Here is a 57,671-nt window from a genome sequence, read left to right on the forward strand (position 1 = left end):
TTCATAGATGTTAGGATGAACTTCCCGGTATGGTGTAAATTTACCTTCCGGGAAGTTTCTTCCTGTTTGTAAGGCTCACATTATCCGAATGTACAAATACCCGCTCTTCATATCAATCGTGTTGGCTTTGGCCATGGTTTCCTGTTCGAATAAGAAATCTGTTTCAGGTGGGGGGACCATATCTGAACCGCCGGTTCGTCTCACCGACACGGAGTTAATGGATACTGTTCAGCAAGCAACTTTCCGGTATTTCTGGAATTTTGCTCATCCGGTTTCCGGCCTTACCCGGGAACGGAGCAACGGGAACAATGATATCGTCACTACGGGCGGTTCTGGTTTTGGTGTGATGGCCATTATTGTTGGCGTGAAACGAGGCTATATTACCCGTCAGGAAGCGGTGACAAGATTATTGAAAATGGTCACTTTCCTGCGCGATAAAACCACTCGTTACCATGGGGCCTGGTCACACTGGCTCAACGGTTCGACCGGGGAAACGATACCTTTCTCGCAAAAAGACGATGGTGGCGACCTGGTGGAAACAGCGTATATGATTCAGGGACTGCTGACGGCAAGACAATTTTTTGATGGTTCGTCGGCTGATGAGACGCAGTTGCGGGATATTATTACCGGGCTGTGGCACGACGTTGACTGGAAGTGGTACACCAACGGGCAGAACTATCTGTACTGGCATTGGTCGCCAGACTACGGCTGGGCGATGAACATGCCCATACGGGGCTTCAATGAGACGATGATTACCTATTTGCTGGCCGTTGCGTCACCCACGCATCCAATTGCTCCGTCACTTTATGATACCGGCTGGGCCGGAAATAATTATGACGCGACACTCATTGTCGATAAATACGGATACTACGGCGGTCCGCTATTTTTTACACACTATTCTTATTTGGGAATGGATCCGCATTTTTCGGATAAATACATTCGGGCATCCAAGTTCGCTTCCTATTTCGATCGGAATAAGGAACAGACGCTGCTGAACCGACAATGGTGCATCGACCGTGCATCGGTTTATTCATACTACAACAAGAATTGCTGGGGACTGACAGCCTCGGATGATCCGGTAAACGGTTACATGGCACACGAGCCAACCACAGCCAACGATAACGGAACGATTACTCCTACAGCCGCTATCTCTTCAATTGTTTACACGCCTTCCGAATCATTGGCAGCCATGCATTATCTCTACGATAATTACGGTTCAAAGGGACTCTGGGGAAAGTATGGTTTCAAAGATGCCTTTAACATTCACGAAAACTGGTATGCTCCTTCTTATCTGGCGATAGATCAGGGGCCTATTATTGCGATGATTGAAAACCATCGCAGCGGAATTTTGTGGAATAATTTCATGCAGGATCCGGACATTCAGACGATGTTTAGTAAGCTGGGATTTGAGAAAACAAACAATTAGAACAACCAACAAAAGTGTTAGCCGGAGTCCGGCTTCTTTATCATGGAAATGATCGCCTTTTGGGCAGAAAAAGTGTTCATCTAATGAAAAAATTCTTCAGTATCATTCTCATTCTCCTGCTGGTGAAAAGCGTTTCGGCACAGGATCATCTTAACCAATATCTCACCAAACCTGACCATTTTATAGCCAAAGGATATGACAGTCACGTCGAGTTACGCTGGCCCGATTTGAAAAATGCTGTATCCTATCGTTTGTATGCTGCAACCGACAGCGTTTACCAGTTGCGAACTGAAACGAAGAATAACTACTACCTCGATTTTGTAACGGATTTGGGGCGCAACATCTCGCTAAAATATAAACTGGTTCCGGTTAACCGGAAAGGAAAAGAACTGACTTCCGAAACGGTTGAGGCGAATGCATCAATTCATGATTTTACTGATGAGGAACTCATGAACATGGTGCAAAAATATACCTTCCGCTATTTCTGGAACTTTGGCCGGGCCGATTTGGGAATGGCCCGTGAACGCGATAACCATCCGGATGGCGATATCGTTACCATCGGTGGCTCCGGGTTTGGTGTAATGGCCTTGATGGTTGGCGTGAAACGTGGGTGGATTACCCGCGAACAGGCAGTTGACCGGTTATTGAATCTGACCAAATTTCTCAAAACCACTGACCGTTTTCACGGAATGTGGGCGCACTGGTACAATGCCGATACAAAAAAAGCTTATCACTTTAGTAAATACGATGACGGTGGCGACATTGTCGAATCTTCCTTCATGATGGAAGGCTTGCTGGCAGCCCGTCAGTTTTTCAATCATTCGACTCCCAAAGAGAAATTTCTGCAACAACAAATTACCGATCTGTGGAGAACGATGGATTGGAACTTTTATACCCGTGGACAGGATGTTCTGTACTGGCACTGGTCTCCCGATTATGGCTGGAAAATGAATCATCCCATTCATGGTTACAACGAATGCCTGATTACCTATATCCTGGCGGCTTCCTCACCCGACCATGCCATTGCGCCGGAAGTTTATCATAAAGGCTGGGCCGGGAACAATTGGGATACTTTTGCCAATAATTCCACTTATTACGGCATGATGCTTCCATTGGGAAACCGGAAATGGATGGGCGGCCCGCTATTCTTTGCTCACTATTCGTACATGGGATTGAATCCGAAAGGCTTGCGTGACCGGTATGCCAATTACTGGCAGCAAAACCGGCGACAGACATTGATTAATCGCGCCTATTGCATCGATAACCCATATGGATGGAAAGGCTATGGTGCCGATTTCTGGGGGCTAACTGCTGGCGACAAAGTTCCCGATGGATATACGGCGCATGCTCCCGGTTTCCAACGCGATTTGGGAACGATTACACCCACCGCAGCCCTATCTTCAATGCCATATACCCCGGAAGAATCGATGAAAGTACTGAAGAATCTCTACCGTAATTACGGAAAGTATCTGTTCGGCCCGTTCGGTTTCTACGATGGTATTAATCTGTCGGTAGGAAACAAACCTGAAAATCACGTACGCAAAACCTACCTGGCCATCGATCAGGGACCGATTGTGGTGATGATCGAAAATTACCGTTCAGGCCTGGTGTGGAATTCATTCATGAAAAATGAAGATGTGCTGAGGGGATTGAAACGGTTGGATTTTACCATTGATAATAAACCTATTCAGGTAAATGAAACGAAATAAGGAGGGGAAGAAAAGAATGACCGGTATGCGCCTGATTACTGTTTTTGCGGTAATCATGACGGCGATAGCCGGTTGCCAGCCTTCCGGGAAGCAGGAACCGAAGACTGCGCATCAGGGAAGCAGGTACTTCACCGATCCGACGATTGCGCACAAAGTGGATTCCGTGTTGTCATTGATGACGCCGGAAGAAAAGGCTGGTCAGCTTTGTATTATGGGAGCCGATTATCCTAACCTGAAGCAATTGGTTAAAGAAGGCAAGTTGGGGGGGACCAATGGAGTTCTTCCCGGTAGGAATGTGGGCCGCTACACGCGCCAAATGCAAAAGCTGGCCAAGCAGTCGCGATTGAAAATTCCGTTGTTGTTCATGGGTGATGTCATCCACGGTTTTCAGACCGGTTTCCCGGTTCCGTTAGCGCTGGCGGCTTCGTGGAACCCGGATTTAACCAGGAAGACTGACAGCATTTCAGCCGTTGAGGCAACAGCATCCGGTGTAAGCTGGACGTTCAACCCGATGATCGATATTGCCCGCGATCCCCGCTGGGGACGAATTGTGGAAGGTGCCGGCGAAGATCCTTACTTGGGTTCCTTGATGGCTGCGGCTGCTGTGAAAGGATACCAGGGCGAAAGCCTTGCATCACCTCATACCATGATGGCTACTGCGAAGCATTTCGTGGGCTACGGTGCCGTACAAGCAGGCCGCGACTACAATACGGTGAATATGCCGGAACGGGAGCTCCGTGAAGTTTACCTGCCTCCGTTCGAGGCGGCCGTAAAGGCTGGAATCGGAGCTGTGATGCCGGCCTTTGTGGCCTTCAATGGTGTTCCGGTAACGGCCAATCACTTTTTGCTGCAGGATATTCTCCGTAAAGAACTAGGCTTTAATGGAATTGTGGTTTCGGATTACGATGCGGTGACAGAACTTCAGGAGCATGGTGTAGCGTCTTCTGCGGCAGAAGCAGATGAACTGGCGATGAAAGCGGGTGTAGATATGGATTTACACAGCGGTTCGTACTTGCAGAATTTGCCAAAGCTGGTAAAAGAAGGGAAAATACCGGAATCGTTGGTGGACGATGCTGTGCGGAAAGTGCTAACCATGAAGTTCGAACTGGGATTGTTTGATAATCCGTTCCGCTACAGCGACTCCACGTTGGTCGTCAATCATGTACTGCCGGCAAGGCACCGGGAAGCAGCCCGAAAAGTAGCCCGAGAAACATTCGTATTGCTGAAAAACGAGAAAAATATTTTACCGCTGAGCAAAAAACTTCACTCCATCGCGGTGATTGGTCCGGCTGCTGACAACCCGTTGAATTTGCTGGGACCGGTTCATGCACTTGCCCGGCCGGAAGATGTGGTGACCGTGCTGCAGGGAATTAAAAAGGCCGTTTCACCATGGACGAAAGTGACTTATGCGAAAGGAACTGATTACAATACGAGCTCCGAAAGCGGTTTCCCGGCAGCTGTTCGAGTAGCCCGAAACGCTGATGTTGTCGTGATGGTGCTCGGAGAAAACAACGGCATGTGTGGAGAAGCCGATAGCCGCGCTTCGTTGCAGCTTCCCGAAAATCAGCTCGACCTGGTGAAAGCGGTTGTAAAAACCGGTAAACCGGTGGTAGCCGTTTTAGTCAATGGCAGACCCTTGGCCGTAAACTGGCTGAACAAGCATGTACCGGGGATTCTGGAAACCTGGTTTCCGGGTACGGAAGGAGGAAATGCGATTGCGGATGTACTGTTTGGCGACTACAATCCGTCAGGTAAATTGCCGGTTACTTTCCCGAGGAGTGTCGGGCAGGTGCCTATCTTTTACAGCCATCTGAATACCGGACGGCCGTTTAACCCAAATGATAAGTACACGACCCGGTACGTGGATATGCCCAATACACCGCTTTATCCGTTTGGTTACGGGTTGAGTTATACAACTTTTTCTATTTCGCCGGTGAAACTGAATACACAGAACCTAAATTGGAACGATACGCTCAAAGTATCGGTTTCTGTTATTAATACCGGGGAACGGACCGGAACGGAAGTGGTACAACTATATACACATCAGCAGGTGGCCGATGTAAGTCTTCCGGTAAAGCAATTGCGGGCGTTTAGACGTGTCCGGCTGGTTCCCGGGGAGGTGACGGAAATTACTTTTCGGCTAACGCGAAAGGATTTGGCAATTCTGGATAAAGATATGAAGTGGAAAACCGAGCCTGGTACTTTCGATGTGATGGTGGGAAGTAGTTCTGAAGTCACTAAATCGGCTGGATTTATTTTGGAGAAACCTTGATTTTCCTGAGACAACAATATATTGTGAATTTCAAATTTGACTAGAAGTGAAGAAGATGACACAAAAACTGATGATGTTGCTGACTGTGGGAGTGGTCGTATTCCTGTCGGCTTGTCAGCAGCCTCTTGTAAAAAAGGTCGCGACAAAACATGAGGCATCGAAATATTTTAACGATCCGGTGATTACGCACAAGGTTGATTCGGTGCTGTCGATGATGACACTGGACGAGAAAATCGGACAGCTAACACTCTACTCCAGCGGCTGGGATAAAACCGGCCCGAGTATGAACGAGAATTACATCAACGACATAAAAGCCGGACGGTGTGGAAATATCTTCAACGCGTTTAGCCCTGATTACAACCGGAAATTGCAAAAGATTGCAATGGAACAGACCCGGATGAAAATTCCGTTGCTGTTCGGTTACGATGTCATTCACGGTCAGAAAACCATTTTCCCGATTCCGTTGGGTGAAGCGGCTTCGTGGGATTTAAAATCGATTCAGAAAACGGCATCTGCCGCGGCTGCTGAAGCGGCTGCAGCTGGCATTCAGTGGACTTATGCCCCGATGTGTGACATTGCGCGTGACCCTCGCTGGGGACGTGTTTCGGAAGGTGCGGGCGAAGATCCGTACCTGGGAAGTAAAATCGCTGCGGCCCGGGTTCATGGTTTTCAGGGAACTGATTTGGCCTCGGATACAACCGTTGTGGCCTGTGTGAAACACTTTGCTGCCTATGGAGCCCCGGAAGCCGGTCGCGATTACAACACCGTTGACATGTCAGAACGAAAACTCAGGGATGTTTACCTGCCTCCTTACAAAGCGGCTGTTGATGCCGGAGCAGGTACCGTAATGACTTCATTCAATGATTTAAACGGCGTTCCGGCAACGGCCAGCCATTTCTTGATGACCGATATCCTGCGCAAGGAGTGGGGCTTTAATGGCTTTGTGGTAACCGATTACACCGCTATTAACGAGCTGGTGCCTCACGGCATTGCCAAAGATGATAAAGATGCAGCTGCCTTGGCAATGAATGCCGGTGTGGATATGGATATGCAGGGCGGAACTTATTCCAAATACCTGAAAGAATTGCTGAAGGAAGGCCGTGTCACACAGGAGGAAATTGATAATGCGGTTCGTCGCGTGCTTCGGATAAAATTCCGTTTGGGACTGTTCGCTGATCCGTACAAATATTTCAGCAACAAGCGTGAAAAGAAGCTGACCTATTCGAAATATCATATGGCACTGGCCCGCCAGATGGCCCGCGAGTCGATGGTATTGCTGAAGAATGATAAGGAAACACTTCCGTTGAAAAAAGGTCAGCGCATTGCGTTGATTGGCCCGTTGGCTGATTCGCAGCGCGATTTGTTAGGTTCTTGGCATGCAGCCGGCGACTGGAAAATCAATAAGACGGTGAAGGAAGCCATGGTAGAACAATTTGGCAAGTCGAATATCCGGTATGCCAAAGGATGTGACCTGCGTGGTGATAACCGTTCCGGATTTGCTTCAGCAGTGGCAGTTGCCCGTCGTTCCGACGTGGTGGTGATGGTGTTGGGAGAATCGGCCGAATGGAGCGGAGAAGCTGCCAGCCGTGCGCACATCAATCTTCCGCATATTCAGTCCGAATTGTTGGAAGCTATCCACAAAACCGGCAAACCCGTGGTTGTCGTGCTGATGAGCGGTCGTCCGCTGGCGCTTGACAAAGAGGTGCCAATGACCGATGCCATGCTCGAAGCCTGGTTCCCGGGAACGGAAGGAGCGCCCGCTTTGGCTGATGTCCTTTCCGGGAAATACAATCCGTCAGGTAAACTGCCGATGACCTTCCCGCGGATCACCGGTCAGATTCCGATTTATTACAGCGCGAAAAATACCGGTCGTCCTTATACCAAAACCGGAAAAGAACAGAAATACCGCTCGCGCTACCTGTTTACACCGAATACGCCGGAGTTCGCTTTCGGTCACGGATTGAGCTACACAACCTTCAGTTATTCGGCACCGAAGTTGAGTACGGTGAGACTGCAAATGGGAGACACGCTTCACGTTAGTGCTACCATTACCAACACCGGAAATTATGACGGAACTGAAGTGGCTCAGCTGTACATCCGCGACATGGTGGGCAGTGTTACTCGTCCGGTGAAGGAGTTGAAAGGTTTCCGGAGAATATTCCTGAAAAAGGGTGAAAGCAAAACAGTCACTTTCGATTTGACGATGAACGATCTTTCCTTCTACCGTAAGGATATGACCTGGGGTACCGAGCCCGGCGACTTCAAGGTATTTGTCGGCGGCGCTTCGGACAATGTGAAGGAAGCAGCATTTACGTTAGTGAAATAGGTTGGATTTAATTTTATAGACTATAAAACACCGAACCGGTTGGCGTTATGCCGGCCGGTTTTTTTATTATGTTTTCAGGTTGGGGAGTTGAACAAGTTGTGAAAGGTCGTGTTTTAATCTTTTGATTACGAGAAGTTCGCCTGACTAAGCCTTTGCCGGATTCAGTAAAATAAGAATTCATGGTAATGTAATCTGCTTACTCCTCTGTAATTTTTACGATGAAAAGCTCACTTACAACGTGAAATTGATTTCAATTTAATCATACAGTTTATGAAGAAATTTTTGATTCCCGCTTTGCTTATTGCATCGGTGGCTTTCATGGCCTCTTGTTGCAGTAACTCCAATACGACACAGGCTCCCGATGCCCTGGTGTCTCATATTGACTCGACTGTAAAGCCGGGTGATGACTTTTTTATGTTTGCCAACGGAAAATGGTTCAAGGAACATCCCATTCCGGCCAGCGAGCAATACAACGGTATTTTCCAGATTATCCAGGATACCGTTAGCGCCCAGGTTCGTGATATTTGCGAATCGTCTGCAGCCATGGCTAATGCCGAAAAGGGAAGTAACCGGCAAAAAATTGGCGACTTCTTCTATTCCGGGATGGATAGTGTATCGCTGAATAAGAATGGAATTACACCGCTGAAAGCAGATTTCCAGCGAATCGACAACATTAAGAACGAGAAAGATTTGTTTAAAGAACTGGCCTATATCCAAACGGTGGCCGGTTCGCCGATGTTTGGCTTCTATGTGGGCCAGGACGATAAAAACAGCAGTAAGAATGCCGTCTTTGTTTCGCAGGGTGGATTGAGCTTGCCTGACCGTGATTACTATTTTGCTACCGATGACCGCGCCAAAATGATCCGCGGAAAATTTGTGGCATATCTCGACAGCATGTACACCATTATGGGGTACGATAAAGCAGAAGCTACAAAGGCTGCTGACAATACGATGAAGCTGGAAACGGCGCTGGCAAAATCTTCGCGGAAGCGTGAAGATACACGCGACCCGTTGAAGAACTACAACAAGATGTCATTCGCGCAGCTGAACCAGGATACACCGAATATCGACTGGCCTGTTTTTACCGAAGATATGGGACTCGCTAAGGTCGATTCTGTAATTGTTGGTCAGCCTGAATTCCTGACCGCATTGAACGGCTATCTGAAGAGTTTCCCGATGAGTGTTTGGAAAGATTACCTGAAGTTTCACTTGCTGAATGGGTTGGCTTCTTCTCTCGATGATCATACCTATATGACGGCTTTCAATTTCTACTCGAAAACCTTGCGGGGAATTCAGGAACCACGTCCGCGCTGGAAGCGGGTAGTTGGCCGTACCAACCGAGCGTTGGGTGACCTGGTTGGGCAGGTATATGTGAAAGATTACCTGCCGGCCGGAACCAAAGAGAAACTGCTGGAAATTGGCCACGCCATCAAGAAGGTGTATGCCGAGCGGATCAAAAATCTGGACTGGATGACCGAAGGTACCAAGAAGAAAGCACTGCACAAACTGGATGTGATGATCATGAAAGTGGGGTATCCGGATAAGTGGAAAGATTTGAGTTCACTCCATGTCGATCGTTCGTCGTATGTGAAGAATGTGATGAATGCCAGCAAGTGGTATACGCATTACATGATTTCGAAATACGGAAAACCGGTCGACCGTACCGAGTGGGGTATGGAACCGCAAACCTACAATGCTTATTACAATCCGTCGAACAACGAGATTGTGGTTCCGGGTTGTAACATCATGGTTCCTGGCTACGAGCGCAAAATGGCCGACGATGCGATTCTGTATGCCATCATTGGCGGCTCGACCTTCGGACACGAGATGACGCACGGCTTCGATGACCAGGGGAGCAAGTACGATGCGCAGGGAAACCTGAACAACTGGTGGACGCCTGAAGACAGCGTGAAGTTTTATGCCAAAACCCGGATGATTGTGAAGCAGTTCGATGGCTATGTGGCTGTTGACAGTTTGCACATCAATGGCTCGATGACGCAGGGCGAGAATATTGCCGACCTGGGCGGTATCATGATGGGATACCAGGCTTTTCAGCAGACCAAACAATATAAGGACAATGAAAAGATTGCCGGCTTAACGCCAGATCAACGTTTCTTCCTGGGATATGCCATGGCCTGGATGTTGAACATGCGTCCGGAAGCAATTGCCAACCAGGTGCGCAGCGATGTGCACTCACCGGCCAAATTCAGGGTGAATGGCCCGTTGTCGGATATGACGGCTTTCTACAAGACTTTCGATGTGAAGAAAGGCGATGCCATGTGGCGGCCTGATAGTTTACGAGTAAAAATCTGGTAAAACTTCACTTTCACAAAATATGCAGGCCCGCTGGTTTTCCGGTGGGCTTTTTTTTGGGTGTATTTTTTCTTCTTTTTTGTTATGTTTTACAACATCGAATGCGACCAATGTGGTTAAATAAGCGAGTAGTAAGTTATTTTTGCTAAGATTCATGTGCTTATTGGGGAAGCATTAGCATTTTACTTTTATTTCTGTAAAGAGGAAATTTGTCTATTTCTAAAATAATATTTTTGGTTTTATGCAGCTGATTAAGGGCATACAAGAGAAAGATATTATAGAACGGTTGCGGAGCGGAGACCGAACAGCTTTCGAATTGTTGTTTCAGTTTTATTATCCGGGTCTGGTTATCTATGCTACTCAGTTTGCTGTTGACAGGGGGCAAGCCGAAGATATTGTACAGAATATGTTTGTGAAGCTTTGGGAAAAGCGTCAGCGTGTGCAATTGGTCGATTCGTTGAAAGGTTATTTTTTTACATCAGTGCGGAACAGTTGTCTGAATTCGTTGAAACACCAAAAGGTCGAGAGCAAATACATCGGGCAGCTGTACGAGATGTCGGAGAAGAACCTGCTTTATCAACCCAACCTTTACATCGCCTCGGAACTTCAGGACATTATTCGCCAGGCTATTGACGAACTACCGGAACGGTGCCGCGAAGTCTTTGTTTTGAGTCGCCTGGAGCAATTGAAGAATGACGAGATTGCTGAAAAGTTGAATCTATCGAAAAGGACCGTTGAGACGCATATCAGTCATGCGCTAAAAACCCTCCGCGTAAAGCTCAAGGATTACCTGCCTTTGCTCATTCTACTTGGTTTTAGACTTTAGTTTCAATAATCCTCTTAAACTTTTTTGTCTTTTTATTACGTGTGACCCCAGAGGTGATTGTATTTGATATAAACGATACAAGAAGAGGGAATCGCATTCGTATGCATATAGAAGATAAAAAGAAAGAAGTTGTTGCCTTGCTCGAAGAGCGTGAGCGCATGGATACACTGGAGCAGGTGTCCGAGGCGGTCAATGTTATCGACCTGGTAGATCAGGTCGATGTTTCAGGCGCTTTTGTCAAGGTTAACAATCGGTTGCCGGGAGATAGTAAATGGAGGCTTTATGTTGGGTACCTGAGCAAAGCTGCCGCAATATTGTTTCTCCCATTACTGGTATTTGCCCTTTGGCAATACTATTTTTCGCAGGGAGGAATTTCTGGTGACCAAATTTCAATGCAAGAGATCACCAGTCCGCCGGGAACCCGTTCTCAAATAGTGCTCCCCGACGGCAGTACGGTGTGGCTTAACGCCGAGAGTACCATTCGCTTTCCTATACCATTTTCCAGAAAAACACGGAATGTTTCGCTGACTGGACAAGCATTTTTCAGTGTGCAGAAAAATCCCGAGGTCCCTTTCATCGTAAAGGCAGACAATGTCCAGGTAAAAGTTCTGGGAACCCGGTTTGATGTAAACGCCTATCCGGACAGGGAAAAGGTAGGTGTCGTACTGGCCCGGGGGAAAATTAGTCTGACGACAGAAAATCAGGATCATACTTCGACGAAGTCCGTAATTCTGCATCCGGGTGAACGTGCTGTAGTCGGTCGTGAACAGGGCGATATTCAGCTTTCAGAAGGAAATATTGAAAAATACATTGCCTGGCATAACGGTCGCCTGGTATTTGATGAAACGCCGATGAAAGAGGTAGCCCGGCAATTGGAGTTATGGTATGGGATAAAAGTTGTTATTGAAGATCCGGAAATTCTTAATTACCATTTTTCGACCACGTTCGAGGATGAATCGCTTTCCCAGGTGCTGGAGTTGCTGAAACTGTCTTCGCCTATTGAAATTAACTATCAACCTGCTCATTATGATGAGGGTGGTAAAAAGACATATTCAAAATCAATCGTCTATATCAAAAAGAAAACAAAATAGATTTTGCCAATGAGAAACAACTTGTAAAAAAGAAAGGAAGTGCGCCAACACTCCCTTTCATACCCGGTTAAGGGTTAAATTATTGAAAAGTAATAATCTAAAGGATTCAAATCTATGAAAAAAAAAGCTAACAACTTGCCGTTGTGGTATCACAGCTGCAAAAAACTTCTTGTTATCATGAGGCTTACAGCAGTAATACTATTGCTTACAACGTTGCAGACCTTTGCTCTTGAAGGTTATGCACAGTCAGCCCGTCTCTCTCTTGATATGAACAATGCTACTGTTAAGCAGGTATTGTCAGAAATTGAATCGCAGAGTGAGTTTTATTTCCTGTACAACAGTGATTTGATTAATGTCAACAGAAGAGTAAATATCTCAGCCAATAATGAGCGTATCGATCGGGTTTTGAACCAGCTGTTCAACGGGGAAAATATTAATTACACCATTAAAGACCGGCATATAGTATTAAGTCCGGCAACAACCTCCGGTGTTCAGCAAGATATGAGCATAAAAGGTCATGTGGTTGATAAAACCGGCGGGCCACTGCCCGGTGTGACCATTGTGATTAAGGGCACATCGAAAGGTACCATTACCGATGCGAATGGTAACTACGAAATAGACGATGTTCCGGCCAATGCAACGCTTGTTTTTTCCTTCGTTGGTATGAAGCCGCAGGAAATTAGCGTTCAGGGCAGGAATAACATCAATGTTACGATGGTCGAAGAATCGATTGGTGTGGGTGAAGTCGTTGTAACAGCACTTGGTATCAAGCGTGAAGAGAAAGCGCTGGGATATTCCGTTCAAACTGTCCAAGGCCAGAGCTTACAAAAAGTATCCGGTGTTGATGTGGGAACATCGTTGACCGGTAAAGTCGCCGGAGTTTTGGTCCAAAACTCAACTGATTTTAACGTAGCACCTACCATCTCAGTTCGTGGTGAGAGTCCGTTGATTGTGATTGACGGGGTTGCTTATGCCAATAAATCCCTGAATGATATCGCTGCAGATGATATTCAGTCGATGAGCGTTCTGAAAGGCGCAACTGCTTCCGCTCTTTACGGTTTCCGTGGAGAAAACGGCGCGATTCTGATTACGACAAAAAATGGTAGTAACAATAAATTGGGGGTATCTGTTGATGTCTCCTCAAATACCATGTTTAGCGCCGGCTTCCTGGCGATTCCGGAAAAGCAAAGTGTGTATGGTCGTGGTACAGCTTATGTTTATAATATCAACTCTGATCAGTCCTGGGGAACCTTTATGGATGGAACCGTTAGAACACAATGGGATCCGATTGCAAAGGAATTCCGGGATTACCCATACCTGCCTGTTGGGAAAAACAATTTTAAAAACTTCCTGGAGCCGGGTTATGTTACCAATAACAATGTAAGTGTCGCTTTTAAAACGGATAAAATTGCGTTGAGGAGTTCGTTGAACTGGACTAAGAACAAGGGACAGTATCCTAATTCGATGTTGAATAAGTACACCTATACACTGGGTGGCGATATTACTCTCGATAAGTTTAAATTTTCATCGAATATGTCGTATACAAAAAGGGAAACGCCTAACATGGGTTCCAATGGTTATACTTCATACGACCCGATGTATACACTGCTTATCTGGTCATCAGCCGATTTTAACATTCTCGACTATAAAAACAACTACTGGCTGATACCGGGCCAGCTGCAGAACAACCAGTTTGGATACCATTTTGATACCAATACGTACAGTGGTAAAAATCAGAACGACCCGTATTTTGACCGATATCAACGTACCAATGAGCAATCGCGTGATATTTTTAACGCCGATCTGACGACAAGTTATGATATTGCCCCATGGTTGACTGCCACACTTCGTGGAGGTCTCGATTTCTTTATCAATCGCGGACAGTTGAGGATATCGCAGGGATCATACACTTCTTCAGGTAACACGGGTATTCCCGGAAATCCTTATACCTGGAATGGTAGTCGGACTGGAGCCTACCTGACTGGTAGAACGCAGGGATATAGTATCAACAGTGATTTCCTGTTGACCGGTAGCCGGACTTTCCTTGATGATTTTGATGTAGAATATCTCGCCGGGGGAACCATGTTCTACGACCGCAGCGATAACATCAACGCTGAAACCGTCGGTGGTATTTCTATCCCGGAATACTTCTCGCTGAACGCTTCTGTAAATCCGGCAGCTGTTGGCGAAAGTACTACTCAGAGGCAGGTCAATTCACTCTTTGGCCGGGTCGCACTTTCGTGGAAGAAAATGCTTTTCGTGGATGTAACCGGCCGTAACGACTGGGTGTCCATGTTGGCCAATCCGAATGTACCCAAAGCGGACCGCTCTTATTTCTATCCGTCCATTTCCGGTAGCTTTGTGGTATCAGAGCTTCTGCCATCTACCAAAGGTTGGTTGGATTTGATGAAATTCAGGGGTTCCTGGACACAAGCAAAAACGCCGCCTAATCCGTACACCATTAACAGTGTTTTCTCCGTAAATCCGGGTACCTGGAATGCACTGAACGGAGCTACAGCACCGAGTTCGTTATATCTGAACACATACAGCCCGAACTCTTACACCACAACGGAAGTTGGTTTTCAGGCAATGACGTTCAAGAAGCGCTTTACTGTGGATGTTACTTACTATGCGAAGCATATTTTTGATATTCTAAAACTGGGTCCGTTGTCATCAGCCACCGGATATACCGGTATTTATCTGAATACAGATGAACAACGATCCAACCGTGGATGGGAAGTCGCTGTTACGGCTACACCGCTGAAAACAAAAGACTGGCAGTGGGATGTTGGTGCCAACTGGTCGACCCATAAACAAGTTTATACGAAACTCGATTCAACCTATACTTCCAATTATGGAAAACCCTGGGTGAAGGTTGGAGAACGCACAGACGCTTTTACAACCAAAGATTACCTGCGCGTTCCTGACGGAGAATATGCCGGACAGCTGATTTACAATACCAGCGGGCGGGTTATGAGAAGCAGCTACACTACCTTATATGGTTATAGCGACCCGGACTGGATTTGGGGTTTCAACACGACCTTGCGATATAAGAATTTCAGTTTGTACATGTCGTTCGATGGAGTTGTCGGTGGTTTGATGCCTACCCGGACCGAAAGTTATATGTGGCAAGCCGGGGTGCATCCCAACTCGGTAACCGAAGCCCGTAAACAAGATGTTGAGGATCCGAGTAAGGGACACTACATAGGAGATGGTGTTCAGGTTATATCCGGGTCGGTGACCTATGATCCCAATGGTAATATTCTTACCGATAACCGGCAATATGCTGTAAACGATTCGACTGAGACTTACAAGCAAGCGGTGCAGGATTTTCATAACTCAAGTGCATGGGGGGGCAGTGCCAATCCTAATGATATATATGCCAGAACCTTCCTGAAACTTCGTGAGGTGTCGCTGACTTATACTGTTCCGGATAGATTCCTGAATAATTGGGGAAGAGGAATTATTAAAGGGGCATCCATTGCCTTTGTGGGACAGAATGTACTGTTTTGGGCCAAGGATTTTAAATATTCTGATCCAGACGGTGGTAGCGAAGATTTTTCTGATCCTTCGGTAAGATATCTTGGAGGTAATATTAAACTGACATTTTAATCCAATAGAACTATGAGAAATCTAACATATATCTTTGTTTTGATATTTTCTCTCTTTACGGCAGTTTCCTGCAGTAACTTTGAGGAGATCAATACAGATCCAAATAAAACAAATGAGGTTACGTCCTCGATGCTTGCAACACAGGTATTGAAAGATACATACCGGTTTTGGAACCCGAACCCTGCTGATTTTACTTCCGGTAACTTGTTTAACAAGCACATTGCCATGCTGGAAACAAATCCGAATCCGGGGCAATACTATTATTCATATTCGCCTTATGGTAGTTTTGGTTCTTACTCCAGATTGACGGATCTTAAATTTATGGTCCAATACGCAGAAGGTTCAAAATTTGAATCATCTTACAAAGGACTAGAACTTTTCCTGAAAGCCGCATATGGATTCTCAGCAACTTTGTCTATGGGAGATGTACCTTACTCCGAAGCCGGAATGGCGACCGACGGTATTACTCAACCTAAATACGATAAACAGGCAGATGTATTTGCCGAAGTTTTGAGTGATCTGCAAAAAGCTGAATCGTACTTTGCTGAGGGCACCAATTTCGATGGCGACATCATGTACGGCGGGGATGTGACGAAATGGAGGAAGCTGTGTAATGCCATGCAGTTGAAGGTCATTCAAACGATGAGTAAACATGCAACATCAGAACAAAAAGCACGTTTTGCTGCCATTGTCAATGCCGGGAATTTGATGACCAGTAACGACGATAACTTTAAACTGGTTTACACTGACAACCCAAATGCAACATATCCGATGTATAACGGCGAAGAGCGTAGACAGTACACAGGAGTTACGCAGTTGGTTGTCAATTCGCTGAAGAATCTCAATGATCGCCGCTTGTTCTATTTCGCGGAACCGGCACAGGCACAAATTGATGGTGGACTGACCGAGTCGGATTGGGATGCCTATGTGGGAGCTCCTTCTGATATGCGTGCAGAACAGCTGGCACTGAATAATGCCGATGGCGACTATTCTTTACTGAATAAACGTTATGTTGCTTTCATGGATAACGATCCGATGCTCTATTTTACTTATTCAGAGCAGTGCTTCATTATTGCGGAAGCCATCGAAGAAGGTTGGGTTTCGGGTGATGCTCAGCAATATTATCAAAACGGGGTGAAAGCCCAGTTGGAATATTACATGAACCTTCCTCACACGGCTGATTATGTGCACGGAATGGCTATCGATCAAAACTACATTGATAACTACTTTACCGGCGCTGCAGCTTATGCTACCAGTGGAACCAAAGAGGATCGCTTGCATCAGATCTGGACACAACGTTGGTTGATTGATTTCTTCCAGGGTAACGGAGGAAACTACCCGCAATTTCTGCGTACAGGCTACCCGGTTTATCCGCTGAATCCTTCGACAAGCCTGAACCCGGAAGATCCGACCGTATATCCTAAGCGCTGGATGTACCCAACGGATGAACAAACTAAAAATCCGGTCAATTATCAAAAAGCCATTGACGATCAGTATAATGGATACGACGGAATCAACCAGGTTCCGTGGTATTTGAAGTAAAGGGTGAATTTGATTAGTAAAAATGTGGATGAAATGGGGGAGAGCTAAGCCTCCCCCATTTTTTACGGTATATAATAATTACCCGGATGACATTCCGGTAAAACGAGTAAAACGAAACACCAAACGTCATGAAACAAAAAATAATATTCCTTTCAGTCATTTTATGTCTTGTTTCTTTCAGTGCATTTTCTCAGTTTACTCAGGGTTACAAATTGGTTTGGCAAGACAATTTCGACGGAAATTCGCTTGATACCACATCCTGGAACAATCGGGTAATGAAACCGGGAACGGTGAACAACGAGTTGCAGCGTTACACCGACGGCAAAAACGTGGAAGTAAAAGATGGCAAGCTGATTATTGAAGCGAGACACGAAAATGATGAATATACTTCCGGAAGAATCAACACGAGAGGCAAGCATACTTTCACCTATGGAATTGTTAAAATGAGAGCGAAGTTACCGGCAGGTGTGGGCACATGGCCCGCATTGTGGATGCTGGGAGCGGACATTCAGGAAGTAGGTTGGCCGGCTTGCGGAGAGTTGGATATTATGGAGCATGTAGGCAAAAAGCCTGGCTTCATCCATTCCTCCATACATAATCCGTCGGGTTACGGAGCAACACCTTATACGGGAATCGTGGAAATAAAAGATCCTTACACTCAATTTCATATATACAGTATGGAATGGACGAAAGACTTCATTACCTTCTACGTGGATGGAAAGAAAATATACCATTATCAACCGAAGGAGAAAAACATAAAGAACTGGCCATTCGATAAACCTTTCTACCTGATTTTTAATATCGCGATTGGTGGTAATATGGGAGGTTCGAAAGTCGATAATAGCTGCTTCCCAACCGATATGGTGGTTGACTGGGTAAAAGTATATCAGAAGTGATGTCTCCCAAAGGATTGTTTTGGATTGACTAATAAATAATAAAATACAAGCATGAAGAAGCTGTTTTTTCTGATTCTGGCGATTGTCTTTATTGAGGTGGCGCAGGCTCAAAACCTTAAGTTGATGACCTACAATCTCCGGTTGGCACTGCCGTCCGATGGATTGAATTCCTGGGAACACCGGAAGGATTTTATGGTCGACCAGCTGAATTTTTATGCACCCGATATATTTGGAACACAGGAAGGATTACCGAATCAAATAGACTACCTGAATAAGAAGCTAGAAGGTTATAAGTCGATTGGTCAGGGGCGCGAAGGCGGCAGTAAAGGAGAGCATGTCGCCGTTTTTTACAATGCTAACCGCTTCAAGGTGTTGGTGCATCATACTTTCTGGTTGTCGGAAACCCCTGATAAAGTTTCGAAGGGCTGGGATGCGGCTTATCTTCGGATTTGCACGTATGGCCTTTTCTACGACAAGTTGACGCATGAATCGTTCTGGGTTTTCAATACCCATCTGGACAACAAAGGGGAGCTGGCTCGCAAAAATGGTATCGCTTTGGTGCTGAAAAAAATGAACGAAATCAACACCGCCAACCTGCCGGTTATTTTCATGGGCGACCTGAATTCGACGCCGGAGAGTGATGTTATTCAGGAAATCGACAAGAGTTTCAACCAATCCAAAACACTTAGCGAAACCAAGCCGTTTGGTCCGGATGCTACTTTCAACGGTTTTCAATGGGATATAAGACCTACCAACGGCATCGATTACATCTTTATTAAAAAGGAAGCACCCATTGCTGTGAAGAAATACGCCGTGTTGCGCGATAGTCGGGATCACCGTTTCCCGTCTGACCACTTTCCGGTTTTCACCGAGGTGGCTTTTACCAACGATAAATAGAAATCGTGCAATTGTACGGAACTTTCATTCTACGAAAGTTTATCTGACAGATTGGGTATTTCTTGCTGTGCAGGATTTACCCAATCATTATGTTGTAAATTATTTTGCCGGAAAATCCTGTTCTTGCTAAATTCAAACCTTCAATAAAACCTTCGTGAATCATGAGCCGACGACTGCTATATCTAGCTTTTCTCTTGTTTCTGAACTCTTCGGTTTGGGCTGCTCCCATCATCAAAACCAGCTTGAATAGTGGCTGGTTTTTCCAACAAACCGATCATCCCGACAGTACAAAATGGGAACCGGTCAATGTTCCTCATACCTGGAACGCGAAAGATGCATTTGACGATCAGCGGGGATATTATCGCGGAACGGGGTGGTACCGGCGAAATTTATATGTGGATGCTGGCTGGAAAGGACAGAAACTTTTTCTCGATTTTGAAGGAGTCAACAAAATAGCAACTGTTTTTATCAATGGGCAGAAAGTTGGCGAGCACAAAGGCGGTTACACGGCTTTCAGTTTTGATATCTCTCCATACGTGCATTACGGTTCGGACAATGATTTGCGCGTGGAAGTGAGCAATGCACCCGATCCGCAAATTCCTCCGCTGGAAGCTGATTTCACTTTTTACGGAGGCATTTACCGTGACGTGTGGCTCAAAGTGGAGAATCCCATTCATTTTGCTTTCGCGAAATATGCGACTCCCGCAGTTTACGTGAATACGCCTCAGGTTTCTGCCGAATCTGCTCAGGTGAAGGTTCGGGGAACCGTTCGAAACGAGTCCGGAAAAACGAATCGTCTGCTTGTTCGTTCTGAGATTTTTTCCCCGGAAGGGAAGCTCGTGGCGGTGCTGAACAAGGTGTTTACCGTAAGAAGAAATAGTGATCGCGATTTTGAGATGGTTTCGAAACCATTAGATAAACCGCAGCTTTGGTCGCCCGATGCTCCTAACTTATATACCGTAAAAACCACGGTGCAGCTTTACCATAGCAATAGCATTCTCGACCGGGTGGAGAGTCCGTTGGGCTTCCGGTGGTTTAAAGCTGATCCGAATTTGGGATTTTTCCTGAACGGAAAGCCATTGAAACTGCACGGACTGAACCGTCATCAGGATTATCCGGGATTGGGAAATGCCTTGCCTGATGATTTGCATAAAAAGGATTTTGAGCTCATTAAAAAAATGGGAGCTAACTTCGTCCGGTTAGCGCACTATCCGCAGGCGCCAGAGGTGTATCGCGAATGCGATCGGCTGGGGTTGCTTGTGTGGAGTGAAATCCCGGTGGTGAATGAAATTACCGAATCGAAGGAATTCACGGAGAATTGTTTGAATATGCAGCGGGAACAGATTCATCAAACCTACAATCATCCTTCGGTGGTGATGTATGGTTACATGAATGAAGTGTTTATCCGGTTGGCCTATACAAAGCAACTGTCGGACAGTGTCCGTAACCGGAAAATCAAAAATACGCTGAAGCTGGCGCGAGAACTGGATTCGTTAACCCGAAGCGAAGCGCCCGGCCGGTTAACCGTGATGGCCTTGCATCAGAATCCCATCTATAATAAAACAGGAATTGCCGATATTCCGCAGGTAATTGGATGGAACCTGTACATGGGCTGGTACGGTGGTAAGTACAGTGATTTGGGCAGTTTCCTCGACAGACAGCACGCGGAACATCCGAACCGCTGTATCATGCTTTCGGAGTACGGTCCCGGAAGCGATGTCCGGCTGCATACCGATCATCCGGAAGTGTGGGATTACTCCGAAGAATATCAATTCCTTTCTCATGCCAGCTATCGTTCCCAGGTGGACGAGCGTCCCTATGTAATGGGGATGGCTGCGTGGATTTTTGCCGATTTTGGTTCGGAAGGCCGCGCTGATGCGATTCCGCACATCAACCAGAAAGGTTTGATGACGTATAACCGCACGCCCAAGGATGTTTATCACTATTACCAGGTGATGAACGATAAATTGCCGCGGGTAGCCATTACCGGAACAAATTATACCAACCGGACCTATGTCGCGGATGAAAACGGAAAGTCGAAGCATGAGGTTTGGGTGTTCACCAATTCAGGACAGGTGACGCTTTACCGAAACGGCGAGTGGATTAATTCACAGAAACCGGTCGACGGCATTGTGAAGATGCAGGTTCCTTTCGTTTCAGGGCCCAATAAACTTTTGGCGGTGACTGATATGGCGGAAGATTCGCTGGTGGTTAATGTAAAAATGATTCCGCGAAAGCTCACAGCCGGTGAATTTCATACCATCCGCGTCAATGTAGGCAGCAATTGCAATTTCCATGATGAGTTGACCGGTGAAAACTGGATTCCTGACCAGCCATATCAGCCGGGAAGTTTTGGGTATGTCGGCGGCGATATCTATCATTCAGTTACCTGGAAAGCATTAAGTACACAGGCGAACATTAAAGGTACAGATGATGATCCGCTTTATCAAACCATGCGTGAAGGGTTGAAAAGCTATCGGTTCGATGTGCCGGAAGGTTGTTACAAGGTGACCTTGCTGTTTGCCGAACCCAATTCGAAGGCGGGGCAGCCACAATTGATTTATAACCTGATGAACGATAGGGCGAAGCAGGAATCTGATGTCCGAAGTTTTGGGATTTCGATGAACGGAGAACAAGAAGTCGGGCATTTCAACCTGGCACGAGATTATGGTGCTTTGCGGGCAGTAAAGAAGACTTTTGTGGTGAATGTGGATAAAGGCGAAGTTCTTTCAGTTCAATTTTTGCCTGAGCATGGAAAAACTCTTCTTAGTGGCATCCGTATCGAAAAACGTTGAATCCAATCATAAATCAGATAAAGTATCGAAGCATGAAGAGAAACGTATTTACACTATTGCTGACGTTGTTCATCGCTGCTGGTGTATCGGCACAAACTCGCTACAAAGATGATATTGCCAGTGGTTTTGTCAAGAAAACTTACACGTATGCAGTGAAAGATGGTCAGGAGTTGAAGATGGATATCTATTTCCCGGAAGGTGATAAAGCGACCGACCGTGCAGCGTGGATTCATGTTCACGGTGGTGGATTTTCCGGTGGAACACGGGATGCGAAAGCCGATGTGAACTTGTGTACTCACCTGGCAAAGAAAGGGTATGTAACGGCGTCTATTTCGTACCGGTTAACCCGGAAGAAAGACGGTTTTGGTTGTGATGTGCCGGCCGATAAGAAGATGGATACTTTCCGGAAAGCGGTGAGTGATTTGCGCAGTGCCACGGCTTTTATGTTAAAAAATCACGCAAAATTTGGCATCGATACCAGCCGTATTATTATTTCAGGAAGTAGTGCGGGCGCCGAAACAGTTTTGAATGCGGCTTACCGTCCGGTAACGCAATGGGTGGAAGGAAAGCAGGAATTGCCTACCGGATTCCGTTATGCGGGAGTGATTTCTTTTGCAGGCGCCATGGTCAATGCAGCCAATATTTCGGCTGAAACAGCCATTCCTACGATGATGTTTCATGGAACGGCTGACAACCTGGTGCCTTATGCCACGGCGCCTCACCACTATTGCAGCATCGACAGTCCGGGCTACATGATGTTGGATGGCTCGTACACGATTGCGAACCGCTTGCGCAAACTGGGAAAAACTTATTGGCTGGAAACCCGCTGCGGTGCCGGCCACGAAATGTCGGGCTTGCCCATGACACAATCGGTGGACGATATTGTCGATTTTGCTTACAACTACATTATCCAGGGCAAGAAAGCGCAAATTCACACCATCGACAAGAGTCCGAAGTACAAAAAGGGGGATTCTCTTTATGATTTTTGCGACAACTAGGCAGACAAACATTAAAAGCATAAACCAGGCAGTCTCTCGGAAACGGAGGCTGCTTTTTTGTTTGGAAACATTTTAAATAGATGTCCGTAAACGCTTGTAGTATAAATTCTTAATTGACGCTTATGAAAAAACTGATTTTGTTTGTTGCCCTGATGACAGTTGCCTCATTATATGCTGCGGCCCAGGTTCATTTGCCTGATTTTAAGATTGGACAGAAGGCGGTTCTTACCGATGTGAAGATGAAAGATGTTTCCGGTAAGGAATATGACTTGAATGATTTGAAAAAGGCGAATGGCCTCGTTGTTATATTCTCCTGCAATACCTGTCCGTTTGTAAAAATGTGGGAAGATCGGTACCCGGAAATTAAAAAATGGGCCGACGAACACCAGGTTGGAATGGTGTTGGTAAATTCAAATTACACAAAACGAGACGGTGCTGATTCGTTCGAGGCAATGAAAGAGCATGCAAAAGAACACAATTACACAATGCCTTATGTGGTCGATAAAGACAGTCGTTTGGCAAATGCTTTTGATGCGAAGACCACACCTCATGTTTTTCTTTTTGATAAAGATTTCACGTTAGTGTACAAAGGTGCGATTGATGATAATTATCAAAGCGCTGAAAATGTGAAGCGTGCCTACCTGAAAAATGCCATTTGGGAACTGGCTGCCGGAAAAATGGTGGCAAAAAGTGAAACACCACCGGTTGGATGCAGTATAAAAAGAAAAATAGATTAGTCCATTAGTTGATGTTGTGAAAAGGGAGAATCACTTGACGGTGGTTTCTCCTTTTTTGTTTTACAGGGATATAGTTTTTAAAGCATTATGAAAAATGGACGAAAACAGCGATCATTGTAAGGTATCCTAACAAAAATCTATTTTCCATGCGAAGAATACTGGCTTACTTCCTCTTGTTTCTGCTAACCGCTCCGGTTTTTGGGCAGGAAACGATGAACATTATCACGTACAATATCCGCTTCAATAATCCCGATGACGGCGCGAATGCCTGGCCTCACCGGAGGTCGGACGTGATAGCCCTTCTGAAATTTCACGAGGCGGATGTTTTCTGTGTTCAGGAAGCGTTACATGATCAGATGGTTGATTTGAAAGATGGTATGCAGACGTTCGATTACGTGGGCGTTGGTCGTGACGATGGCAAAGAAGCCGGCGAATATTCGGCCATTTTTTACAATACCCAGAGATATAAATTACAGGGCCAAGGTCATTTCTGGTTGTCGGAAACTCCCGATAAGCCTGGTTTGGGGTGGGATGCAGCCTGTGTGCGGATATGTTCCTGGGCAAAGTTGAGGGAGCGCGAAAGCAATCAGTCTTTTTTCGTGTTTACCACGCATTTCGACCATGTGGGTGTAAAAGCGCGGGAAGAATCGGCAAAGCTGATATATAGAAAAGTACAGGAACTGGGAGGTGACCGGTTACCGGTTTTCCTGACGGGCGATTTCAATCTGACGCCCGACGCCAGTGCGATTGCTTTGATTCGCAGTCAGTGGAAAGACTCGCGATTGGCAACTCTTTCGCCGCCTTACGGACCGGTTGGTACGTTCGAGGGATTTGATTTCAATTCGTCGCTGAAGAACCGGATTGACTACATTTTTGTCAACGATAAGGTGAGAGTGTTGCGCTATGGTGTCCTCTCCGATTCGAAAGATAAACGCTATCCGTCCGACCATCTTCCCGTACTGGTGGAAGCCAAATTTATCGATTGACGAGTTTTGAAAAAGCAATAATCGTATTACAAAAAGAGCCGGAATTCCTGTCAAAGATTCCGGCTCGTGATTGTTCTGGCTGTAGTTTGATAAGTTTTCGTTACGCCTGAAGCGATTCCAATGTCGCTTTCAGCTGTTTCTTTCCCTGGCCGGTATCGACGTGGGCACTTGGCCCGGCAATACATCCGCCTTCACAGGCCATTACCTCGATGAAATTACCGGGTGCTTTTCCTCTGCTGTACGCTTTTAGCAAGCCAATCGATTTCTTGTTGATGCCATTTACCTCGATGGCGCGAACATCAACGGTCAGGCCTTCGGCTTTTACTGCTTCAACTACGCCACCTGATTGAGCAAATCCGCGGCTTTCAGGCGAACTATAAGTCAATTCTATCGCCTCACAATTTTCAATGTCAATTTCAAATCCTTTGAAGAAGGAATCCAGTTCTTCAAACGTCATCACATAATCAACATTCGGGTCGATCATGGCTTCTTTCCGTTTGGCGATACACGGCCCGATGAACACCAGTTTGGCATCGGGATACTTCTGCCGTGCCAGTTCTGCCGCGTAGTACATCGGTGTTTTGGTGTGCGAAACGTATGATTTCATGTTCGGCACGTGCTTCTCGACGGCTTGAACGTATCCCGGACAGCAGGACGTGGTCATGAACGATTGGCCGCTTTCCAGTTTTTCTTTTAGCTCAGCTGCCTCATTAGCGGTGGTAATCATGGCACCCTGGGCGACTTCCATTACGTCATGAAAGCCCAGTTCTTTGATGGCAGTAAATACTTTTCCTGCTTCGTAATTATACTGTCCCAATATAGAAGGAGCAGGCAGGGCGATTACTTTTTCACCGGCCTGGATGGCTTTGAAAATATCGACGATGTGCGAGATTTCGAAAATGGAACCAAACGGACAGGCATTCAGGCATTTTCCGCAGTAGATGCATTTTTCGTCATCGATGTGTTCAACACCTTGTTCGTCTTTGGAAATGGCACCAACCGGACACGCTTCTTCACAGGGAACTGGTACATGCACGATGGAGTGATACGGGCAGGCATTCTTACAAATACCGCAGTTGACACATTTTTTCGGATCAATCTGAGCTTGTCCGTTGCAGTTGAAGGTAATCGCATTCTTTGGACAGTTCATTTTACACGGGCTGGCAACGCATCCGCGACACAGATTGGAAACCACGTAGTTCACCTTCACGCAGGCGGTGCAGGCTTCATCCACTACCGTGAGAATTTCCTTTCGGGGCTCAGTCCGCTGGCGTGCCACTTGCGCATAATTGGCCAGTGGCATCAGTTCATCGCTTTCTTCTTCCGGAAGGAAACCCAGGATAGGCATCAGTTTATATTTCAAAACAGCCCGCTCTTTGTAAATGCAGCAACGACGCTGGGCTCCTCGTTCCCGTGGCGACATTTCCACCGGAATTCGGTCAATCTGGTTCTCTAACTGGTCTTCTTTGATGAGTCCGGCCAAACGGGAAAGGAGCTCTCGCCTGACGATCATGGTGTTGTTGACGTATGCCATTGGTTAAAGCCTGAGTGAAGTTTGATTTCGGCGGCAAAAGTATATTATTTCTCAGGCATACATGTTTTATAACATATAAATTTATGTTATGGTACTAATTCAAAATGATTTTAAAGAAACTGCTGATTTATAGATGGATAAATGGAAATATATAGATGTGTCATGTAGTTGTCTCGCTCTAAATAATCTGTTACAATTTCAAGCCATGAAAGTGGGCTAATCCTCCTTCTGAAGTCTCTTTGTACAAATGGGGCAAATCGTGACCGGTTTGTTTCATGGTCTGAACCACCTTATCGAAACTAATGAGATGACGTCCGTCAGAAAGCAGCGCGTAGTTTTTGTGATTGAGTGCACGTGCTGCCGCGAAAGCATTTCGTTCGATACAGGGAACCTGGACGAGCCCGGCGATGGGATCACACGTTAAACCGAGGTGGTGTTCCAGTCCCATTTCGGCTGCATATTCAATTTGGAAAATACTGCCTCCGCTCAGCTGCGTTACTGCAGCGGACGCCATGGCGCAGGCTGTTCCTACTTCTCCCTGACAACCTACTTCTGCACCGGAGATGGAAGCGTTGGTTTTTACCAGTGTCCCGATTAGTCCGGCGGTGGCCAGAGCATGCAGAATTTTTTGCTCCGAGCTCTTGTGGTACTTCTTCATGTAATAAAGAACCGCCGGTAACACACCGCTGGCACCACAGGTTGGTGCTGTTACAATTTCTCCTCCAGCTGCATTTTCTTCCGAAACAGCTAAGGCATAAGCATAAAGCAATGACCGTTTTTTGATGGCTGGTTTAAAGTTTCTCGCTTTAGCATAATACCCAGCCGCTTTTCGCGGATATTTCAGGACACCCGGAAGTGTACCCTCTGTGTCGAGACCTCTTTTCACCGCAGCTTCCATTACATGCCAGGCGTTTCCCAGGTAGGTCCAGATTTCCGGTCCTTCGTTCACTTCCACATATTCCCAAATGCTTTTTCCATTTTCGTAGCACCAGTTCAGGATAGCGTCCATCGTGGAATCCGGGTAAACCGAAATGGTTTCCAATTCAGTTACATCGTCAACGATGGCACCACCACCGATGGAGTAGACTGTCCAGCTATCGGTAACCTGTCCTTTGTCGTCCAGTGCTTCCAGCTTTAGTGCGTTAGGATGACGTTTTAAAAATGTTTCCGGTTTCCACAGGATATTGACTCTGTCGGCACCCAACGCTTTTTGTATGGCCACATCGGTTAAGTGGCCCCTGCCAGTGGCAGCGAGGCTTCCGTATAACGTAACCTGATAGCTTGAGGCATCAGGTGTTTTGGACAGAAAACGTTCGGCGGCTTTTTTGGGTCCCATCGTATGACTGGACGACGGGCCATTGCCAATTCGGAAAATTTCTTTGATGGATTCCATTAGTGGTAATATTTGTTGCGAAATAACGGTTTTTCCGCATATCAATAGTGAAAGCTACTACTTTTTTCATGGCATTTTGGAAAATGGGTTTTGTCGGTACAACATTGATTTCATCAATTTACCTAAAGTGGATTAGCGTACCAGATAGGCTGTGACTTTTTTGAGACGATTTTGTCTGTTATTGTCGAATATTTTTAACTTTGCCACCGCTTTTGGAGAGTTGCCGGAGTGGTCGAACGGGGCAGACTCGAAATCTGTTGTACCCTTCGGGGTACCGGGGGTTCGAATCCCTCACTCTCCGCATTTATTTTTGAATTGAGCCTCGCACTGATGCGGGGTTTTTTGTTTTTTCATTACCCTTTTATTTACAATTCATCCTGTATTTTATGCCGCCGGTATCTATACTGAACCTCAGAAGTTAGTTCCTGACAAAATAGTATATTTGTGCTGACAAACGATTTAGCTTGACATGACGCTGGATATTGATAAAAAGGATATTGCCAAATTTATCCTGGTAGGAGATCGGGTATTGGTGAAGCCCAAGAATCCGAATACGCAGACAAAATCCGGGTTATACCTTCCCCCCGCTGCCGTAGAGAAAGAAAAAGTACAAACCGGTTATGTGATTAAAGTTGGTCCGGGATTTCCTATTCCGGCTATGGCCGACGAAGATGAGCCGTGGAAGGATAAAAAAGAGGAGGTAAAATATGTTCCTCTTCAGGCGCAAGCCGGCGATTTAGCCATCTATCTTAGTCAATCAGGTTACGAAATAGAATTTAACCAGGAAAAGTACGTTATTCTCCCTCACTCCGCCATTCTGATGCTGGTGAGAGATGAAGGACTTTTCGAATAACCAGCTTGAAGAACCCGTTTACAAACGGGGGAACGATGGGAGGCTTATGATGGATAAAAGGATAGTATCCGTTTTTTTCATATTACTTTTATTTTTAGGTGAATCGCTTCAGGGAGCGATAAAGAGCATTGGTCTGCCCGTCATCAAAAATTTCACCAAGCAGGAATATAACGCTGGTACGCAAAGCTGGGCTATCGCTCAGGGGAGTGATGATGAGCTTTACTTTGCCAACAATAACGGTTTGCTTCAGTTCGATGGAGTAAATTGGCGTACTTACCCGCTACCTAACTATTCGATTGTCCGATCTATTTTGATTGGGGATGGGGGACGGATTTATGTTGGTGGATTCAACGAATTTGGATACTTCGAACCTGATGTTCAGGGGCAATTGACTTACCATTCCATGATAGAATTTCTTCCCGAAAAGGAACGAAACCTTGGTGAAGTCTGGAAAATATTCCATCTGGGGAACGATATCATTTTTCAAGCCTATACAAAATTGATGATTTGGAATGGTCACTCCTTCAAAATCATCCATCCGGCTACGGACGAACTTTTTCATTTTTCATTTATCGTCGACAACCAATTATGGATTAATGACCGGGCCCGTGGTCTGATGAAACTGGAAGACGATGGTTCGCTGAAAAGCCTTCAGGGAATGGGAAAATTGAAAGGGCAAGAGGTTTGGGGCATCCTTCCTTTTCCGGGTAACCGACATTTGATTGCTACACTGAATAAAGGAATCTTTATCTACGATGATAAACGATTGATATCCTGGAATACACCAGCTGACGAATTTCTTAAATCGAACCGATTGATGGGGACGGCACGCCTGGATGGAGACCATTTTGTGTTTGGTACGATCTCGAAAGGATTGCTGATAACTGATTCTAAAGGGGACATCATTCAGAATATCAGCCGAAATGAGGGGCTGCAGAACAATACGGTGCTTTCCATTTTTGTAGATCACGACCGGAATTTATGGTTGGGACTAGACAATGGTATTTCACAGATAAAAATCAATTCCCCGCTTTCGCTCATTGGTTTTAATAATGCCGTTGGCGCCACATATTCTGCCGCTGTCTTCAAGAACAAATTATTTCTGGCTACTAATCAAGGTGTGGTCTACCATCCATGGCATCCGGAGGAACGTTTTCAGCGTTTTGGGAAGTTTACCATGTTGGAAGCTACCCGCGGACAGGCATGGTCACTGCAGAAATTCGACGATATTTTGCTGGTTGGACACAATGTGGGAGCCTTCCAGATAATCGATGATAAAGCAGAATTGATATCCTCCATTCCCGGATACTGGAGCTTTCAGCAGGTGCCCGGACATCCCGATCGTTTGCTTGGAGGTCATTATAACGGGTTGTCGCTATTCAGACGAACTTCTCATGGATGGCAATATATGCAGGAGGTTGAAGGATTTAAGGAGTCGTCTAAGGCATTTTATTTTGACAAGCTTGGTAATTTGTGGATGACGCATGGTTATCGAGGTGTTTGTCGACTTGAAATGAATCATGATTTTACCCGGGTGCTTCGAACTGAATGGTATGGGACAGCTGAAGGACTTCCGCAAGTAGCTGGCGTGGGAATTTATAAATTGAATGGAGATTTGGTGTTTTTGGGTAAAGATGGCGTATATAATTTTGATCCGACTTCAAACTATTTTAGAAAAAACCTGGCGTTGACGAAATTGCTGGAAGGCAAATATAACCTGGATTATATCCATCAGGATAAGCAGGAAAACATATGGTACTACCAAAACCTTAAAGCAGGTATGATGCTGAGGCAAAAAGATGGTTCCTATGTGGACATGGATATGCCTTTTCGTGGTCTGACCGGACGTTTCATTTATTCTTTCGAATTTGTATTGCCTGTTGATGATCATAATGTATTTATGGGCTTTGATGACGGTGTTGCTCATTACGATCCGAGCTTTATCAAATCATGGAACTCTCCTTTTCATACAATGATTAGGGAGGTTTCACTTATTAAATCTGATTCGGTTCTGTATTTGGGCAACGGACCTCAGAACGAAGCGATGGTGTTACCCTACAAACAAAATGATATCCGGTTCTATTTTGCTTCCACAGACATGGAGAATATCGGGAATATTACATACATGTTGAAATTGGAAGGATTTGACGACAACTGGAGCTTCTGGTCGGAAAGAACCATGCGCGATTACACCAACCTTCCGGAAGGAGACTATACTTTCATGGTAAAAGGGCTTAACCGATACGGCATTTCGAGTAAACCGGCAACTTACCATTTTACCATTTTGCCACCCTGGTACCGAAGTGTGGTAGCGTATATTTTTTACGGTTTGCTCGTCATCTTGTTGATTGGGGGGGTATATTATTTTAGTCGGCTACGGATTTTGCGTTCCAGGGAGAAGGAAGCACGTCGTCAGCAAGAGCTTTATGCCCGGAAAGAAGAGGCGATGCGTCGTAAACAGTTGGAAGCAGACAAGGAAATCATCCGGTTACGGAATGAAAAGTTGCGGAATGAAATGGTTCACAAAGAAAAAGAACTGGCCAACGCTTCCATGGAGATGATTCAGAAAAACAAGATGCTTATTAAAATTAAAAATGACCTGAAGGTTGCTTCTGAAAATGTGTCTGAAGAAACGGTACAAGCCAAACTAAAATCGATTTTGAAACGGGTCGACCGGCAGGTGAATAACGAAAAGCAATGGCAGGTTTTTGAAACACATTTCGAAACGGTTCATGAAGACTTCCTCTCCCGAATAAAAGATCAATTCCCGGAACTATCTCCAAAAGAATTGAAATTATGCGCTTACCTGCGGATGAATGTTTCCAGCAAAGAAATTGCTGCATTGATGAATATTTCTGTCAGGGGAGTTGAAATTAGTCGATATCGTTTACGTAAAAAACTCCGACTTCAGCGGCACGAGAACCTGACCGATTTTATTCTTAGTTATTAGTCTTGTCGGTTAATAATCATTCGATTTCATTCTTTTCTACTGTTCGGAATACCCAAAATTTCTTCTACCGGGCTAATTTCGGATACGCTTTTGTTGTAAAAGATTGACTTTGCATCTTTTATGTTGCTAGCACATTCTTTTGTTGATTTCTCCCTTGTAATACACTATTGATATTTACTTAATATCTGTCATACATCTGTCTGATTCCAGTCTATTCCTCATTTGATGTAGTGAAATTTCATCGAAGACATGTTTTGAAATTGAATTTTTGGTTTCTATATGTCTGTTTGTGAATGTGATAAAATCGACATGATGAAGAAATGATGTATTGTTAAAATGTGTTTGATGTGTTTTTGTTGGGGGTGTAAATTCTTTCATAGAGTGGAAGAAGACTTTTTTTGTGTCAGCATTTGTAAAGTCAATGTTAAATCCATGTTGTTTAAACTTTATTCCTATTCTATGAAAAAAGTCTTCATGTTAACGTTCCTGTTCCTGGTGGCTACGCTGGGTTTTGCTCAGGAGCGGAATGTAAAAGGTACGGTGACCAGTACTGAAGATGGTTCACCGATTCCGGGAGTTAGTATCTCGGTAAAAGGAACCACAACAGGAACGATTTCCGATATTAACGGGAATTATGCTGTTTCAGTTCCCGATAATGCCACGCTTGTTTTTTCATTCATCGGGTTGAAGAGGCAGGAAATTCCCGTTGCGGGGAAATCAACAATCAATGTTCAGATGGAAAATGAATCACTGGATGTTGATGAAGTGGTAGTTGTCGGATATGGCACACAAAAGAAAAGTGTTGTTACAGGGGCAATTGCCAGTGTAAAAGCAGAAGATCTTGAAAAGGCAACGCCCACCCGTATTGAAGATGTGTTGAAAGGCCGCCTTTCGGGTGTTTCGATCACTCAGTCTTCCGGTCAGCCTGGCTCTGACTCACGCGTACTCATCCGTGGTACAGGCACCATTAACGACAACAGCCCGCTGTACATTATTGATGGAATGCCTGTTGGCGGTGGTATCGACTACCTGAATCCTTCAGATATTAAATCGGTAGAGGTATTGAAAGATGCTGCATCGGCTGCTGTATACGGTGCCCGCGCATCGAATGGTGTTATTTTGGTAACAACCAAGTCGGGTTCAAAAGGTAAAATGAGCATTTCGTATAATTTCTCTTATGGATGGCAAAATCCGTGGAAATTACGTCGCGTTCTTAATGCCGAGCAATATAAGATGATGATCAACGAAACGTTGCTCAATTCCGGTAAAGCTCCTATCTATGATACTTCCGCAAAATCTCCGGTAGATACTGACTGGCAGGATGAGTTGTTTAACTACAACGCTCCAACCGAGAACCATCAGGTAAGCATTAACGGTGGTAGCGAGAAAGGAACCTACTTCCTTGGTCTTGGCTACTACTCACAGGATGGTATCATCGGTGGAAACTATGGCCGTTCAAATTATGATCGATGGAACCTCCGTTTCAACAATACTTACACCGTATTTGATGAGACTGATTCCCGTCAATTTGTAAATAAATTTAGGGTTGGTACCAACATTGGTTATTCAAGGATTACCAGTACCGGCGTTACTACAAACAGTGAATACGGTTCACCACTTGGAAGTGCCATGATGATTTCGCCGCTGATTCCAGTTTATGCTGAGAATCCTGATGCTGTACTTGCTGATCATCCAACAGCTGTTGCCGATGAAAATGGTCGTGTATTCTCCATTCCTGGAAAGGATTATAACGAAATTACTAACCCCATTGCAGCAATGTATCTGCCTCCTTCCAAAGGCAATTCCGATAAATTCGTTTCAACTTTCTGGGGCGAACTGACTTTGTATAAGAACTTGAAATTCAAATCGTCATTTGGTACTGATTTGGCTTTCTGGGGAAATGACAGTTGGGCGCCTGAATTTTATCTGGGGCCCACCAATTACAAAGATGTATCAGAGGTCTATTCGGAAATGCATCGCGGATACACGTGGCAGGTGGAGAATACACTGAGTTACGATTTCAAAATCAACGATAAGCATAATTTCACTGTGCTGCTTGGTCAGTCTGCCAACAGGTATCAGGCTCGGTATGTAAAGGGTAAAAATTACGATTTGAATAGCTACGATCCGATTAAGGTAAATATTGATTTTGCCAAAGGTGAGAAAGCGGTTCAGGAAGCTGGTGGTACTTATACCGATGGTCAGCGACTCATTTCTTACTTCGGTCGTATCAATTACAACTACAACGAGAAATACATGCTGGAAGCGACCGTTCGTCGCGACGGTTCCTCAAAATTTGGACCCGACAATCGTTTCGGAAATTTCTACGCATTCTCAGGCGGTTGGACCATTACACAGGAAGAGTTCATGGCTGGTCGTCCGGAATGGTTTGATTTCATGAAGTTGCGTGTCAGTTGGGGAACCAACGGTAACGACCGTATCGGTGATTTCCGCTATACCACTATTATTAACGGAGGAAACAACTACCCACTGGGAGTAGGCGATTTGAGTACCATTGAATATGGTGCGAAACCCAATGGTATTCCGAACCCGAACATTAAATGGGAAGAATCGGAACAAACAGACATCGGTTTGGATACCCGTTTTTGGGGTGGTGCTGTGTCGCTGACTTTGGATTATTGGGTGAAGAAAACCAACGGTATGTTGATGGAAATGCAGATTCCAAGCTATAACGGTGACAGCAAACCTGTGGCCAACGTTGGTGATATGAAAAACTCAGGGGTTGATATCGATTTGTCATATCGCTTTAGAGTATCTGATGCCACCATTAATTTGTCGGCCAATGCTTCGTACCTGAAGAATGAATTGATTTATCTGGGTAACGAAACCGGATGGGCCAACTACGATAACATTCAGAATGTCGGAACCATTTCACGTGGTGAAAACGGATATCCTTTCCCTTACTTCTATGGAAAGAAAACAGCCGGCATTTTCCAAACACAGGACCAGGTTGATGCTTATGTGAATGCAGACGGTGGCAAAATTCAACCTAATGCAACTCCGGGTGATGTCATTTTTGTAGACCTAGATGGTGATGGACAAATTACCGATGACGACCGTACCATGATTGGAAAAGGAATGCCCGACTGGACATTTAGTTTCATTGTGGATGCAAACTGGAAAGGTTTCGATTTCAATGCATTCTTCCAGGGTGTAACCGGGAATGATATTTTTGATGCTACCCGTCGTATCGACTTGCCTTATACCAACATGCCAGCATATTATCTGGATCGTTGGACCGGACCCGGAACTTCCAACTCTTTCCCGAAAGTGGATATCAACAATCCGAACAAAAATTGGGAATCTTCCGACCTGTATATTCAGAATGGTCAGTACCTCCGCTTGAAAAAGCTAGAACTGGGTTACACACTGCCTCGCAGATTAACGGCCAAAGCGCTGGTTCAGAAACTACGCGTTTATGTCGCTGCTGAAAATCTTTGGACGCTTACCGGCTATCGTGGATACGACCCCGAAATGTCGGCCGATGGAACATCAATTGGCATTGATAAAGGGGTGTATCCTCAAGCCCGTACTTTGATGGTAGGTGCTAATATTTCATTCTAATTTTAATTTTCTTCGAAATGAAAAGAATCAAATACATCATATTCTTGCTGGCTGTTCTCCTAACCAGTTCTTGTTCCGAGAGCTTTTTAGAGCAAACTCCCACAACGGCAACTTCAAAGGACGACTTCTACAAAACACAGGAAGATCTGTACCAGGCACTGATTGCAGCGTATGATCCGTTGCAGTGGGATGACTATTTTAACCAGTATCTGCCAACTCTATTCGCTTCCGATATCCGTGGTGACGATATGTTGGTTGGGGGATCGAGCGAAAGTGATCAGGGATATCTGTACCTGATGCACATGTTTTCATGTACTTCGGTGAATTCTCCTTACATGTTCTGGACCATTTATTATTCTGGTGTAAACCGGTCGAACCTGGTGATAAACAACATCGATAATGTGGAGAACATGGATGAAAATACCCGCTCCAGAATGCGTGCGGAAGCCTATTTTCTGCGTGCATATTATTATCACTGGCTGTGGAAGAATTATGGCAATGTTCCGTATTACGATAAGAATCTGGAGCTTCCTTACATGACCAAACAGGAGAAAGCTGACGACGTGTACGAGAAAATTGTTGCCGATTTGGATAAAGCGCTCGAAGGTAGTGCATTGCCCAATGATGTTCCGGCATCGGAAAAAGGACGTATCACTCGTGCTGCTGCTCAAATGCTGAAAGCTCGTGTGGTGATGTATCAGAACGATGAGAGCCGTTATCCCGAAGTTTTGAAGGATATGGAGGAAATTATTTCTGGCGGCCAATACGCATTGATGGACGATTATGAATCGATTTTCCTTGACGCAAATGAGTGGTGTAAAGAATCCATCTGGGAAATCAATTACGTTGATAACGGTAACCGTGGCTGGGGAAGCGCAATCGCGTCAGGTGGAACCGTTCTTCCCGCACTTATCGGAATCAACGGTTTGAGCTCTAATCCAGAATTCCAATCTGGTTGGGGATTTGGCCCTGTTCCGAAAGAAACATATGATCTCTACCCGGCAACCGATCAGCGGAAAGACGGGGGAATTCTGGCCTTCTCGAAACTGAAGGAAAAATATCCCGATGTTTCCTACAGTCCCCGTTTTCAGGATACCGGTTACTTCTTGAAAAAGTATTTGCCGCGTGTTGGTTACAATGATAATCCTGGAGACACTCCTTTGAACTTTAAGAACAACCTGAGAATTTTCCGTTACTCGGAAACACTCCTGAATGCAGCTGAGCTGATTCTGCGTGGTGCGGGTGGTACAACGGCTGAAGCTCAGGATTACTACGACCAGGTTCGCAAACGTGCTTTGGGTGATAATTTCGTTCAGAAAACTATTACCCTCGACAATGTATTGCAAGAGCGTCGTCTTGAATTTGTAGGCGAAGGTGTTCGTTTCTGGGATCTGGTTCGTTCAGGCAAAGCCGAATCTGTACTGGGTTCAAGAGGATATACTGCAGAGAAGAAGTATCTGCCGATTCCTTCAAGTGAGATTGATCAAACCAGTGGAGAATACCAGTTGGTTCAGAATCCTGGTTATTAATTTATTCTTGAAAAAGTCAGAAAAATGAAAAATAAGATATTTTCCAGTTTACTAGTTGGGTTGATGGCCTTTATGGTTTCGTGCGATCCGATGATAGAAGATGACTACAACCTGGGTGTACCACCGAGCGCTTCGGATATTCAGTATTCAGTTTCGTTCGACGAGAACAATGGTGACGTTACTTTTGAGGTGACTAATCAACAGGCCGTTGGAGTTTGGTACTTTCCAACTTCCGATCCAAGTGCCCCGGAGATCAAAACCGGTAATAAAGTAACCCGGAAATATATGTCAGCAGGGACCGATACTATTTCTGTTGCCATGTATAATAAAGCAGGTGTTTCCGATAAGAAGGAAGTTACATTTGATGCTCCGGGAGCCAATCCAACTTATCTGATTGCAGACAAAACATGGATGTGGGATAAGGAAACTCCAGGTCACATTGGTAACGGTCCGGCGGATGCAACTTCTGCCCAGTGGTGGGTGGCTGGTCCCAACGAACAGGATCCCCGTTTGTACGATGACGAAATGATTTTCCATAGCGATGGCTCCTACGAGTTAAAAGCTCATGGCTATATTCTTTGTAACGAAGGAGCTGCTTATCATTTTGGAATTGAAGGTGCTACCGCTGGTGTGATTGTTCCTTACGAACAACCTGCAGGTCAAACGTGGGCTATTACTGCTGAAGGCAGTAAGTTGTTTCTCAGCTTTACCGGCGATGGTTTCCCAAGCTATATTCCGGGTGATAATTGGGGTTCACTGAAGTACGAAATTCTGAACATTTCAGAAACAAATTTAGATCTGAAAGTAAGTTTCGGCTGGGGTGCATTCTTTATGAAGTTTATTAGTAAGTAAGCATCATCCTATACAGGCTCATTTGATTGAAACGGAGTTAGTAAACCAACTAAACCTTTCTAAACAGCCCAAAGTCCGGAGCCGGCAAGAAGCCGGTTCCGGAATGAGGGCAAATAAAGTTTACAATGGCCTGGTTTAGGGACCATTATTTTTATATCGAGAAAAAAAACGATTAACTTATTGAACTGAATTAACACGTATTACCATGAAGACAAAGGTAATCTTCATCATATTGCTGGGATGTATCGGATGGCTGTCGGGCTGTTCAAAAAAAGACGACACACCCACATTTCAACAGCCCGGAACGAATCCAACACCAACTCCCATAGAAGAAGACACGGGAAAATATGTGCTGGTTTGGGCTGATGAATTTAATGAAGACGAAAACGGCCTGCCTAACCCCGATGAGTGGTGGTTTGAAAACGGTGGTGGTGGATGGGGCAACGGCGAGTTGCAATACTACCTTGGAAACGGTTATTATGATGGTGATACCGTCGCTTTGGTTCGTGATGGAATGTTGAAAATTACTGCCTTTAAAAAAGACTATGAAGGCAATCAGTACATTTCGGCCCGAATGAACACAACAAAAAGTTGGCTATACGGCCGGTTCGAAGCGCGGTTGAAAGTCCCCGGAGGGAAAGGCGGATGGCCTGCGTTTTGGATGCTGGCCAAAGATTTTAACTCCTGGCCTCTTGACGGCGAGATTGATATTATGGAATATGTTGGTTTCGACGCCAACGTTATCCATGGTAGTATTCACACCGAGAGTTACAACCATTCCATTGGAACGCAGAAAACAGCGACTACGACTGTTTCGACCGCTGAATCGGAATTTCATGTGTATGCGTTGGAATGGTCAAAAACCAAGATTCAGGTTTTTGTTGACGACAAAGCCTATTTCACGTTTTACAACGACGGGAAAAACGATAAAAAAACATGGCCGTTCAATGCGCCTTTTTACTTGAAGCTAAACCTCGCTGTTGGTGGCTGGGGCGGTCAGGACGGTATTGACGATTCGATTTTCCCTTTGGAATACGACATTGATTACGTCCGGGTTTATCAGAAACAGTAGAAAACTGGTGCGGTAATAAATTCTTATGTACGTCAGAACATAGCGAAATTTTGACTCATATGGTGGGAACTCGTGTGAGTATATTTTATGTTGTCTGGTTATAGTTTTTGAAAAGAGCTTTTTCAGACTACAAACCAATAAAATCAGGAAAACGATAAACGAAATTGGTCTGTAAGTTGCTCTGGTATTCCCTTTAAATCAGGCTTGTATATTTAATCTTCTTAAATGATTCAGATGTTGAGAGTGAAAATGAAATGGCTGGGGCTTTTATTGTTGACGGGTTACTTGTTGACGGGGGTTGTCCGGGCAGAACAATATATACCCGATGCTCAGAGAGTAGATCCGAGAGTGGAGGCTAAAGTCGACAAATTGTTGTCGAAGATGACATTGGAGGAAAAGGTGGGTCAGATGTGTCAGGTTACACTCGATGTAATCACCAAAGGTCCCAATCAATTCTCGTCCGACGAACCTTTGCAGCTGGACACGAGCCTGGTTCGTAAGGCATTGGTTGATTACAAAGTCGGTTCTGTTTTAAATACGGCGAACAACCGTGCCCGGACTCCACAAAAGTGGAACGAAATTATCTCTCAACTGCAAGAGGTAGCTACCAAAGAAACCCGCCTGGGTATCCCCATCATTTACGGAATTGATGGAATCCATGGTGCTACGTATACCGCCGGAGCAACCATTTTTCCTCAGGAAATTGCCATGGCGGCTACCCGCAACCGCACGCTCGTACGAAAAGAAGCTGAAGTAAGTGCCTACGAAACCCGCGCCTGCGGCATTCCGTGGACTTTTTCTCCGGTCCTCGACTTAGGCATTGATCCCCGCTGGCCCCGCATGTGGGAAACTTTTGGTGAAGATCCGTACCTGGTGGCCCAGATGGGATACCAGATGATCAAAGGTTATGAAGGAGAAAACAACGATATTGATAATCCGGTGCATGTAGCTTCATGTATGAAGCATTTTCTGGGCTACTCAGCAGCCAAATCAGGAAAGGATCGCACACCGGCCTGGCTTCCGGAAATCGAATTGCGGGAGCGTCACCTGGTTTCGTTTAAGAAAGCGATTAATGCAGGTGCTCATACGGTTATGATTAATTCGGGCATCATCAACGGTGTTCCGGTGCATGCCAGCTATGATATTATTACCAAACTGTTGAAACAGGAATTAGGATTTAATGGCCTGGTTGTTACTGACTGGGCCGATATCGAAAACCTGCACAACCGGGACAAAGTAGCCAAAACGCAAAAAGAAGCGGTAAAAATGGCCATTAATGCCGGAATCGACATGTCGATGGTTCCTTACAACTTCGATTTCTGTAATTACCTGACCGAGTTGGTGAAAGAAGGTGAAGTGCCGATGTCGCGCATCGACGATGCTGTTCGTCGCATCCTGCGCGTGAAATACGAGTTGGGCCTTTTCAAAACGCCGGTTACCCGGATGGCCGACTATCCTGATTTTGCATCAAAGAAATTTGAAAACGATGCCTACCAGGCTGCTGCCGAAGCCATCACTTTGTTGCGCAATAACAACCATGTTCTTCCGCTTTCCGCGAAAGCGAGAATATTGGTGACTGGCCCGAATGCTAACTCAATGCGTACCCTGAATGGTGGATGGACCTACAGTTGGCAGGGCGAAAAAGTTGACGAGTTTGCCGGGAAATACAATACCATTCTCGAAGCCGTCCGGAATCATGCAGGCGACGAGAATGTTACTTATGTGCCCGGTGTGGAATATAAAATGGACGGTACGTACAACGAGGAGCAAAATGTGGATATCGATGCTGCTGTGAAAGCGGCTGCCAATGTGGATGCGATTGTTCTTTGTCTGGGCGAAAATACATATACCGAAAAACCCGGTGATTTGAATGATCTATACATTTCCGATAACCAAACGGCTTTGGCAAAAGCATTGGCCGCTACTGGAAAAAGGGTGATTCTGGTGTTGAACGAAGGTCGTCCGCGTTTGATTAGCAAGTTTGCTGATCAGATGCAGGCTATTCTGCAAATTTACCTTCCGGGAAATTTTGGTGGAGAAGCGCTGGCCGATGTACTGTACGGAAAGGTAAATCCCAGCGGAAAACTGCCTTACACTTACCCTCGTTACCCCAATTCATTAGTGGTATACAATCACAAACCTTCAGAGGCACAGAAGAAAATGGAAGGAATGTATAACTACGAAGGCGATGTTGTTTCGCAATTCCCATTTGGTGCCGGCTTAAGCTATACGGAGTTCTCTTATTCAGATTTGAAGATTAACAAGTCGGAGCTGGATGGAAAAGATAATTTTACGATTTCGGTAACCGTGAAGAATACAGGCGACCGGGAAGGAAAGGAAACCGTTCAACTCTATATTTCCGATTTGTATGCTTCCATTACACCGGATGTAAAACGCTTGCGCGGATTTGAAAAAGTAGACCTGAAGCCAGGAGAAGAGAAGACGGTTACTTTCCATCTGAATACCCGTGATTTGACTTTTGTTAATCATCAGTTGAAATATGTGGTGGAAAAAGGAAAGTTCGTGGCGTCGGTCGCCAATCTGACTGCCTCGTTTTCAGTGAAGGAAACACAAACATTCGATCGTTAATTGATATATTATAATCTAAGAAGATGAAAAAGATCTTTTCAGGAATTCTCTTGCTACTAGTGGCTGCATCATGCCATACGGCAACAAAGAAAGTTGAAAGCAAAGCAGACGGGGTTCCGCAAAAAAAAGGAGACTGGAACCTGGTTTGGGACGACGAATTTAATTACAACGGTTTGCCCGATTCTATCAAGTGGAGTTTTGATACCCAGGGAAACGAGTCTGGTTGGGGAAACCACGAAGCAGAATTTTATACCGACAAGCGATTGGCAAATGCGCAGGTGGCTGACGGAATGTTGACCATCACCGCCCGGAAGGAGGATTTCGGTGGGAAAAAATACACTTCGGCTCGTATCCGGACTATTCACAAGGGTGATTGGTTGGGCGGCCGCATCGAAGTAAAAGCTCGTTTGCCGAAAGGCAAAGGCTTGTGGCCCGCAATCTGGATGCTGTCCACTGATTGGAAATATGGCGGCTGGCCCGAAAGTGGCGAGATTGATATCATGGAAAATGTCGGCTACGATCCTGATTCCATTCATGGAACGGTCCATACCAAAGCGTATAATCATGTCATTGGAACGCAGGTGGGGAAAACCATTTCGGTACCCGACTGCCACGAAAAGTTCCATGTGTATGCACTCGAGTGGGATGCCAACGAAATGAGAATGTTCGTTGACGATCAAAAGTATTTTACGTTTAAAAACGAACATACCGGCTTCGAAGCCTGGCCATTCGATCAGCCTTTCCATCTCATACTGAATGTGGCGGTTGGTGGTGACTGGGGTGGAAAACAGGGAATCGATGATTCGGTTTTCCCGCAAACGATGGATGTAGACTACGTGAGAGTCTACCAGAAAAACGAAGCTGTAAACTAGCTCTCAGATTGGAAAGTTATATTGCTTATTCATAGATTTACATAAAGATAGTTTTTTTCATAGGATTGTTTTGACAGGTCCCGGCGGTTTTGTCGGGGCCTTTTTTATACGACTCATGTTCATGATGTTATTCCGCTAAGATTTGGTATTTTTCACTCACTGAAACTAACTAAATAACAAAAACCATGAAAAAGGCTTTTCTTTTGGTGCTTTTCTGCGCCTTGACTTTCCCTTTGTTTGCGCAAGACCTTCCGGTGAAGATGGAAGAAATGACGGCTCCTCAATATGTCAAGGCCGTTGGGCAGTCAGATGCTACCTGTATCATCCCGATAGGTGTAATGGAAAAACACGGCCCGCATCTTCCCTTGGGCACCGATTTGATTGACGTACGTGAAGTGGCTTTACGTGCTGCCGCGAAAGAGTATGCGATTGTTTTTCCTCCTTATTATTTCTCTCAAATTTTTGAGGCACGGCATCAACCGGGAACAGTGGCCTACAGCCAAAAGCTTATCTGGAATATGTTGCAGGAGACCTGTGATGAATTGGGACGAAACGGTATTAAGAAAATCGTTTTGGTTAATGGGCATGGCGGAAACAGTAGTTTTCTTCCATTCTTCTGTCAAAGTCAGTTGGCATCGCAAAAGGATTATGCTGTTGTGTTATTCCAGCCAGACAGAAATACAGAAGTATATAAAGAGATAAACAAGGAACTGGTTCCGGGTGGTTCAGGCCACGCCGGGCAATCGGAAACTTCGGTGATGTTGGCTCACCGCCCTGATCTGGTCCACATGGACAAAGCTACTTCCCAGTCGGGGAAAGACCAGGACCGCATAAAAGGAATTGACCACGATTACGAAGGAATTTGGTGGTACGCTAAGTATCCGAACCACTATTGCGGTGACGGTTCGCTGGCCAAAAAGGAACTTGGAGAAAAGATTCTGAATGCGCAAGTGGAACAATTGATTACCATGTTGAAGCAATTGAAGGCTGACAATAGTATACTCGAAATGCAAAACAAGTTTTACGAGCAGGCAAAACATCCGATAGATACGAAACAATAAAAAAAGAAAAAGGATGTCCGGGCGGACATCCTTTAACCTGCTTAACCTAACCTAATCTAACTAACTAGTCCTATGAAAAAAACTTGCTCCTTGTTTTCATTACAAAGATGCATCGAAATTGTGTTAGCTCGTTTTAAGCGAGGTTAAAGAGTTTTAATAATTTATCTGATTATGTGTGGCTCGCGTTAAAAAGTATAAAATAGTCGGTATTAAGGCTATTTGAGGAGACATCTTCTGATGAATTTTATTATCCGAAAATAAGAAAGGGAGAATCTGACGAATCTCCCTTTTCAGCTTTACCTAACCTAATCAATCATTCCTGTGAAAAAACAACTCTTATCTCGTTTTCAAAGGTGCATCATTATTGTGTTAGCTAATTTTAATCGAAGTTAAGGAAGTTGAAAACGTCAAATTTTATTGTTCTGACTGGTGACAATAAAAAAAGACAGCCTTTCCCGGACTGCCTCTTTTTCCTGTTTTCACTAATCCAATTAATCCTATGAAAAATGTCCCTGTGTTTATGTATCAAAGGTAGTGGTGTGCTGAGTTAACTCGTGGTAAGGGATACTAATAAATTCTAAAACTGAGTTTCTGTCTTCAAGTGGTGTTGGTAAAACAAAAATGAGAAAGGATGCCAAAACTGACATCCTTCCTCTTTACGATTCAATCTAACCAAACCTACATTTATGAAAAAAATTGTTTCTGCTTTTCACTTGTAAAGGTGGCTCCTTTTTGTGTGAACTCGTTTTAAACGAGGTTAAATAAGTTTAATACAGAGTTATCCATGCTATCGTGTGGGAGCTTTCGTTTATAAAAAGAAAAAAGGATGCATGGTGCGTGCATCCTTTTTCTGCTTAACCTAAACTAACCTAATTCTATGAAAAAAACTTGCTCTTGTTACACTACAAAGATGCAGCGATTTTTGGTTAAGCCGAACTAATGGAGGTTAAAGAAGATTAAGGAATTAGCGTGTTTGTGAGCCGCATTGTTAAAAACAGCAACAAAGCATTCTGAAATACAAAATTCTGCTAAAAGCAGAGCGCTGTGAGTATAAAAAAAGCTGTCCCCGCGAAGGGAACAGCTTTCATTGAAAATATGGAGTTCTTGACGTTTGCGTTAAACAACGAGTGTTGTAACTGCAGATTGATGTTGATTTGGTTGATAAAGCTCAAAAGCTGCAATAACGTCTTATATGGTTTTACCCCAATTGTATTAGTGATTTGACAAGTAAGAAGCAACCCCTTCAGCTGATTCTTTCATGGCATCCTGACCTTCGGACCAGTTGGCCGGGCATACTTCGCCATACTCTTCGTAGTGATGTAGAGCATCGACCATGCGCAATGTTTCGTCTACGCTACGACCCAGCGGAAGGTCGTTAATCAGTTCGTGACGTACCACACCGTTTTTGTCAATCAGGAATAATCCGCGATATGCTACCGGCTCACCTTTGAATACAGAGTTGCCTTCTTCATCCAAATCATATTCTCCGGCCAGTACACCATATGCTTCAGAAATGGTTTTTGACAGGTCGGCAACGATAGGATATTTTACACCTTTAATACCACCGTTGTTCTTTTCGGTGTTCAACCAGGCCCAGTGAGAGAATTCTGAGTCGATAGAGCAGGCTACTACTTCAACATCGCGTTTTTTGAACTCATCGATTTTAGCCTGGAAAGCGTGAAGCTCAGTGGGGCAAACGAAGGTAAAATCGAGTGGGTAGAAGAAAAATACTACGTCTTTTTTACCAATGAACTGCTCCAGTGAGAAATTTTCAACAAAGTCATTTCCGTTTACAACAGCCTTTGCATTGAATACTGGTGCTTTTTTTCCTACTAAACTCATAATGTTGTTTTTTTATGTGTATAAATTGTTTTCAAAATTGTAATCATTACAAAAATATGCATAAATTTTGAACTTGAAAGGAGATTTTTATGAATAATATTGATGGGGTAATAGAGATAATTTATATGTAAAAAGCCGCATATTTTCTTGAAAATAAGTTGATGTTTGTTTTCTTTCTGTTGGATAGAAAGATAGGAGTAGGGAGATGTAAATAAAAATATTTAAATTTGTAATTATTCCAGAATTTATGATTGATGACGCAAAAATAAAATCGTTCCTGGGACAAAACGGAATCAGTCCGTTGCCAAAGCGGGTGAAGATTATGCAATATCTTATTGAGAAGCATAACCATCCGACTGTGGATATGATCTATTCCGAGCTATTGCACGAAATCCCCGGATTGTCGAAAACAACCGTTTACAATACCCTGAAATTGTTTACAAGTAAGCGGGTGGCAGTGGCGTTGAATATCGAAGATAATGAAATCAGGTATGATGCGGATACGGCCATTCACGGGCATTTTAAATGTCGTGTTTGCGATGGTTTATTTGATTTTTCCTTAACTCAGGATCAGTTGCCTGACATTCCCATGCAGGGATTTTCTGTTGATGAATACCATTATTATTTGAAAGGAGTTTGTTCATCCTGCCGTGAAAAAGGGTTGGAATAAGAAATCTTTTGGTGCTTGCCAATACGGACTTTGCAGTTAATTTTGTACAGAAACAGGAGGATATCATGGATGAACAATTCAGAAAACTGAGAACTACTTTGCTGGAGCAGGAAGAGTGGCCTTTATTATATTTCTTCAAGTTTATTGTTCCCAACGATTCTGAGAAGATTGAAAAGGTCAAACAGCTTTTCCCCAAACCGGAAGACTTGTCTTTCCGCGCCAGTCGCGATATCCGTTACATTGCCATAAGCAGCAAGGAGGTTATGCCCGATGTGGATTCCATCATCAAGGTATACGAAAAAGCAGCTGAAATCAAAGGTGTGATTGCGCTGTAAGCTCCTCCTCTTATTTGAATTCGCTGAAGAAAAGGTCGAGCGCCGTGTGCATGCCGGCTCCTACACTATCCAGAAAATAACGAAGATTCGGATAAGTCGGCGATAAATGAGCCCGTTGGTTATATAAAAGATTGAATCCTTCCGCAAACTCAGGCCTCATATCGAACGTCTGGTTCATTGTTTCCCAAAGCAGGCGAAATAGGTTTTTTTCTCCATACAATGTTTGATCATCTATCGAAATTACCTTTAACATTTGAGAAAGCAGTTGTCGGTCTTTTGCTTCGATGGCAACGGCCATGCCCATGAAAAAATGCCGGAAAAGGACGGTGAGTTCATTTTTGTCGTTGTATTGTGGAATCGGGACCGGCAAAAAATTTATTTTCTTCAGTATGCTGACTCCTTTTTCTGGCTGGTTATTCAGTCCTTTGAGAAAAGCTTGTAGTCCGGTCGCTGTTATTTGATGAAAGACTTTATCTTTTCCTGCCGGGATATTCTCCATCGCCTTATTCAGCGTTTTCTCACACTTCAGAAAGATATCTGATGGTTTATCAGTTTCTTTTTCGGCGATTAAATGCCACACCAGCATGGAACCCTGCTGGAAAAGTAATTCCCATTTCGTTGAAGGTGGAGCATAACTAACGGTTAATTGGTATTCCCGCGAAGCTTTCAGGTATTGACCAAACATAGCTAAAGCTTCAGCCCGAAGTGATCGTAGATGAACATATTCCGGCTGTTTTCCGCGAAAATCAATGACGCGGTCATCGCTCAGAAAGGACTGAAGAGTCTGGGCATCCTGCCTCGATTTTCCCTGTTTAAACTTTTCACAAAGTTCTTTGTAAACATCTCCCGATTCAATATCTTGCTTATTCATGACTGACCAAATTGGACGTAAAATTAAGATATTCGGCTTAGCCTGAAAAATCTTCTTTTACCACAACTGATTTGTTGACGAAGAGGTCATATTGGTTAAGACAAACTAAATTTTATCCTTGTATGAGCTCAACTCCAAATTCTCAATCGATCAACAGGAAAGGCTTCGGTACGGCTCCTGTTTTCGTTACAGCTATTTGTACTATCCTGGGAGCTATCCTGTTTCTTCGCTTCGGCTATGCAGTGGGAACGGTCGGTTTTTTCGGTGTTATCGGAATTATCATTATCGGACACCTGGTAACGATTCCGACGGCACTCTCCTTGTCAGAGATTGCCACGAACCGGAAAGTCGAAGGAGGAGGAGAATACTTTATTATATCGCGTAGTTTTGGTCTGAATATCGGAGCGACAATCGGGATTGCTCTCTTTTCATCGCAGGCGATTTCTGTTGCTTTTTATGTCATTGCGTTTACCGAGGCTTTCACCCCGTTTTTTGATTGGTGGCAGAATTATTTTGGTTGGGTCCTGCCCAGACAAGCTATTAGTTTGCCTGTTATGGCTATTCTCGGTGTGGCGATTATAAAAAGAGGTGCCAATATCGGGATGAAGCTATTGTATATTGTGGCTGCCATTCTTTTCGTGGCTCTCGGACTCTTCTTTGCCGGACAGACGGAATATTTTTCTACAGGCGTTTATCACCAGGTGCCGATGTCGATTAAGAACATGAGTCAGTTTTATATTGTCTTTGCGATTATTTTTCCCGCGTTTACAGGAATGACTGCTGGAGTGGGCCTTTCGGGAGATTTACGCAGTCCCAAACGGTCGATTCCTATTGGTACACTATCAGCCACTGTACTGGGGATGATCGTGTATATCTTCATTGCCTGGAAATTGTACACCTCGGCAAGCCCTGATTTATTAGTGAATGATCAACTGGTGATGGGCAAAATTGCGTTGGGAGGAGCGTTGGTCGTTCCCATTGGTTTGGCGGCATCGACGTTATCTTCTGCGTTAGGTTCAGTTTTGGTTGCTCCGCGCACACTACAGGCTATTGCACAGGATAATTCGTTCCCTTACGGGAAGATTAACCGGTTTTTATCGAAAAATGATGCCCGGAGTGAGCCGGCAAATGCTTCGATTGTGACTGTTGTTATCGCTTTTGTCTTTGTTTCGTTGGGCAATGTGAATATCGTTGCGCAAATTATTTCGATGTTCTTTATGGTAACGTATGGTTCGCTCAACCTTATTTCGTTTTTGAACCATTTCGGAGCCGATCCATCATACCGTCCCACCTTCCGTTCGCGCTGGTACATTTCTTTGCTGGGATTTTCAATGAGTCTTTGGCTGATGTTTAAAATGAGTTCCGTTTATGCCTTTGTGGCTATTCTGGTCATTTTTGCGTTGTATCAGGCCATTCAACGCTATCAGCGAAAGCGCCGGGGAATGGCTTTCCTTTTCCGGAATGCATTCTTTCAGTTAAACAGAAGACTCCAGGTATTTTTGCAAAAATCAAGGCGTCCGGTACGAACCGAATTGTGGCGTCCATCGGTGATCAGTGTTTCGCGCAGTTCCTTTACTCAGTTGCGGACATTCCAACTGGTTAGCTGGATTTCTTACCGTTTCGGTTTCGGAACATACATTCATCTCGTCGACGGATATTATTCCAAAGAGACAACTGCTGAAGCGCAGAGAAAGCAGGAAGAACTGATTCAGATGACGGAGCAGATTCCCAATCTGGTCTATCTGTATACGATGGTATCGCCTTCCTATACTTCGGCAGTAGCCCAGGTGGTCCAGCTTCCCGGTGTTTCCGGAATGGAGAACAATACCTTTGTGTTTGAATATGATCGGAAAGATCCGGCTCTGCTGAAATTAATTAAAGATAACTTTAATCTGGTCAGGGCAGGAGGTTTTGATATTCTGGTGCTGACGACGAATCACATGCCGCCCAATTACAAGGGGGGAATTCATGTTTGGATACAAACGAGCGATGTGGAAAATGCCAACCTGATGATCTTGCTGAGTTACATTATCACCAGCCATCCTTCGTGGAGCAAGTCGCCCATCAAGATATTTACCATCAGTCCCAAAGAAGAGATCATTGAAGTACGGGATACGCTCGAGAAACTGTTGAAGGAAGGCCGTTTGCCTATTTCACCTTTCAACATTGAGATTATTCCACATGATAAAGATATGGGATTGAGAAAATTGGTAGCCGATCGGTCGCGTGAAGCCGGCTTAACAATGATTGGTTTTGAATCGTCGCAGATTAAGCACGACGACGATTTGTTCCTGGGATACGAAAATACCGGCGATATTCTGTTTGTGAACTCGAGATTTACCAAATCATTGGAGTAATCAGGAGGTTGGAATGAATAAAAAGTATATTCATTCTGAAGAAACTCATGGCTGAATGCGCAAAAAATTGATATCTTGAGAAAAACTAACCACAACCAAACTAAAGACCTTGAAAGGTATTATTTTCGATATCAAGCGCTTTGCTGTGCACGATGGCCCCGGCATACGAACGACCGTATTTTTGCAGGGATGCCCCCTTCGTTGCTGGTGGTGCCATAATCCGGAAAGTCAATCGCTGGTTTGTTCCACCTGGCAAAAGCATGTAGCTGTAAGCGGAAAAATTTTTCAACAATCAAAAGAATCAGGCTACGAAATTGACTCAGATAAACTGTTCATTGAAATTCAACGTGATGAGGTTTTTATGAGCGAATCGGGGGGTGGTGTGACCTTTTCGGGAGGTGAACCATTGTATCAACCCGAGTTCCTTTTCGAAGTGATGAAGCTTTGCCGCGATGCGGGGATCCACACTGTCCTTGACACTGCAGGCGTTGCATCAGAAAAAGTGTTGGGTAATTCCATGCCTTTGACCGATTTGTATTTCTTCGATATCAAGCATCCCGATCCGACGTTGCACATGCACTATACCAATGTTTCGCTCGAGCCTATTCTTCGTAACCTCGACAGGTTGCTAGACGCCGGGAAGAAGGTTCAGATTCGGGTTCCGGTTATTCCCGGAATTAATAATGGGCCTGAACAGATTGAGAAACTGAAGAACTTGCTGATTCCGCGTCTCGAAAGAATTGAAGGAATCGACTTTTTGCCGTTTCATGCGACGGGCGGTCATAAATATCAGGCACTACAAATGGAAAATCGAATGAATGGGATTCCATCCATGAAAAAGGAAGAGTTATCAGATTTGTTAGAGGAATTTGAGGGGCTGGGGGTAAAAGTTTCCATTGGAGGATAAAGCGTGACGAAAATAAATCAACAACAAGAGTTTTAATTTAAGATGAACGAACGAATTAAACGACTTCGGCAGGCATCTCTCGATGCTCCGAATTGCCTTTCGGCAGAACGGGCTTTGCTGGTTACTGAATTTTATAAAAGCGATGCCGCTCACGGAATTTCTGCTCCAGTAATGCGTGCCATGGCTTTTCGTTACATATTGTCCAACAAGTTAATTTGCATCAATCCCGATGAATTGATTGTAGGCGAACGCGGACCGGCACCTAAAGCAACGTCAACCTATCCGGAAATCAATTTGCATTCGATGAAGGATTTGGAGATCCTGCATACACGGGAAAAGGTTTCTTTTTGTGTCGATGAAGAGTTCCGGAAAGTCTATTCAGAAAAAGTGATTCCATTTTGGAGTGGGAAAACCAATCGGGAACGGATTTTTGGCAACATGGCTTCTGAGTGGCTGGCCGCTTACGATGCGGGTATTTTTACCGAATTTCAGGAGCAACGGGCTCCAGGGCATACAGTGGCTGGTGAAAAGATTTTCCGCAAAGGGATGCTCGATATCATCGATGATATTTATCTGGCAGAAAGGGCCCTGGATTTCATGAACGATCCTGCAGCTTATGATAAGCGGGAAGAACTGCGTGCCATGGAGATCGCTGCCCGGGCTTTGATTGATTTTGCCGAACGGTATGCAGTAAAGCTTGACCGAATGGCTCAGATGGAAACAGATCTAATCCGGAAATCTGAATTGCATCAGATGGCTGAGATTTGCCGTCGGGTTCCGGCTCGTGCGCCGCAGACTTTTCACGAAGCTTTGCAGCATTACTGGTTTGTGCATGTGGGAGTGATTACGGAAATGAATCCGTGGGATTCGTTCAATCCCGGCCGCCTCGATCAACATTTGTATCCGTTCTTCCGGAAGGAAATGGATGAAGGTACGCTTACGAAGGAGAAGGCGATTGAATTGTTGCAGTCTTTCTGGGTGAAATTTAATAATCATCCCTCGCCGCCCAAGGTTGGTGTAACGGCACAGGAAAGCAACACCTACACCGATTTTGCCCTGATTAATCTGGGAGGAGTGAAACCCGATGGCTCGGACGCAGTGAACGAACTTTCGTATCTGTTACTCGACGTGATTGAAGAAATGAGGATTCTTCAACCCAGTTCGATGGTGCAGGTCAGTAAAAAGAATCCTGAAGGTTTTTTACGAAGAACCATTAAAATTGTGAAGACCGGTTTTGGCCAGCCTTCGCTTTTTAATACCGATGCCATTGTTCAGGAGCTGGTACGACAGGGGAAATCACTTATTGATGCGCGAAACGGAGGAGCCAGCGGTTGTGTCGAAACAGGAGCATTTGGCACCGAGGCTTATTTTCTGACAGGGTATTTTAACTTGCCAAAGATATTGGAACTGACGCTACACAATGGTCGTGATCCTCGTTCAGGAAGACAATTAGGCTTGCAGACCGGTGAGCCAACTCAGTTTACTTCATACGATGATTTGTTGGATGCATTTCAGCGACAGCTAAACTATTTTATTGATATAAAAATTCGGGGAAACAATACGATTGAACGCATTTTTGCTACACACATGCCTGTTCCTTTTTTGTCTCTTATCATCGATGATTGTGTGGCAAATGGTCTTGACTACGTGGCTGGCGGTGCCCGATACAACACCAGCTACATTCAGGGAGTGGGACTGGGTTCTGTCACCGATTCATTGACGGCACTTAAAGCTCATGTTTTTGAGAAGCAGGATATCGGAATGGAACTGTTATTGGAAGCCATGCGGCATAACTTCGAAGGTTATGAGGAGTTGCGGTATCGTTTGCTTTATGAAACACCGAAGTATGGGAACGATGACGACAATGCCGACAAACAGGCAGTTCAGGTTTTTGAACGTTTTTTTGATGCAGTCGATGGTAAACCGAATACCCGTGGTGGAGTTCACCGCATAAATTTACTGCCGACAACCAGCCATGTTTACTTTGGCAGCGTAATGGGAGCTATGCCCGACGGACGTCAGGCCGGGATGCCACTTTCCGAAGGAATTTCGCCGGTTCAGGGAGCCGATGTTCACGGACCGACGGCTGTGATAAAATCGGTCGCAAAGATAGATCACCTCCGGACTGGCGGAACACTACTGAACCAGAAGTTCTCGCCTGACTTTTTTGCCGATGAAACAGCCATCGGGAAAGTAGCTTCGCTTGTTCGCGGGTATTTTCGTCTCGACGGTCATCACATTCAGTTTAATGTGGTATCGGCAGATACGTTGCGCAAGGCACAGGAAATGCCGGAACACTACCGTGATTTGATTGTGCGTGTGGCCGGATACAGCGATTATTTCAACGATTTGGGAAAAGACTTACAGGATGAAATTATCCGCCGGACCGAACATGCGGAAGTGACCGGTTAAGTTTTTGTTTTCGAAAGAAATTTCATCAGGCATTGTGACAATTTGATTGCAAACTTCACGTTTGCATTGTATCTTTCGACTTCTTGCATGTGATACTGACTATTTATCGTTTACCGGATGAATGAAGGGCTGAGTAACTTGCGGTGGCAGCCGCCTGTGAACTGGTTGCAGGTCAATACCATTGATATGCATACCGGAGGGGAACCTTTACGCATCATTGTCGGCGGGATTCCTGAAATTCCCGGTCAAACCATCCTTGAAAAACGTCGTTATTTTCGAAAGAATTTAGATGATATTCGGAAAGCCCTGATGTGGGAACCCCGTGGTCATGCCGATATGTACGGAGCTGTTTTAACGCCTCCGGTTACACCCGACGGACATTTCGGCGTGTTTTTTATGCACAACGAAGGGTACTCCACGATGTGCGGACATGCCATTATTGCCTTAGTGAAATTTGCACTCGAAACCGGTTTGATTCAGTATCCTGAAGACGGATTGATCCGCATTGATGCACCGCCCGGACGCATTAACGCTTTCGCGGAGATGAAAGGGCGTAAAGTAGTCAGGTCGTCATTTCACAATGTTCCTTCGTTCGTATTGTTACAGGATAAAACGGTAGATGTTCCGGAATTTGGGACCGTTCGTTTCGATGTGGCTTACGGCGGAACATTTTATGCTTTTGTCGATGCTGATGAAATAGGACTTGAGCTGTTACCACGTAATATTACCCGGATAATTGACCTGGGCAGAAAGATTAAAAAAGCGGTAGTCCGAAATTTTGATATTGTCCATCCGTTTGAAGCGGATCTTAGTTTTCTGTATGGAACCATCTTCACAGGGAAACCAAAAGATGAAAACCATCATAGTAGGAATGTCTGCGTTTTTGCCAACGGCGAAGTCGATCGTTCGGCTACCGGTTCAGGTGTAAGTGCCAGAGCAGCCCTGCATGCCTTGAAAGATGGACTGCTGCCGGGTGAAAAGCTGGTCATCGAAAGTCTGATTGACACTACCATGACAGTTGAAATCGCGGATGTTACTTCGTTCGGACCATATTCTGCCGTTGTTCCCAAAGTAGAAGGCGAGGCATTTTTTACCGGTCAGCATCGCTTTTTGATTGATCCGGACGATCCGTTGAGAGAAGGATTTTTAATTAGATAACAGGTTTCTAACCTCCCAATTTGTTTGATATGATTCGTTTACGTTCACTCTTACTTCTTAGTTTACTGCTGATTTTTCAGGCGGTACAGGCTCAGACACAAACGCTTGAACAACGACTGAAGTCGCTTCCCGATGTTATTTCGGTTAAGAAAATGGAGAACAACGAGTTCTTCAAGCAGGCCTTTGTGGTGATGGTCAGGGAGCCACTCGATTATCAGCATCCCGACAGCGGCAGTTTTGCTCAGCGGGTGATCATTTCCCATCTCGATTATGATAAGCCGGTGGTTTTTATTACCGAGGGATACAGTGGTGAATATGCTGCCACACCGAAGTATTTGAATGAATTGAGCCTGTTACTTGATGCTAATCAGATTTTTGTGGAACATCGGTTTTTCGGTAAGTCGGTTCCCGATTCGATTGATACCAAATGGAAATACCTGACGGTGGAAAATTCTACCGCAGATTATCACCACCTGGTTCAGATGTTTAAGAAAATTTATCATGGTAAATGGATTAGTACAGGAATTAGCAAGGGAGGTGAAACCTGTCTTTACCACCGGGCACTATATCCGAAAGATGTTAATATTTCGGTTCCCTATGTGGCGCCATTGAACTTCTCGCCGGAAGAGCGACGCCATGCAGCTTTTATTGAACACATCACGGGCACCAAAGAAGGGCGTGCAAAAGTGGCTGCTTTCCAGCACGAAGTATTGGAGCGTAGAGATCAACTATTCCCGATGTTCCAGACGCTGTGTGATGAGAAAAAGTATACGTTCCGAATTCCGCTGGAAGCGGTATATGATTACTGTGTACTGGAATATTCTTTCTCATTCTGGCAATGGGGGCACGATATTGATGAAATTCCGGCTCCGGATGCACCTGCGCAGGAAATTTTTGACCACTTTGTAGAGATTAGTTCACCGGAGTATTTTAGTATAGAGGGGAGCAGAGGATTTCTGCCTTTCTTTGTGCAAGCCGCACGTCAATTGGGTTATTATGCCTACGATATGACGCCGTTTGCTGATCAGATGACCATCAAAAGCACCAAAGGATATCTCACTCGTATCTGGTTACCGAAAGAGGCTCAATTCCCATATTCACCGGCAATGAGTGAAAAAGTGGATAAGTACCTTCGCTCCGATGCGAAACACGTTTTGCTGATTTATGGTGGCTGGGACCCATGGACAGCTTCAGCAGCTGAGCCGGGTAACAACAAGAGTGTCGTAAAGATCATTAAACCCGAAGGCAGTCACCGGAGCCGTATTAATAACCTACCGGATGATTTGCGGCAAAAAGCCATCGATACGCTGAAACGCTGGCTGAGTGAATAATACTCAGGCTCTTTCTTCCTTTAAGCGGGCAAAGTAGCTTTTCGCTTCTTTCATCACTTTCGGCGAAAGCAGGATCGCTGAAACCATGGTCGGAATGGCCATTAAGGCAAAAGCTCCGTCAATCAGGCTGATGATGACCGTTAGTGTGGAGGTGGCACCGATGAGGATAGATGCCGTGTAGACTACGTGATATAATTTTACCCAGCGTGTGCCGAACAGGTAGGTCACACATTTTCCTCCGTAATACGGGAACGCAAATAAACTCGTTATAGCAAAAATCGAGATACTGACAATCAGAATGTAGGGGCCGTAAACCGGAATACCCTTTTCGAATGCTTGCGCGGTAAGCGTAATACCATTCACATCAGGATGTTGCCACATTCCGGTAACAATAATGGTTAGAGCCGTCAGACTACAAACCACAATGGTATCGATAATCGGGCCCAGCATGGCCACCAGACCTTCCCTGACTGGTTCACTCGTTTTGGCAGCCCCGTGAGCGAGTGGCGCTGTTCCCAGTCCGGCTTCGTTGGAAAAGGCGGCCCGTCGTACACCCGTTATCAGAACGGCTCCCATAGCACCTCCGGCCACGGCTTTCCCTGTAAAGGCATCTGTGATGATAAGTTGCAATCCCGGTAGGATATTTCCCGGATGACTGAACAGAATAAAGAATACCGCGGCCATATAGACAATGACCATGAGCGGGACTAATCTTCCGGCAGCCCGGCCAATTCTTTTTACTCCACCAATAACCACCAGGGCTACAATTGCAGCAATGACCAAACCGGTGATGAGGTTGGTAATAAACCCGGTCTCGACACCGTTGGGAATCAGAATGACATCGCGGATAACCTGTGTTAGCTGGTTGGTTTGAAATAACGGACTAACTCCAATGAGACAAACCACGCTGAAAAATACAGCCAGCGGTTTCCAGTTTTTTCCTAAACCTTCCGTGATGAAATACATGGGACCTCCCTGAACCTGTCCCTGATCATCCTGGCCACGGTACATTACCGCGAGCGTATTCGTAAAAAACTTGGTCGAAACTCCAATTAACGCGGAAACCCACATCCAGAAAATGGCACCTGGCCCGCCGGTGACTATGGCTACTGCAACACCGCTTACATTTCCCATGCCAATGGTAGAGGCAAGCGCTGTTGATAACGCCTGGTAATGGTTGAGCTGGCCCGGTTCATCGGGATTGTCGTAGCGGCCCGTTAAAATGAGAACCGCATGACGCAGGTAACGAAAAGGAATAAAACGGGAATAGATAAGAAACCAGCTTCCGCCACCAAGTAACAGGATAAGCAGGGGAGTACCCCAGGCGATATTGCTGAATTTGATAATGAATTGTTCGAGACTTTCCAATGAGGCTGGTTGATTTGGTTTAGATTCAAAGATAGGAATTTCAGGAAATGACCAAAATTTAAGACCGTATCGCTGCGGGTTTTGTGAAGGAAGTCACTTTCCCGGATACGGATTTTTCGTTATTTTACCCACATGAAGAAGTACCTGAAAAGACAGTGGGAGCAGTTTAAGAAGCAATCGCTCCTGGGCAAAATATTCGATATCGTTATCCTGGTGATTTTAATTGGGTTGGCATTTCCACCTACCCGGAAACCGGTGGCTTCGTTGCTAATTCGTACCACGTTGATGGCTCCGGGGAAGGATGATAACAGCATCCAGCTGACTAACGAGGATTACCAGTTTGAACTCTTCGATTTGAACGGTGGCAACCACAGCTTTGCAGAATTCAAAGGCAAGCCGGTGTTTTTCAACCAGTGGGCAACCTGGTGTCCTCCGTGCGTTGCCGAACTGCCAACTATCCAGAAATTATATGATGATTATGGTAGTAAGGTATCCTTTGTGATTGCCACCCGGGAAGCACCAGCTAAGGTTAAACAGTTTATAAAAGACAACGGTTATACCTTTCCGGTTTATATCGTTCACAGCCGTGTTCCGCAGATTTTTCAGTCACAGAGTATTCCTGCTTCGTATATCATATCGCCGGATGATAGATTGGTATTGAGAAAGAAGGGGGCCGCAGATTGGAATAGTTCAAGGGTGCGTAAAATGTTTGACAATATGATTCATTAGACATGTTTTGAATTGATTGATATTTCAATGCCATAACAAAAACAGGCTGCCCCGGAATTTCCGGAAGGCAGCCTGTTTTTATTTTAAAGAAAAGTCAGTTATTTATATTTCTCTTCCATCTTTTTGTAGAAATCGCGAAGAACAAAAAAAGCTTTTTTCTTCGTACCGTTTTGGCCGATGAGTCCTTTCCTGTTCCATCCATCCTGGATGACCGGGAGCACACGCCTTGGCGAACGGAAATCACACAAAATCCATGGCGTAACACCCCGGAATTGTGGTATTTTCATTAGCATGGGAAGGGTGTGTTTGTAGATACTTTCCTGGTATTCTTCGGTCCAGCGCGTGAGCGAATCGCCATGCAAGCCTTGCAGTGCACCGCCGCCAAACTCACTAATCATTACCGGCTTGTTGTATTTGATGATCCAGTTGATGCTATCACATTTTTCCGGCAGACCATCATACCAGCCTACGTATTCATTGAAATTGACAATGTCGACATATTTCGCAAAAGGATCTTCCACGATTCGGTCATTGGGATTACTGTCTCTGTGAACCTCCAGAGCGGCGGAAATTAATCTTGTACTATCCATGCCGCGGGCGTGCATCACCAGTTTGTGCAGGAAGTTTGTGCGAGCATCGCTGACCGGTGTTTCATTGGCCATCGACCAGATGATGACGGAAGCCCGGTTTTTATCACGGGTAATCAAATCGGTGAGCTGATGTTCGGCATTCTTGTAAGTGTCGGGATTGTTCCAGTCAATGGTCCAGTAAACCGGATTTTCTTCCCAAACCAAAATACCCATTTTATCGGCCAGCCTGATCATATTTTCGGCATGTGGATAATGTGCCAGGCGAACATAGTTACATCCCAGTTCTTTGGCCCAGTTGAGCAACGTTTGTGCATCGGATTCGGAATAAGCTCTTCCGCCTCTCATCGGCATTTCTTCGTGGATGGAAATACCTCGGAGGAAGACC

The 57,671-nt window shown here is 45.0% G+C and carries 38 protein-coding genes and 1 tRNA gene (1 of these 39 cut by a window edge); 33 read left to right on the plus strand and 6 right to left on the minus strand.

The genetic code is table 11. The annotated features are described in order from the left end of the window. Positions 1–88 precede the first annotated feature (88 nt). The 15 genes from T426_RS0115620 to T426_RS0115695 all read left to right on the plus strand — a co-directional run bounded on the left by T426_RS0115620 (position 89) and on the right by T426_RS0115695 (position 24,426). Positions 89–1,426, plus strand: a complete 1,338-nt coding sequence (locus T426_RS0115620) for a glucoamylase family protein (RefSeq protein WP_036984472.1) — start codon at positions 89–91, stop codon at positions 1,424–1,426. Positions 1,427–1,509: 83 nt separating this feature from the next. Next, complete coding sequence (locus T426_RS0115625) at positions 1,510–3,135, plus strand: glucoamylase family protein (protein WP_025864367.1); 1,626 nt, start codon at positions 1,510–1,512, stop codon at positions 3,133–3,135. After that, positions 3,122–5,407, plus strand: coding sequence for a beta-glucosidase BglX (gene bglX / locus T426_RS0115630; protein ID WP_025864368.1), 2,286 nt, complete (start codon positions 3,122–3,124; stop codon positions 5,405–5,407). Before T426_RS0115625 ends, bglX begins: the two co-directional genes overlap by 14 nt. A 55-nt stretch (positions 5,408–5,462) precedes the next feature. Next, complete coding sequence (locus T426_RS23950; RefSeq protein WP_244957746.1) at positions 5,463–7,733, plus strand: glycoside hydrolase family 3 N-terminal domain-containing protein; 2,271 nt, start codon at positions 5,463–5,465, stop codon at positions 7,731–7,733. A 270-nt stretch (positions 7,734–8,003) separates the two neighbouring features. Continuing rightward, positions 8,004–10,049, plus strand: coding sequence for a M13 family metallopeptidase (locus T426_RS0115640; protein ID WP_025864369.1), 2,046 nt, complete (start codon positions 8,004–8,006; stop codon positions 10,047–10,049). 238 nt (positions 10,050–10,287) lie between these two features. After that, entirely contained in the window at positions 10,288–10,872 is a 585-nt protein-coding gene (locus T426_RS0115645) for an RNA polymerase sigma-70 factor (protein WP_025864370.1), read from the plus strand. Between the two features lie 101 nt (positions 10,873–10,973). After that, on the plus strand, positions 10,974–11,963 hold the full coding sequence (locus tag T426_RS0115650; protein WP_025864371.1) for a FecR family protein: 990 nt from the start codon (positions 10,974–10,976) through the stop codon (positions 11,961–11,963). Positions 11,964–12,140: 177 nt separating this feature from the next. Beyond that, entirely contained in the window at positions 12,141–15,575 is a 3,435-nt protein-coding gene (locus tag T426_RS0115655; RefSeq protein ID WP_025864372.1) for a SusC/RagA family TonB-linked outer membrane protein, read from the plus strand. Between the two features lie 12 nt (positions 15,576–15,587). Next, entirely contained in the window at positions 15,588–17,117 is a 1,530-nt protein-coding gene (locus tag T426_RS0115660; protein WP_025864373.1) for a SusD/RagB family nutrient-binding outer membrane lipoprotein, read from the plus strand. A gap of 128 nt (positions 17,118–17,245) precedes the next feature. Further along, positions 17,246–18,013, plus strand: a complete 768-nt coding sequence (locus tag T426_RS0115665) for a glycoside hydrolase family 16 protein (protein ID WP_025864374.1) — start codon at positions 17,246–17,248, stop codon at positions 18,011–18,013. Positions 18,014–18,064: 51 nt separating this feature from the next. After that, complete coding sequence (locus T426_RS0115670; protein ID WP_025864375.1) at positions 18,065–18,910, plus strand: endonuclease/exonuclease/phosphatase family protein; 846 nt, start codon at positions 18,065–18,067, stop codon at positions 18,908–18,910. A gap of 161 nt (positions 18,911–19,071) precedes the next feature. After that, positions 19,072–21,705 carry a glycoside hydrolase family 2 gene (locus T426_RS0115680; RefSeq protein ID WP_051569005.1) on the plus strand — a complete coding sequence of 878 codons (2,634 nt, stop codon included), beginning with the start codon at positions 19,072–19,074 and terminating at the stop codon, positions 21,703–21,705. Between the two features lie 32 nt (positions 21,706–21,737). Next, positions 21,738–22,703 (plus strand): alpha/beta hydrolase, encoded by a 966-nt coding sequence (locus T426_RS23955; protein WP_025864376.1) that lies wholly within the window; start codon positions 21,738–21,740, stop codon positions 22,701–22,703. A 122-nt stretch (positions 22,704–22,825) separates the two neighbouring features. Next, entirely contained in the window at positions 22,826–23,440 is a 615-nt protein-coding gene (locus tag T426_RS0115690; RefSeq protein ID WP_025864377.1) for a thioredoxin family protein, read from the plus strand. A gap of 146 nt (positions 23,441–23,586) precedes the next feature. Then, positions 23,587–24,426 (plus strand): endonuclease/exonuclease/phosphatase family protein, encoded by an 840-nt coding sequence (locus T426_RS0115695; protein ID WP_025864378.1) that lies wholly within the window; start codon positions 23,587–23,589, stop codon positions 24,424–24,426. A 100-nt stretch (positions 24,427–24,526) separates the two neighbouring features. Here the strand turns inward: T426_RS0115695 and T426_RS0115700 are convergent, their stop codons facing one another. Together T426_RS0115700 and T426_RS0115705 are read right to left on the minus strand one after the other, a co-directional pair. Next, positions 24,527–25,960, minus strand: a complete 1,434-nt coding sequence (locus T426_RS0115700; RefSeq protein ID WP_025864379.1) for a 4Fe-4S dicluster domain-containing protein — start codon at positions 25,958–25,960, stop codon at positions 24,527–24,529. A 190-nt stretch (positions 25,961–26,150) separates the two neighbouring features. After that, positions 26,151–27,353, minus strand: coding sequence for an L-serine ammonia-lyase (locus tag T426_RS0115705; protein WP_025864380.1), 1,203 nt, complete (start codon positions 27,351–27,353; stop codon positions 26,151–26,153). Positions 27,354–27,567: 214 nt separating this feature from the next. Here T426_RS0115705 and T426_RS0115715 point away from each other — a divergent pair. The 10 genes from T426_RS0115715 to T426_RS0115760 all read left to right on the plus strand — a co-directional run bounded on the left by T426_RS0115715 (position 27,568) and on the right by T426_RS0115760 (position 42,716). Continuing rightward, positions 27,568–27,654 (plus strand) — tRNA-Ser (locus T426_RS0115715). Positions 27,655–27,822: 168 nt separating this feature from the next. Next, positions 27,823–28,206, plus strand: a complete 384-nt coding sequence (locus T426_RS0115720) for a co-chaperone GroES (RefSeq protein ID WP_025864381.1) — start codon at positions 27,823–27,825, stop codon at positions 28,204–28,206. Further along, entirely contained in the window at positions 28,187–31,156 is a 2,970-nt protein-coding gene (locus T426_RS0115725; protein ID WP_027585948.1) for a triple tyrosine motif-containing protein, read from the plus strand. Before T426_RS0115720 ends, T426_RS0115725 begins: the two co-directional genes overlap by 20 nt. A gap of 459 nt (positions 31,157–31,615) precedes the next feature. Next, on the plus strand, positions 31,616–34,741 hold the full coding sequence (locus T426_RS0115730) for a SusC/RagA family TonB-linked outer membrane protein (RefSeq protein ID WP_027585949.1): 3,126 nt from the start codon (positions 31,616–31,618) through the stop codon (positions 34,739–34,741). Between the two features lie 17 nt (positions 34,742–34,758). Further along, positions 34,759–36,270, plus strand: coding sequence for a RagB/SusD family nutrient uptake outer membrane protein (locus T426_RS0115735; protein WP_025864384.1), 1,512 nt, complete (start codon positions 34,759–34,761; stop codon positions 36,268–36,270). 24 nt (positions 36,271–36,294) lie between these two features. Continuing rightward, on the plus strand, positions 36,295–37,122 hold the full coding sequence (locus T426_RS0115740) for a hypothetical protein (protein WP_036984473.1): 828 nt from the start codon (positions 36,295–36,297) through the stop codon (positions 37,120–37,122). Between the two features lie 205 nt (positions 37,123–37,327). Beyond that, on the plus strand, positions 37,328–38,194 hold the full coding sequence (locus T426_RS0115745) for a glycoside hydrolase family 16 protein (RefSeq protein ID WP_025864386.1): 867 nt from the start codon (positions 37,328–37,330) through the stop codon (positions 38,192–38,194). Between the two features lie 234 nt (positions 38,195–38,428). Further along, on the plus strand, positions 38,429–40,783 hold the full coding sequence (locus T426_RS0115750; protein ID WP_234406671.1) for a glycoside hydrolase family 3 N-terminal domain-containing protein: 2,355 nt from the start codon (positions 38,429–38,431) through the stop codon (positions 40,781–40,783). A gap of 23 nt (positions 40,784–40,806) precedes the next feature. Continuing rightward, entirely contained in the window at positions 40,807–41,655 is an 849-nt protein-coding gene (locus T426_RS0115755; protein ID WP_025864388.1) for a glycoside hydrolase family 16 protein, read from the plus strand. Between the two features lie 185 nt (positions 41,656–41,840). Then, complete coding sequence (locus T426_RS0115760) at positions 41,841–42,716, plus strand: creatininase family protein (protein WP_025864389.1); 876 nt, start codon at positions 41,841–41,843, stop codon at positions 42,714–42,716. A gap of 1,212 nt (positions 42,717–43,928) precedes the next feature. Here T426_RS0115760 and T426_RS0115765 read toward each other — a convergent pair. Next, positions 43,929–44,558, minus strand: coding sequence for a peroxiredoxin (locus T426_RS0115765; RefSeq protein ID WP_211253567.1), 630 nt, complete (start codon positions 44,556–44,558; stop codon positions 43,929–43,931). A gap of 247 nt (positions 44,559–44,805) precedes the next feature. Here T426_RS0115765 and T426_RS0115770 point away from each other — a divergent pair, with 247 nt between their 5' ends. Both T426_RS0115770 and T426_RS0115775 read left to right on the plus strand, forming a co-directional pair. Further along, on the plus strand, positions 44,806–45,228 hold the full coding sequence (locus tag T426_RS0115770; protein WP_036984474.1) for a Fur family transcriptional regulator: 423 nt from the start codon (positions 44,806–44,808) through the stop codon (positions 45,226–45,228). 65 nt (positions 45,229–45,293) lie between these two features. Next, positions 45,294–45,563, plus strand: a complete 270-nt coding sequence (locus T426_RS0115775; protein ID WP_036984486.1) for a hypothetical protein — start codon at positions 45,294–45,296, stop codon at positions 45,561–45,563. Positions 45,564–45,573: 10 nt separating this feature from the next. Here the strand turns inward: T426_RS0115775 and T426_RS0115780 are convergent, their stop codons facing one another. Continuing rightward, positions 45,574–46,434: a hypothetical protein gene (locus tag T426_RS0115780; protein WP_025864393.1), complete on the minus strand. Its 861-nt coding sequence runs from the start codon at positions 46,432–46,434 to the stop codon at positions 45,574–45,576. A 122-nt stretch (positions 46,435–46,556) separates the two neighbouring features. On the opposite strand from T426_RS0115780, the gene T426_RS0115785 reads away from it, so the two are divergent. The 5 genes from T426_RS0115785 (at position 46,557) to T426_RS0115805 (ending at position 54,599) form a co-directional block, all read left to right on the plus strand. Next, positions 46,557–48,791, plus strand: a complete 2,235-nt coding sequence (locus T426_RS0115785) for an amino acid permease (RefSeq protein WP_027585951.1) — start codon at positions 46,557–46,559, stop codon at positions 48,789–48,791. A 109-nt stretch (positions 48,792–48,900) separates the two neighbouring features. Further along, positions 48,901–49,698, plus strand: a complete 798-nt coding sequence (locus tag T426_RS23960) for a glycyl-radical enzyme activating protein (protein ID WP_025864394.1) — start codon at positions 48,901–48,903, stop codon at positions 49,696–49,698. 42 nt (positions 49,699–49,740) lie between these two features. Further along, on the plus strand, positions 49,741–52,110 hold the full coding sequence (hypD, locus tag T426_RS0115795) for a trans-4-hydroxy-L-proline dehydratase (protein ID WP_027585952.1): 2,370 nt from the start codon (positions 49,741–49,743) through the stop codon (positions 52,108–52,110). Between the two features lie 117 nt (positions 52,111–52,227). Next, positions 52,228–53,268 (plus strand): proline racemase family protein, encoded by a 1,041-nt coding sequence (locus T426_RS0115800; protein WP_025864395.1) that lies wholly within the window; start codon positions 52,228–52,230, stop codon positions 53,266–53,268. A 29-nt stretch (positions 53,269–53,297) separates the two neighbouring features. Continuing rightward, positions 53,298–54,599 (plus strand): S28 family serine protease, encoded by a 1,302-nt coding sequence (locus T426_RS0115805; RefSeq protein WP_025864396.1) that lies wholly within the window; start codon positions 53,298–53,300, stop codon positions 54,597–54,599. Between the two features lie 3 nt (positions 54,600–54,602). On the opposite strand, the gene T426_RS0115810 is transcribed toward T426_RS0115805, so the two are convergent. Next, entirely contained in the window at positions 54,603–55,967 is a 1,365-nt protein-coding gene (locus T426_RS0115810) for an alanine/glycine:cation symporter family protein (protein ID WP_025864397.1), read from the minus strand. A gap of 132 nt (positions 55,968–56,099) precedes the next feature. Here T426_RS0115810 and T426_RS0115815 point away from each other — a divergent pair, with 132 nt between their 5' ends. Continuing rightward, positions 56,100–56,696, plus strand: coding sequence for a TlpA family protein disulfide reductase (locus T426_RS0115815; protein WP_051538808.1), 597 nt, complete (start codon positions 56,100–56,102; stop codon positions 56,694–56,696). A 98-nt stretch (positions 56,697–56,794) separates the two neighbouring features. Here T426_RS0115815 and T426_RS0115820 read toward each other — a convergent pair whose 3' ends face one another. After that, positions 56,795–57,671 carry the end of a glycoside hydrolase family 2 protein gene (locus tag T426_RS0115820; RefSeq protein WP_025864399.1) on the minus strand. It continues 950 nt past the right edge of the window, so the window shows 877 of its 1,827 coding nt (coding positions 951–1,827); its start codon lies off the right edge, out of view; the stop codon is at positions 56,795–56,797.

Origin of the sequence: Prolixibacter bellariivorans ATCC BAA-1284 (assembly GCF_000621705.1) — a bacterium.
In the GTDB taxonomy this organism is placed as follows: Bacteria; Bacteroidota; Bacteroidia; order Bacteroidales; family Prolixibacteraceae; genus Prolixibacter; species Prolixibacter bellariivorans.

Excerpts from the sequence above, each read along its gene's own strand:
- T426_RS0115780 (WP_025864393.1), bottom strand. The coding sequence starts at position 46,434 with ATGAATAAGCAAGATATTGAATCGGGAGATGTTTACAAAGAACTTTGT.
- T426_RS0115650 (WP_025864371.1), top strand. The coding sequence starts at position 10,974 with ATGCATATAGAAGATAAAAAGAAAGAAGTTGTTGCCTTGCTCGAAGAG.
- T426_RS0115740 (WP_036984473.1), top strand. The coding sequence starts at position 36,295 with ATGAAAAATAAGATATTTTCCAGTTTACTAGTTGGGTTGATGGCCTTT.
- T426_RS0115620 (WP_036984472.1), top strand. The coding sequence starts at position 89 with ATGTACAAATACCCGCTCTTCATATCAATCGTGTTGGCTTTGGCCATG.
- T426_RS0115640 (WP_025864369.1), top strand. The coding sequence starts at position 8,004 with ATGAAGAAATTTTTGATTCCCGCTTTGCTTATTGCATCGGTGGCTTTC.
- T426_RS0115815 (WP_051538808.1), top strand. The coding sequence starts at position 56,100 with ATGAAGAAGTACCTGAAAAGACAGTGGGAGCAGTTTAAGAAGCAATCG.
- T426_RS0115660 (WP_025864373.1), top strand. The coding sequence starts at position 15,588 with ATGAGAAATCTAACATATATCTTTGTTTTGATATTTTCTCTCTTTACG.
- T426_RS0115690 (WP_025864377.1), top strand. The coding sequence starts at position 22,826 with ATGAAAAAACTGATTTTGTTTGTTGCCCTGATGACAGTTGCCTCATTA.
- T426_RS0115720 (WP_025864381.1), top strand. The coding sequence starts at position 27,823 with ATGACGCTGGATATTGATAAAAAGGATATTGCCAAATTTATCCTGGTA.
- T426_RS0115745 (WP_025864386.1), top strand. The coding sequence starts at position 37,328 with ATGAAGACAAAGGTAATCTTCATCATATTGCTGGGATGTATCGGATGG.
- T426_RS23955 (WP_025864376.1), top strand. The coding sequence starts at position 21,738 with ATGAAGAGAAACGTATTTACACTATTGCTGACGTTGTTCATCGCTGCT.
- T426_RS0115800 (WP_025864395.1), top strand. The coding sequence starts at position 52,228 with ATGAATGAAGGGCTGAGTAACTTGCGGTGGCAGCCGCCTGTGAACTGG.
- T426_RS0115750 (WP_234406671.1), top strand. The coding sequence starts at position 38,429 with ATGTTGAGAGTGAAAATGAAATGGCTGGGGCTTTTATTGTTGACGGGT.
- T426_RS0115680 (WP_051569005.1), top strand. The coding sequence starts at position 19,072 with ATGAGCCGACGACTGCTATATCTAGCTTTTCTCTTGTTTCTGAACTCT.
- T426_RS0115755 (WP_025864388.1), top strand. The coding sequence starts at position 40,807 with ATGAAAAAGATCTTTTCAGGAATTCTCTTGCTACTAGTGGCTGCATCA.
- bglX (WP_025864368.1), top strand. The coding sequence starts at position 3,122 with ATGAAACGAAATAAGGAGGGGAAGAAAAGAATGACCGGTATGCGCCTG.
- T426_RS0115670 (WP_025864375.1), top strand. The coding sequence starts at position 18,065 with ATGAAGAAGCTGTTTTTTCTGATTCTGGCGATTGTCTTTATTGAGGTG.
- T426_RS0115705 (WP_025864380.1), bottom strand. The coding sequence starts at position 27,353 with ATGGAATCCATCAAAGAAATTTTCCGAATTGGCAATGGCCCGTCGTCC.
- T426_RS0115730 (WP_027585949.1), top strand. The coding sequence starts at position 31,616 with ATGAAAAAAGTCTTCATGTTAACGTTCCTGTTCCTGGTGGCTACGCTG.
- T426_RS0115665 (WP_025864374.1), top strand. The coding sequence starts at position 17,246 with ATGAAACAAAAAATAATATTCCTTTCAGTCATTTTATGTCTTGTTTCT.
- hypD (WP_027585952.1), top strand. The coding sequence starts at position 49,741 with ATGAACGAACGAATTAAACGACTTCGGCAGGCATCTCTCGATGCTCCG.
- T426_RS0115655 (WP_025864372.1), top strand. The coding sequence starts at position 12,141 with ATGAGGCTTACAGCAGTAATACTATTGCTTACAACGTTGCAGACCTTT.
- T426_RS0115765 (WP_211253567.1), bottom strand. The coding sequence starts at position 44,558 with ATGAGTTTAGTAGGAAAAAAAGCACCAGTATTCAATGCAAAGGCTGTT.
- T426_RS0115805 (WP_025864396.1), top strand. The coding sequence starts at position 53,298 with ATGATTCGTTTACGTTCACTCTTACTTCTTAGTTTACTGCTGATTTTT.
- T426_RS0115770 (WP_036984474.1), top strand. The coding sequence starts at position 44,806 with ATGATTGATGACGCAAAAATAAAATCGTTCCTGGGACAAAACGGAATC.
- T426_RS0115695 (WP_025864378.1), top strand. The coding sequence starts at position 23,587 with ATGCGAAGAATACTGGCTTACTTCCTCTTGTTTCTGCTAACCGCTCCG.
- T426_RS0115645 (WP_025864370.1), top strand. The coding sequence starts at position 10,288 with ATGCAGCTGATTAAGGGCATACAAGAGAAAGATATTATAGAACGGTTG.
- T426_RS0115625 (WP_025864367.1), top strand. The coding sequence starts at position 1,510 with ATGAAAAAATTCTTCAGTATCATTCTCATTCTCCTGCTGGTGAAAAGC.
- T426_RS0115735 (WP_025864384.1), top strand. The coding sequence starts at position 34,759 with ATGAAAAGAATCAAATACATCATATTCTTGCTGGCTGTTCTCCTAACC.
- T426_RS0115725 (WP_027585948.1), top strand. The coding sequence starts at position 28,187 with ATGAAGGACTTTTCGAATAACCAGCTTGAAGAACCCGTTTACAAACGG.
- T426_RS0115785 (WP_027585951.1), top strand. The coding sequence starts at position 46,557 with ATGAGCTCAACTCCAAATTCTCAATCGATCAACAGGAAAGGCTTCGGT.
- T426_RS0115760 (WP_025864389.1), top strand. The coding sequence starts at position 41,841 with ATGAAAAAGGCTTTTCTTTTGGTGCTTTTCTGCGCCTTGACTTTCCCT.
- T426_RS0115775 (WP_036984486.1), top strand. The coding sequence starts at position 45,294 with ATGGATGAACAATTCAGAAAACTGAGAACTACTTTGCTGGAGCAGGAA.
- T426_RS23950 (WP_244957746.1), top strand. The coding sequence starts at position 5,463 with ATGACACAAAAACTGATGATGTTGCTGACTGTGGGAGTGGTCGTATTC.
- T426_RS0115700 (WP_025864379.1), bottom strand. The coding sequence starts at position 25,960 with ATGGCATACGTCAACAACACCATGATCGTCAGGCGAGAGCTCCTTTCC.